Raw genomic sequence first — 56,311 nt, 5'->3', positions numbered from 1 at the left:
GACGTAGCGGCCGGCAACGTCGTCCGGTTCCGTCGCGCCAAGCCGGATCGGGTGGTTCGCTCCCGTAAGCCTGCACATCCCGAGATCGTGTCTGTCCAGGACTTCACGCAAACGCAGTTGATGCGGCGGGCCAAAGCGGCGGGTGGTCTGCGGACCGCGCGCAAGACCGAGCGCGCAGGACGAACGGTCAAGCACGCGTATCTGTTCCGTGGACTCATTCGGTGCACCGCCTGCGGACGGAAGATGGAAGGCAGCCCGCGAAAGCACGGCATGTACTACCGCTGCCCGGCAAGGACACTCACGCCGGGCTCGCCGGCCCTGCTCACGCACCCGCCGACGATCTACCTCAAAGAAGAACCGCTAAGGGACGCGCTGAACGAGTGGATCGGCGGCCTGTTCGACCGGCAGAACATCGCGCGAACCGTTGAACAACTGGTCCAGGCTCAGCCGACACCGCAAGCAGCGGACAACGGAGCCGCACGGAAGCTACTGGAGGACGCGGAAGCCAGGCTGCAGCGGTTCCAGAACGCCATCTCCGCGGGCGTGGACCCGTCAGCCGTTGTCGAGGGAATCAACCGGGCACAAGCCGATCGGGCGGCCGCTCAGGCGGAACTGATGAGCGCTGGCGAACCTGCGGGGCTCGGCGAGGCGGAGGTCTACGCGATGATCGACTCACTCGGCAACGTCAGCGCTGCACTGGCCGACGGTCAGCCGGGCCGACTGGCTCAGCTTTACCGGGACTTGCGGCTTGACCTGCGGTTCGACCACGAAAAAGAGGCCGTCGACGTGACAGCCTCTCCACGGGTAAATAATGTGTGTGTCCGAGGGGGGACTTGAACCCCCACGTCCGTTAAGGACACTAGCACCTCAAGCTAGCGCGTCTGCCATTCCGCCACTCGGACTTGCTGATGAAGAGAGTATACGACGGTCTGGCACGCCTATTCAGGGGGGTGTGAAACCGCGTCGAGGTTCGGGTGATAAGATCATCTGTTCGGGACATGCCGAATTCCTGGAGTGTCCGCAGCTTGCTGGCTGCTTCAAGGGCACGTCCTGAGATGTCCCGTGCGCGGTCGGGCAGCGGGGGTCGGGGCGCGGCGGGTGAGGCTAATCCGGTCTCTCGCGGCGAAAGGAGTCCAGCCGTGAATCACGGTACTGCTGGCGGTCCTGGGGAATCAGTTCACGGGCAACAGCGGCGCTCCGGCGCGTGAGGTTTTCGCACTGGCCTGCGGGTCCGTGGCGGCATCCTGGATTTCCGTCGAGAGGTCGATCAGGCGGAGAGCACTGCCTCGGCGTTCGGCGAAGCGGCTTTCTCTGTCGCGAAGCCGGAGGGTGAGCCGTGCCCGGACGGTGTTGGCGGCGGCTGGGGGCGTCTTTTGCCTGCCGAGCGAGCGTGGCAGGGCGCGTTGTTCGACGCGCTGGCGCATTACGGCTGGAGTGCTGACGACGTGCTCGTGCGCATTCTGCGTCGACGATCGGACCGGCATGGTGGCGGCGATCGGGGGGCGGCGGGGTTCGGTCGGACGGGCCGGTGGCGGTGCGCTTCACCGAGGTGGATGGTGGGCGAATCGGGTGGCCAGTTCGGGGGCGGGCGACGTTCTTGGTCAGCTGGCGCGAGGACGGGCGACTGCGGCCGTCGCGAAGTTCTGGAGCAGGTGCGCGAGTTCGCTGGGTGCTTCCAGGGGCAGGAGGTGGCCGCTGCCGGGGATGACGGTCAGGGCTGCCTGGGCCAGGTAGGGCAGGAGGTTGCCGCGCAGTGTCGCGGGCGGCTCGACCTGGTCGTGCTCGTCTGCTGCGACCAGGACGGGAACGTCGATGCGGCGGGCCGCGCCGGTGATGTCCTTGGCGATGCCGTGCGAAGGCCATTCGAGACGGGCTTCGTCGGCGCAGGTCCGGGAATCGGCCGTGACCTGGGCTTTTGCTTGATCGCTGAGCGGGGTGGCGGTGAGGACGGCGTCGCGGGCGTGCGCTGTCGACTCGTCGGAGTCGTAGGCGTGCGACAGCGCTTCCCGCTACGTCGCGGTGACTTCGGCAGCGGGTTTCGCCGGGGCTGGAGCGACCAGGGCCAGTCCGGCGAGTCCGGCCGGACGTGCGGACGCGGCCAGTTGCGCGACTTTGCCGCCCATGGAGTGCCCGACCAGGATGTAGCTGGTCAAGCCCGCGTCGGCGAGCACCGCGCGCGTGTCGCGCGCCGACTGTTCCAGCGAGTACGGGCCGGGCAGTTCGCGGGAACGTCCCCATCCGCGCAGGTCGATGGTCACGGCGGCGTGTCCGGGCAGCCGGTCGAGTACGGGCTGCCAGGTTCGGGCCGAGCCGCCCCAATAGTGAAGAAATACTAACGCTGGAAGATCGCCGGGGCGGAAATCGTAGACCGGAAGCTGGTTCGCGGTGCTTGTGGTCACGAGGATGTCCTCTCTCGACGGGAGTTTTCTGACACCGAGTCAACCGTCGGGGTCGGGCTGGCGCATCGGTGTGAGCGGACGGGGAATGGTGAAAAATGGACACCGTGATCGAGATTCGCCAGCTCGTCTATCAGCCGCCGGGGGAGTCGGGCGCGTCGGTGGAGACGATGTCGTTCGCGAAGCTGCGCAGGCTGGACCGCGGGGCTAGCGAACGGGGCGACTTCCATGTGCTCGCGGTGGTCCGGCGTGGGCACGGCGCGGTTTCGATCGACTTCGCCCGTCACTCGCTGTCGGCGCGGAGCGTGGTGTGGATCCGGCCTGGAGTCGTGCACCGCTGGGACGACCTCGGCGATCTGGCCGGAGACGTGGTGCTGTTCGTGCCCACCGCCCCGGCCGCCACCCCGGGGAGCCGCGCGCTTGCGGCCGGTCCCGGTGCGTTGGAGAGCTGGACTGTGGCAGAGGGGCAGTGGCCGCTGGTCACCGCCGCGCTCGCGCATCTTCGGGGGGAGACTGCCGCGGCGTCGGGGGCAGGTGAACTGCTCGGTCTGGTGCTGTCCGCGCTGCTGCTGCGGGTCGCGCCGCCGGTGGCGGGCGGCGAGTCCGGGCAGGAGCTGTTTCCGCGGTTCCAGGTCGCGGTGGAGGAAGATTTCCGCCTCCACCACGACATCGCGTACTACGCTCGCAAGCTCGGGTGCTCGCCGCGGACGCTGTCCCGCGCCGTTCGCTCGGCTACCGGGCGCGGCGGCAAGGAGTACCTGTGCGAACGCCTGGTGCTGGAAGCCAAGCGGCTGCTCGCGCACGATCGGCTCGGCGCGGCCCGCTGCGGGCAGCGGCTGGGTTTCCCGGACGCCGCGAACTTCTCGGCGTTTTTCGCGCACCAGACCGGCGTCCGTCCCGGGCGGTGGCAGTCGGAGACCCTGGCCGGGCGGGATCAGCGCGGTTTGCGGCCCGGCCGGGTCTTGTCTCACTATGAGACAAAGTGATGCGCGCCACGAGTGCACCATGAGGGCCCGTGGGCGGGCAGGAGCCCGGGGCACTGGACGTCAAAGGAGACGTGGTGGCGACGCGAGGCAACGAGTCGATGCGCGACCTGCGGGAACTGTTCCTGTCCCGGGGCTCCCCCGAAGTGTCCGGCGTGCGGGACGTCATCACCGCGTCGTGGCGGCGCGCGCTGGAGAACCGGGTCGACGCCGAACGGCCGGAGCCGGTCTACGTGCCCGACCGCGACGAGGAGAGCCTGCTCGCGCACAGCGCCACCCCGGTACTGGCGAACCTGAGCGAGGAACTGGCCGGTCATCCGGCCGCGATCCTGCTGACCGACGCGAACGGGCTCGTCATCGACCGGCTCTGCACCGATCGCGCGCTCGTGTCCGGCCTCGACCGGGTCTCGCTCGCCCCCGGGTACAGCTACGCCGAGGAATCGGTGGGGACGAACGGTATCGGCACGGCGGTCGAATGCCAGAAATCCGTTCTGGTGTCGGGTTTCGAGCATTTCAACGGGGTGCTGACCGGCTTCGAGTGCGCGGGCGCGCCGATCGTGCATCCGGTCCGCGGCCACCTGGTGGGCGTTCTCGACCTCACGTCGTGGGCCGACGCGTCCGGCCCGCTTCTGCTGACGCTCGCGCGCACGACCGCGAAGCGGATCGAGGAGGCGATGCTCGCGAGCACCGGTGCGCGCGAACTGAGCCTGTTCCGCGAGTACCTGGCGGCGTGCCAGCGCGGTTCGGGCGCGGTGCTGGCGGTGAACCACGACGTGGTGATGGTCAACAGCCACGCCGAGGAACGCTATGACGTCACTGATCGCTCGGCGCTGATCACCCACGCCACCGACCTCGCCGGTTCGGCCAAACCGGCGACCGTGCTGGCGGACCTTCCCTCGGGCATCAGCGCCCGGCTCGAATACCGCCCGGTCTACAGCGGCGACGCGCTCGCCGGCGGTGTCTTCCGGGTCAAGAACCAGACCGCCGCCCGGCGCGCGAGCGCACGCGCCGATCTCCAGCTGCCGGGGACGGCCGGCACCAGTCCGCAGTGGCGGCAGGCCTGCGCGGCCGCGGACGCGAGCTTCGCCGCCGGGCGCTGGCTCGCGCTCAGCGGGGAACCCGGCACCGGGAAGACCTCGATGGCCAGGGCGATCGCGCTCCGGCACGGGCGCAGGCAGGTGGTCCTCGACTGCCGCACCGCCGGCGACCACGACGTCTGGCTGCCCGCGCTCGCCGAGGAGGTGCTCTGCAGCGATCCGCCCGTGGTCCTGTTCCAGCACGTCGAAGCGCTCGCGGGGAACTCGCTGCCGGTTCTGTCCGAGCTGTTCACCGCTTGGCAGAACGGTGCGCCGCACGGCGCGCCCGCCTGGGTGGTGGCGACCGTCGGCGGCGAACCGGCCGACTCCGCGGCGCAGGGGGCGGTGCCGGCGTTCTTCGCGCGGAAGATCGAGGTCCCGCCGCTGCGGCACCGCATCGAGGACGTGCAGCGCCTCGTGCCGCATCTGCTCGCGCGTCGCTCGGGCAGCCGCAGGCTTTCCGCGTCGGACGCTTGTGTGCGCCAGCTCATGCGCCTGCCCTGGCCCGGAAACGTCCGCCAGCTCGACGAGGTGCTGGCCGCCGCGGCGCACAGTGTCCGCAGCGGCGTCCTCGACGTCGCCGACCTTCCCGCCGAATGCCGCACGTTCGCCCGCCGCCGGCTCACGAAGCTCGAAACCATCGAGCGCGACGCGATTCTGCGCAGCCTGGCCGCGAACCGGGGCAGCAAGGAACGCGCGGCACGCGATCTGGGGATGTCGCGCGCGACGATCTACCGGAAGATCCGCGCGTTCGGCATCGTCGACGAAACCTGGTGACCGGGAGAAAGAGGAAACAGATGATCTTCATCACCGCCAAATTCCGGGTGCGGCTCGAACACGCCGGACACTGGCCGGAGATCGCGCGGGAATTCACCGAGGCGACCCGCGGCGAAGCGGGGTGCAGATGGTTCGAATGGTCCCGCAGTCTCGACGATCCGGCGGAATACGTTCTCGTGGAGGCGTTCGCGGACGAGGACGCGGGGGCGGCGCACGTCCAGTCCGCGCATTTCAGGAAAGCCCAGGAAGTGCTTCCGGGATATCTGGCCGAAACGCCGCGCGTCGTGCACGCGGCGGTGGACCAGGACGACTGGTCCGAACTCGGCGAAATGGCTGTCGCCGACTGATCCGAGGCAGCGAAAAGCCCGCTTTCCCGCAGGGGAGGCGGGCTTTTTCGGACCGGTCCGGTCTCACATTGAGATAGAACCCCCGCGCCGCGCGGCACACACTGGCCAGGTCAGACGGACAAGGGCGGACACGCCGCCGGGTTCCAGGAGGCCGATGGTGAGCAGGCAGAGCCTGACCAAAGCACACAGCAAAATCACCGAACTGTCGTGGGAGCCGACGTTCGCGACGCCGGCGACGCGCTTCGGGACGGACTACACGTTCGAAAAGGCGCCCAAGAAGGACCCGCTCAAGCAGATCATGCGGTCCTATTTCCCGATGGAGGAGGAAAAGGACAACCGGGTCTTCGGCGCGATGGACGGCGCGATCCGGGGGAACATGTTCCGGCAGGTGCAGCAGCGCTGGCTGGAATGGCAGAAGCTGTTCCTCTCGATCATCCCGTTCCCGGAGATCTCGGCGGCGCGGGCGATGCCGATGGCGATCGACGCGGTGCCGAACCCGGAGATCCACAATGGGCTCGCGGTGCAGATGATCGACGAGGTCCGGCATTCGACGATCCAGATGAACCTCAAAAAGCTGTACATGAACAACTACATCGACCCGGCCGGGTTCGACATCACCGAAAAGGCGTTCGCGAACAACTACGCGGGCACCATCGGCCGCCAGTTCGGCGAAGGCTTCATCACCGGCGACGCGATCACCGCGGCGAACATCTACCTGACCGTGGTCGCCGAAACCGCGTTCACCAACACGCTGTTCGTCGCGATGCCGGACGAGGCCGCGGCGAACGGGGACTACCTGCTGCCGACGGTGTTCCACTCCGTGCAGTCCGACGAATCGCGGCACATCAGCAACGGCTACTCGATCCTGCTGATGGCACTGGCCGACGAGCGCAACCGGCCGTTGCTGGAGCGCGATCTGCGCTACGCGTGGTGGAACAACCACTGCGTGGTGGACGCCGCGATCGGCACCTTCATCGAGTACGGCACGAAGGACCGCCGCAAGGACCGCGAGTCCTACGCGGAGATGTGGCGGCGCTGGATCTACGACGACTACTACCGCAGCTACCTGCTGCCGCTGGAGAAGTACGGCCTGACGATCCCGCACGACCTGGTCGAGGAGGCGTGGAACCGGATCACCGAGAAGTTCTACGTGCACCGCGTCGCGCAGTTCTTCGCCACCGGCTGGCCGGTGAACTACTGGCGCATCGACGGCATGACCGACGCCGACTTCGAGTGGTTCGAGGAGAAGTACCCGGGCTGGTACGACCAGTTCGGCAAGTGGTGGGAGGCCTACAACCGGCTGCGCTACCCGGGCCGCAACAAGCCGATCGCGTTCGAGGACGTCGGCTACGAGTACCCGCACCGCTGCTGGACCTGCATGGTGCCGTGCCTGGTGCGCGAGGACATGGTCGTGGACGAGGTCGACGACCAGTGGCGCACCTACTGCTCGGAGACCTGCCACTGGACCGACAAGGTCGCCTTCCGGGGCGAGTACGAGGGCCGCGAGACGCCGAACATGGGCCGGCTCACCGGGCACCGCGAATGGGAGACGCTGCACCACGACCGCGACCTCGCCGACATCGTCCGGGACCTGGGCTACGTCCGGGACGACGGCAAGACGCTGATCCCGCAGCCGCACCTGGACCTCGAAGATCCGAAGAAGCTCTGGACGCTCGAGGACATCCGGGGCATCCGGTTCGCGAGCCCGAACGTGACGCTCAACGAGATGAGCGCCGCCGAGCGCGAGCAGTGGGCCGCGGCCTACCGCGCCAACCCCAACGTCACCGTCGCCTGACGAGCCGCGGTCCCGCGACCCGCGCGGGTCGCGGGACCGCGCCGGAAGAAACGAGAAACCCATGGGCGACAAGCACCGCATCTCCTTCGAACCGGTCGGCGTCGAGATGGAGGTCACCGAGGACGAGAAGATCCTCGACGCCGCCTTCCGCCAGGGCATCCACCTGATGCACGGGTGCCGGGAAGGGCAGTGCTCGGCGTGCAAGTCCTACGTGCTGGAGGGCGACCTCCAGATGGAGCGGTATTCGACCTTCGCCTGCAACGACGCGGAGGTCGAGGAGGGCTATCTGCTGCTGTGCCGGGCGCACGCCTACAGCGACTGCACGATCGAACTGCTCAACTTCGACGAGGACGAACTGTTCAACTCGGCTCCGTTGCAGGAGATCACGACCGTGGTCGGCGAAATCGCGGCGCACACCCGCGACATCGTCGGCCTCAAGCTCGCGACGGCGGATCCGCTCGAATTCAAGGCCGGGCAGTACGCCGAGCTGACCATTCCCGGCACCGCGGACTGCCGGTCCTTCTCGATGGCGACCACGCCCTCGACCACCGGGCACGTGGAGTTCCTCATCAAGAAGTACCCGGGCGGCCGGTTTTCCTCGCTGCTGGAGGACGGTCTCGCGGTCGGCGATTCGCTGCTGCTGCGCGGCCCGTACGGCAATTTCACGCTGAAGAAGGGCCACGTGCTGCCGTTGGTGCTGATCGCCGGCGGCGCGGGGATGGCCCCGGTGCTCAGCCTGCTGCGGCACCTGAGCGAGACCGGCGACACCCGGCGGATCCGGTTCTATTACGGCGCCCGCACCGCCGCGGACCTGTTCTACCTGGACGAGATCCAGGCGCTCGGCGAGCGGCTGGCCGACTTCGCCTTCGTCGTGGCGTTGTCCGAATCGGCCGACGGCTGCGGCGGCCTGGGCCTGGCGGCCGAATCGGGGATGGTCACCGACGTCGTGGAGGCGCGCGAGCCCGGCCTGCACCGCAGCGAGGTGTATCTCTGCGGGCCGCCGCCGATGGTCGACGCCGCGCTGGATCTCGCGGCGCGGCAAGGGGTTCCGGAGGATCAGGTGTTCTACGACAAGTTCACGACCTCGGTCGTCGACGACCAGGAGGAGAGCCCGAAATGACGAGCAGTCCCGCTGCGGCGCGCAGCTTCCCGAAGGTGGAGTTCACCGACTCCGAGGCCGGTGCGCTGGAGTTCCCCAGCTCGAAGAGCCGCAGTTACAACTACTTCAAGCCGGCCAAGATGCGGGCGACGGTGTACGAGGACGTGACCGTGGACGTCCAGCCCGATCCGGAGCGGCACCTGAGCCAGGGCTGGATCTACGGCTTCGGCGACGGCCCGGGCGGCTACCCGAAGGAGTGGACGCGGGCGAAATCCTCGAACTGGCACGCGTTCCTGGACCCGAACGAGGAATGGGAGCAGACGCTCTACCGCAACAACGCCGCGGTCGTGCGCCAGGTTTCGCTGTGCCTGGAGAACGCCAAGCGCGCGAACGCCTACGCCGGCTGGAACCCGGCGTGGCAGAAGTTCATCGCCCGCAACCTCGGCGCGTGGATGCACGCCGAGAACGGCATGGCGCTGCACGTGTTCACCTCGATCCAGCGGTCCGGCCCGACCAACATGATCAACACGGCGGTGGCGGTGAACGCCGCGCACAAGATGCGGTTCGCCCAGGACCTGGCGCTGTTCAACCTGGACCTGTCCGAATCGCTGGAGACCTTCGCCGGCGACGCGCACCAGGGCGTGTGGCAGGCCGCGCAGGAGTGGCAGCCGACGCGGAAGGTCGTCGAGGAGCTGACCGCGGTCGGCGACTGGGCCGAGCTGCTCTTCGGCACGAACGTGGTGTTCGAGCAGCTGGTGGGCCAGCTGCTGCGGTCCGAGCTGGTCATGCAGATCTCGGCGAAGAACGGCGACTACATCACCCCGACCATCGTCGGCACCGGCGAGCACGACTACTACCGCGACCTCGGCTACACCCGCGCGCTGTTCCGGCTGCTGGCCCGCGACGAGGAGTTCGGCGCGGCGAACCGCGCGCTGTTCGGCGAGTGGCTTTCGGTCTGGGTGCCGCGGTGCCTGGACGCGGCGCGCGCGTTGCAGCCGATCTGGTCGCAGCCGGCGGAGAAGGCGCGCACGTTCGCCGATTCGCTCGCCGCGAGCAAGGAGAAATTCGCCCAGTTGCTCGACGAGATCGGGCTCGACGTTCCGAAGGAGCTGGAGAAGTGAGCGCTGCCATGGAGTTCGGGTCGCGGGCCGCCGTGTCGGACAGGTGCGGGGTGACCCTGATGAACACCCCGGTCGGCCGGGTGGTGGCCGACGTGATGGGCGCCAAGGACGGGGTCGGGCTGGTCGAGTACCCGTCGATGATCCGGGTCGACGGCACGAAGCTGCTCGAATTCGACTACGCCGAGCTGACCGACGCGCTCGGCCAGGAGTTCGACGGCTCGGTCTTCGAGGAGATCAGCTCGACCCACTACGGCCGCATGGTGCACCTCGACGACCGCACGCTGCTGTTCGCCAGCCCCGAGGACGCCGCCGAGTACATCGGATTCGACCTCTCGGCCAAGGGCTGAGCCCGCACCCCCAGCCGCGCGGCGGCGGGCCCGCCGCCCGCCGCCGCGCTCCCACCGCAATCCCCGAGCACGAACGAAGGGCGAGGATCTCCGATGTACGAGAAGGATGGCGAGCAGTACTACGTCGTCGACGGGCATGTCCACATCTGGGACGCGCGGGAGTCGAACATCAAGAACGTGCACGGGAAGCAGTTCATCGACTGCTTCTACGACTACCACCGCAATCTCAGCCCCGCGGAGGAGGTGTGGGACTACGACACCTACACCTACTACGGCGCCGAGCGGCTGATGAAGGACGTGTTCGCCGACGGCCACGTCGACCACGCCATCTTCCAGGCCACCCTGCTGCGGGACTTCTACCGCACCTGCTTCGGGCAGACCGGCGAATGCCTCGACCTCGTGCGCCAGCACCCCGGGAAACTGACCTACAACCACGCCTACGACCCGCGCGACGGCGAGGCCGGGCTGGAGCAGCTGCGCCGCGACGCCGGGGAAATGCGGCTGAAGGGCGTGAAGCTCTACACCGCGGAATGGCACGGGGATTCGCGCGGCTACCGGCTGGACGACCCGTGGTCCCGGCGCTACCTCGAAGAGTGCCTGAAGCTCGGCATCAAGAACATCCACGTCCACAAAGGACCGACAATCCGGCCGCTGGACCGCGACGCGTTCGACGTGGCCGACATCGACCACGTGGCCACCGACTACCTCGACCTGAACTTCGTGGTCGAGCACGTCGGGCTGCCCCGGCTGGAGGACTTCTGCTGGATCGCCACCCAGGAGTCCAACGTGTACGGCGGCCTGGCCGTGGCGATGCCGTTCATCCACGCCCGCCCCCGCTACTTCGCGCAGATCATCGGGGAGCTGCTGTACTGGCTGGGCGAGGACAAGATCCTCTTCGGCAGCGACTACGCGCTGTGGACCCCGCGCTGGCTGGTGGAACGGTTCGTCGATTTCCAGATCCCGGCCGACCTGCCGGAGTACCCGGAGATCACGGTGGCGCAGAAGAAGAAAATCCTCGGACTCAACGCCGCCGCGCTCTACGACCTCGACGTGCCCCGCCAGCTGCGCCTGCCCGCGGACGCCGGAGCCGGTGCGCGATGACCGCGGCCGCGCTGTCCCTGGAAGCCGCGGTGCTCTCGGCGCTGGCGACGGTGTTCGATCCCGAACTGGACCAGCCGGTGACCGAACTGGGGTTCGTCCGCTCGGTGACGATCGACGACGAGGGCGTCGAGGTGCACCTGCGGCTGCCGACGTCGTTCTGCGCGCCGAATTTCGCGTACCTGATGGTCTCCGACGCCCGCGACGCGCTGGCGGGGCTGCCGGAGGCGGGCCGGGTTCGCGTGCTGCTGGACGACCACCACGATTCGGAGAAGATCAACGGCGGCGTCGCGGCCGATGCCGGGTACGTCGGCACGTTCGGCGTCGAGGCGGAACAGAGCCTCGACGAGCTTCGCCGCACCTTTCAGCGGAAAGCGCACCTCGCGGCGGTGGAGCGGTGCTGCCGGGCGGTGCTCGCGGGCGGTGCGTGGACGCTGGAAGAGCTGCCGCTGCTGGAGCTGTTCGACCTGCCGGAGGACCGGTTGAAGATCGCGCTGCTGCGCAGGCGGGAAGCGATCGGCCTGCCCGCTGACGCGCACGCGCGGGTGCTCGTGGACCACACCGGCCGCCCGGCCGCGCGCCCGGACACCGCGCTGTGGTTGCGGCTGGCCGCCGCGACCCGCATTTCCATCGAGGGCAACGCGCATTTCTGCCGGGGCCTGCTCGCCACCCGGTACGCCGATCCCGAGGGGTCCGTGCCGGTCGTCGTCAACACCAGGAGCCGCTCGTGAAGGCCGTCCAAGTCACCGGATACCACCGGAATCTCGAACTGCGCGACGTCGGGGAACCGAAGCCGCGCGGTCCGCTCGACGTCGTGGTGAAGATCGGCGCGGCCGGGGTGTGCCGCACCGACTTGCACATCCTCGAAGGGCAGTGGGCGGAGAAGTCCGGCGTCGCGCTGCCTTACACGATCGGCCACGAGAACGCGGGCTGGGTGCACGCGATCGGCGACGCGGTCACCAATGTCGCGGTGGGGGACAAGGTGATCCTGCATCCGCTGATCACCTGCGGCCTGTGCCGGGCCTGCCGCCTCGGCGACGACGTGCACTGCGAGAACTCGGATTTCCCGGGAATCGACACGAACGGCGGTTACGCGGAATACCTCCGCACGTCGGCGCGCTCGTGCGTGAAACTGGCCGCCGGTCTCGAACCCGCCGACGTGGCCGCGCTCGCCGACGCCGGGCTCACCGCCCAGCACGCGGCCGCGAAGGCGGCGAAACTGCTGCGTCCCGGGGACGTCTGCGTGATCATCGGCGCGGGCGGGCTCGGGCACATCGGCATCCAATGCCTCAAGGCGATGAGCGCGGCGACCCTGGTCGTGCTGGACCGCAATCCGGCGGCATTGGCGCTGGCCAAGGAAATCGGCGCGGACGTCACTGTCGTCGCGGACGGAACGCACGTCGAGGCGGTGCTCGACCTGACCGGCGGCCACGGGGCGGCCGCGGTGGTGGACTTCGTCGGCGAGGGCGGCGCGACCGCCGAAGGCGTGCGGATGCTGCGCCGGGCGGGCAATTACTACGTGGTCGGCTACGGCGAGAACATCGACGTGCCGACGATCGACGTCATCTCGGCCGAGATCAACTTCGTCGGCAACCTCGTCGGGTCCTATGCCGACCTGCAGGATCTGATGACGCTCGCCGCGCAGGGCAAGGTGAAACTGCACACCGCGCGCTACCGCCTGGAGGATTTCCAGCAGGCGCTCGACGATCTCAGCGCCGGCCGGGTCCGCGGCCGCGCGATTCTCGTTCCCTGAACCGGCAAGGAAAGGACGGAGACCATGGCGAAACAGCTGCGGTTCAGCGCCGAGGCGCGGCGTCAGCTCGAACTCGGGGTCAACACCCTGGCCGACGCGGTGAAGGTGACGCTGGGCCCGAAGGGGCGCAACGCGGTGCTGGAGAAGCTGACCGGCCCGCCCACGATCACCAACGACGGGGTGACCATCGCGCGGGAGATCCAGCTGGGGGAGCCGTTCGCGAACATGGGCGCCCAGCTGGTCAAGGAAGTCGCGATGAAGACCAATGGCGTGGTGGGCGACGGCACCACGACCGCGACCGTGCTCGCGCAGGCGATGGTGCGCGAAGGACTGGCCGCGCTCGGCGAAGGCGCGAACCCGATGCGCGTGCGGCGGGGGATCGAGGAGACCGTCGAGGCGGTCGTCGAGCACCTGCGCAAATCGGCGGTCGCGGTGTCCGGCGAGGCCGAGCTGGAACGGATCGCGACGCTGGCGGCAGGCGACGACGAGCGGATCGGGCGGGTGATCGCCCAGGCGCTCGCGGCGGTGGGCGGCTCGGGAGTGGTGGAGGTCGAGGAGAGCGACCGGCCGGGGCTGGGCGTCGAGGTGGCGGACGGGATCGAGTTCGCGCACGGCTACACCTCGCCGTACATGGTGACCGACCGGGACCGGATGGAGGCCAGCTTCGCCGATCCGGTGCTCCTGCTGACCAACAAGAAGATCAGCCAGGTGCAGGACCTGATGCCGACGGTCGAGGCGGCGCGGCGCGCGGACCGGCCGCTGGTGGTGCTGGCGGAGAACGTCGACGGCCCGGCGCTGCAGCTGCTGGTGAGCGGGAATGTGCACGGCACGTTCCGGGCCGCGGTCGTCCGCGCGCCCGGATTCGGCCACCGGCGGATCGCCGAGCTGGAGGACCTGGCCGCCGCGCTCGGCGGACGGGTGGTGAGCGAGGATTCCGGCGTCACGCTCGCCGAGGTCACCGAACGGGACTTCGGCCGCTGCGCGCACATCACGATCACCGAGGATTCTACGACGATTCTCGGCGCGGCCGGGGACGAGGGCGCGGTCCGCGCCCGGATCGGGCAGTTGGAGAGCCAGCTGGAGCGCGCCCGGATCGAACACGACCAGGACAGCCTGCGGCTGCGGATCGCCCGGTTGTCCGGCCAGGTGGCGGTGGTGCGCGTGGGCGCGGCGACGAGCGTCGAGCTGAAGGAGCGGATGCTGCGGGTCGAGGACTCGCTGGCCGCGGCGCGGGCCGCGCTGGAGGAAGGGGTGGTCGCGGGCGGCGGGGCGGCGCTGGCGCAGGCGGCCCGCCGGGTGGAGCTGGATCTGTCCGGCGACGCGGCGCACGGCCGGGACATCGTGCGGCGGGCGCTGAGCGAGCCGCTGCGCTGGATCGCGGCCAACGCCGGGTACGAGGGGGACGAGGTCCAGGACCGCGTCGCGGGCCTCGGCAACGGCCACGGCTTCGACGCGCTGACCGGGGAATACCGGGACCTGTTCGCCGCGGGCGTCATCGACCCGCTGAAAGTGACGCGCTCGGCCCTGGAAAGCGCGGCCTCCATCGCGGCGCTGCTGATCACCACGGAGACCGCGATCGTGGAGCAGGTCGTGGCGAATCCGGGGGCGATCGTCGCGCCGGGGTTCGGGGATCTGGCCGAGGGCATGGTCCGCCCGTCCAACATCTACTAGGCATTCCGCGACTGCGCGCCGGGACCGCTGCCGAGGCGGTCCCGGCGCGCCCGGCTACGCCGCGTTCGCCGGCCGGGCGGCCCCGGCCAGCCGGAGAGCGAGCCCGAGCAGCCGCGCGGGCGGGCACCGGAAATCCACGAGCCCGGCGGCCACCGCGGTCTCGGCGTCGTGCGCCGGTCCGCCAGGCGGGCGCAGGACGCCCGCGGCCATGATCCGGAGATCCGCGGCCTCGGCGAGGGCATAGCCCGCTCCGGTCGCGTCGCCGTTGATCGCGGCGACCACGGGCGCGGGGTGGCGGCGCACGGCCGCGGTCGCCTCGGAGAAACGCGCGGTGGCGCTCGCGGGCGCGAACCGGCCGCCCTCCCCGGTCAGCACGACCGGCTTCGGCCCGACGTAGTCCAGGGCCGCGAGCAGCGCCGCCCCGTCCAGCCTGGCCGCCGCGCGAAAGCGCAGGATGACCGTCCCGGCCCGGTATTCCAGCTCCGGCATCGCGCAGACCTCCCGGGATCGACGTGCCAGGAGCGTAGGCCGGGCGGCCGCGGGGTTCTGTCTCAGAACGAGATCTCCGGTGCGGCGCGGATGTGGTGGAGTTCGGCCGGCTGTGCACGACCCGGCGAAAGGCCCGCGCTGATGTCCGACGAAGGTTTGCCCGGCAACGCTCGCACCTGTTCCGGCGAACCCGGCTGTGCCCACGGCGCCTGCCTGGAACGGGCGAGGCGGGTGCTCGAGGCCGCGGGCTGGGAGATCGAGGCGCACCCGGACAGCCGAGCCGCCGAGCGGATCAGCCGCTGAGCATCGTCACTGCTCCGGACGTCACGATCAGGGCGACGATCGCCCGGTCGAACACCGTGCGCGGAATCCGGCCGATCAGGCGGCCGCCGAGGAGGTTTCCGGCCAGCGCGGCCAGCACCAGGATCGGCAGCCGGGCGCCCAGGCCGGCGCCGTCGAACTGGCCCGCGGTGACCAGGAGGAGCAGGGACAGGCAGTTGGTCACCACGAAATAGCCCGCCAGGTCGCCGACGAAGGTGCGGGGCGGGACTTTCGCGGAGGCGAGCAGGACGGCAGGCGGTGCGCCGTTGAGGGAAGTCGTGGTGGAGAGATATCCGCCCAGCAGCCCGGCGATCGTTTGCTTGACGGTCGTCGCGGGGCGGGCTTCGCGGGCCGGGCGGAGCAGCAGGCGCAGGCCGGAGAGCACGACCACGGTGCCTGCCAGGATGCGGAGGGCGTGGGGCGGGAGCAGGTGCAGCGTCAGGGCTCCGGCGGCGGCGCCGGGGAGGCTCGCGGCGCCGAGGACGGCTACCCGGCGCCAGGCGATGTGGGCCCGTTCGCGGTGGAGCACGGCGAGCCTGGTGATCATGGTGGCGATCAGGTTGATCACGACCACCTGCGGCAGCGGGAATCCGATGAGCAGCAACAGGGGAGTGCCGACCAGCGACGCGCCGAATCCGGTCAGGCCGCCGATGAAGCCCGCGAAGGCGATCGCCAGCGCGCCGAGGATCACGCGACGACCGCCTGGCCTACCAAGGCCAGCGACAGCACCGCGAGGATTCCGAGCACGATCCGGCGGACATCCCCGCCGCCGCGGCGGTACAGCAGGCTTCCGGCGGCGACCCCGGCGAGGGCGATGGGGAGGAACAGCGCGGTCTGCAGGAGGACGTCGCCGGCGAGCAGGCCGCCGGCGCCGGCGGTGGCGACGGTCATCGAGTCGGCGGCCAGGAAGAAGACGACCAGGCTCGCGCGGTTCACCGCCACCGGCAGCGGGGACGCCAGGTACATCAGGACGACGGGCGGGCCGCCCATTCCGCAGGCGCCGTTGAGAATTCCGAACGCGGCGCCCATCCCGGTGCACGCGCCGCGGCCGGGCAGGCGACGGGTGCGCCGGCTGAAGGCGAGGGCCAGTGCGGAGATTCCGACCGCCAGCCCGACGGTCAGCCTGGTCGCGCGTTCCGGCAGCGCAGCCAGGAACCAGATGCCGACCGGCAGGCCGGCCAGCGCGCCGGCGATCAGCCAGCGCACGGACGGGCGGTGCGCGTCGGGCCAGGCCTTGGGCAGCAAGCTCACGCTGGAGGCCACTTCCAGCAGGAGCGTGCTCGGGACCACGGCCGGCGGCGGCAGCACGAGGCAGAGGCAGCTCACCCACACCAGGGAAGCGCCGAAGCCGGAGTAGCCGCGGATCAGGCCTCCGGCCAGCAAGGCGGCGATGGCGAACGCCATCGCCGCCGGGGGCAGCTGCCAGAAGGTCATCGGAGCGCCGGGGTCCGGGACTGGTGCGGCATCGGGCCTCCCTGAGACGAGCGGACGGGCTTCACCTTGAGGCTCGTCTGGTCACGGCGGTAGGTCCAGAACCGCGGCATCGCGGGGCGCCGGACCGGTCAGGTCGAGGCGACTCCGGCCTCTCCGCGCGAGGAGTCCGTCTCGGTCGCCGCCGCGGGTCCGGCCGGGCGGCGCTTCCGGAACTGGTACGCGATCAGGATCAGCGCCAGCGTCACCGCGCTCAGCCAGAACTGCGAGCGGGTCGTCGGGAGGAACGCCATGGCCAGGATGACCGCCGCCATCAAGGCGATCGTGGCGTAGCTCAGCCACGGGAAGAGCCACATCTTCAGGCTCAGCGCGCCCGGATCGGTGTTCTGCAGGCGTTTCCGCAGACGGACTTGGGCCAGCGCGATGGCCAGGTACACGAAGAGCGCGACCGCGCCGTAGGAGTTCACCAGGAACTGGAAGATCAGGTTCGGCGAGGTGTACGCCGCGATGACGGAGACGTACCCGATGACAGTCCCGGCGATGATGGCTCGGCGGGGGACGCCGCTGCGGGACAGTTTGGTGAACATCTTCGGGGCGTCGCCGTTGCGGGTCAGGGCGAACAGCATCCGCGAGGACGTGTACAGGGCCGAGTTCAGGCAGGAGAGCACGGCCGTCAGGACGATGGCGTTCATGATCGTCGCCACCGCGGGGATGCCCAGGACGTCGAGGACCGCGGCGTACGGGCTGACGGCGGTGTCCGGGGCGTTCCATGCCTTCACCGCGACCACGACGAAGACCGAACCGACGTAGAACAGGACCACGCGGAACACAATGGAGCGCATGGCTTTCGCGATCGCGCGGCGCGGTTCGGCGGACTCGGCGGCGGCGATCGTGACGATCTCGGCACCGGTGTAGAAGCCGACGCACGGGACGACCGCGGCCAGTACCGCGCCGATGCCCATGGGGGCGAAACCGCCGTGGGAGACCAGGTTGCCCAAGCCGCCGTGGGCGCCGGGCCAGACGCCGAACAGGTACAGGGCGCCGACCACCAGGAACACCAGGATCGCGATGACCTTGATCGAGGAGAACCAGTATTCGAATTCGCCGTAAGAACGCGCGGAGACCAGGTTCGTGGCGGTCAGCAGCAGGAGCAATCCGAGACTGAGCACCCACAGGGGCACGTTCGGCAGCCACAGTTGCAGGATCCGGCCGCCGGCGACCGCTTCGACGGCGACCACGATCACGAAGAAGTACCAGTACATCCAGCCGACGGTGAAGCCCGCGCGGTTGCCCATCGCTTCCCTGGCGTAGACGTAGAACGAGCCGAGCGCGGGCCGCGCGACGGTCATTTCGGCCAGCATCCGCATGATGAGCACGGTGATCAGCCCGGCGATGAAGAACGAGACCACCGCCGCGGGCCCGGCCGACTGGATGACCACGCCGCTTCCGACGAACAGGCCGGCGCCGATCACGCCGCCCAGTGCGATCAGATTCATGTGGCGTTGCTTGAGGCCCGGTTTGAGACCGCTCTCGGCGGCTGTTTCCGGTGCAGAACCCACGTCTCCTCCTTCCGGCGGCGCCGGGGGACCTCGATGTCCCCGCGCCGGCCGCCGCCGCGATGTCGCTGAGAGCTGCTGTGTGGTTCCCGTCACCGTAGAAAGGAACAGGCCCCTCCGCGAGAGCCAGATACCGCCGATGCTCTGGGACCAGAACGCGCCGGTCCCGGACAGCACGACGGGCGCCGGGTGCCCCGTTCACCACGAGGTACCCAGCGCCCGCCGGTGCTATCCCTCAGGGCTGGATCGCCTTCTCCACGTCGGTGAGCATGCCGTCGATGCCGTGCAGCAGCTCGTCGAGCACGTCCGTGCCGGCCACCAGCGGGGGCGAAACCATGAGCATGGTCGCGCCGCGGTCGTCGCCGCGGAGGATGACTCCGGTGCGGCGGAACGACTCCGGCAGGACTTCCCGCAACACCGTCAGCGACTCCTCATCGGTCAGCTCGCGGCCGCCGTCGCGGTCGGCCATCAGCTCGATCGCGTAGAAGAACCCGGTGCCGCGGACGTCCTTGACGCAGCGGTGCGCGTCCTTCAGCGACTCCAGCGCGGCGTGCAGCTTCGGGCCCTCGGCGAGGACGTGCTCGGGCACCTTTTCGTCGCGCATGGCGCTGATGTTGGCGACCGCGACGGCCGTCGACACCGGGTGGCCGCCCCAGGTCGCGCCGTGGGTGAACACGCCGCCCTTCGGGGAGTCGTACAGCTCGGTGACCAGCTGCTCGCGCACGATCACGCCGCCGAGCGGGGCGTAGCCCGAGGTGGAGCCCTTGGCGAAGGTGATCAGGTCCGGCACCACGCCGGTGAGGCCGTGGCCGAAGAAGTGGCCGAGGCGGCCGAAGGAGCAGATGACCTCGTCCGAAACGAGCAGGATGCCGTACTTGTCGCACAGCGCCCGCAGGGCAGGCCAGTAGCCCTCCGGCGGGACGAGTGCGCCCCGGCCGTTCTGGACCGGCTCGGCGAAGACCGCGGCGACCGTCTCCGGTCCCTCTTCGAGGATGACCGCCTCGATCGCGCGGACGCAGTCCAGCTGGTCGGCCGGGCCGCGGTCGCCGGTGAAACCGAGGGTGTTCGGGACGTGCCGGATGCCCGGCAGCAGCGGGCCGAACGGCTCCTTGATCTTCGGCAGGCCGGTCACCGACAGCGCGCCCATGGTCGTTCCGTGGTAGGCCATCTCGCGGCTGATGATCTTCGTCCGCTCCGGGGCGCCCTGGCTGCGGTGGTACTGCCGGACGAACTTCAGCGCGGTCTCGACCGCCTCCGAACCGGAGTTCACGAAGAACGTGGTGCCGAGGTCGCCGGGGGCGAGGTCGGCGATGATCCGGGCGGCCTCGATCGACGGCGGGTGCGCCGAGCCCCAGTTGCTGGCGTAGGCGAGGGTGCCGGCCTGCTCGGCCGCGGCCTTGGCGATGTCCGCGCGGCCGTGGCCCATGTTGACGCAGAACAGCCCGGCGAGACCGTCGAGGTGACGGCGGCCCTCGGTGTCGACGAGGTAGCTGCCCTCGCCGCGGACGAACACCGGGAAGTCGCTCTGCCAGGTGTCCTTGCGCGTGAAGTGCGGCCCGAGGTGTCGGCGGGCAGTGGCCCGCAGCTCCGTGACGTTCACCTGGCGACCTCCTGAGTGTGTGCGAGAACGGGAATGTGTCGACGATCGCAATCTTTCTGGTCCACGCCCAGAGCCAGAAAGAGGCCGATCACGGGGGCCAGATGCGAGGGGCGGGACGTGAGAAGCCCGGCCGGGCATGAGGGCTCGGCCGGGCAGGGGCCGTGCGGGTTCAGCACGGGGAGAACCGTGCTGAACCCGCACGAGGGGATCAGACGTAGTCCTGGTACTTCTCCAGGAACCGCACCGGCTTCGACAGCGCGTCGCGGCGGAACGGGTCGCCAAGCTCGCGGGTGCACATGATCTCGATGACCGTCGTGCGGCCCTCGTTCATCTGCGCGTCCACGGCCTTCTGCAGCGCCGGGCCGACGTCCTCGAGCTTGTCCACGACGATGCCGTCCGCGCCCATCGCCTGCGCGATGCCGGCGAAGCTCTCGCTTTCCAGTTCGCCCGCGACGAAACGACGGTCGTAGAAGTCGACCTGGTTCTTCTTTTCCGCGCCCCACTGGCGGTTGTGGAACACGACGGCGGTGACCGGGATGTCGTGCCGCACCGCGGTCATGATCTCGCCCATGCTCATGCCCCACGCGCCGTCGCCGGCGTACGCGATCGCCGGCCGGTCCATCGCGGCGGCCTTGGCACCGATGATGGTCGGCAGCGCGTAACCGCAGTTGCCGAAGGACATCGGCGCGAAGAAGGACCGCGGCTCCTCGAAGCGCAGGTAGCTGTGCGCCACGGAGTTGATGTTGCCGATGTCCGTGGAGACCATCACCCGCGGCGGCATGGCCTTCTCCAGCTCGCGCAGGACCTGGCGCGGGTGCAGCCAGTTGCCTTCCTCGCCCTCCTGCTCGGCGATCATGTCGAGGGAGTAGGGGTCCTTCTCGTGGGTCCACGCGGAGAGTTCTTCCTCCCACGCGTCCTTCTCGGCCTTGGTGCGGCCGGCGCGCTCGCCGCGGGTGGCGTCGCAGGCGAGAGTGCGGTCCGCGAGACGCTCGGTCAGCGCCGCGGCGGCGGCCTTCGCGTCGCCGCAGATGCCGACGGTGATCTTCTTGACCAGGCCGAGCATCTTGTGGTCCGCGTCGATCTGGATGATCTTCGCGTTCTTCGGCCAGTAGTCCATGCCGTGCTGCGGCAGGGTGCCGAACGGCCCGAGCCGGGTGCCGAGCGCGATCACCACGTCCGCCTGCGAGATGAGCTTCATCGCGGCCTTGGAGCCCTGGTAGCCGAGCGGGCCGCACCACTGCGGGTGGCTGGCCGGGAAGCTGTCGTTGTGCTGGTAGCTGTTGACGACCGGCGCGCCGAGGCGTTCCGCGAGCGCCTTGGCCTCCTCGACGCCGTCGGACATGACGACCCCGCCGCCGGCGATGACGACCGGGAACTCGGCACTCGCCAGCAGCTCGGCGGCCTGGGCGAGGCTCTTGTCGCCGCCGGGGCCGCGGTCCAGCCGCTGCGGCTCGGGGATCTCGGTCTCGATCTCGCCGTAGAAGAAGTCGCGCGGGATGTTCAGCTGGGTCGGGCCGAGTTCCGCGTGCGCCCGGTCGAAGGCCCGCGCGGTGTACTCGGCCATCCGCTTCGGGTTGTTGACGTGCGCCTGGTACTTGGTGAACTCCTGGAACATGGGCAGCTGGTTGGCCTCCTGGAAGCCGCCCAGCCCGGTGCCCATGGTGCCCGCCTCCGGCGTGATCATCACGACCGGGCTGTGCGCCCAGAACGCCGCCGCGATCGCGGTGACGCAGTTGCTGATGCCGGGGCCGTTCTGCCCGATCACGACGCCGTGGCGCCCGCTGACCCGGGCGTAGCCGTCGGCCATGTGCGCGGCGCCCTGCTCGTGCACGACCGGGACGAGCCGGATGCCGGCCGGCGCGAAGATGTCCATCGCGTCCATGAAGGCCGAGCCCATGATGCCGAAGATGTCGGTGACGCCGTTGGCCACCATCGTCTCGACGAAGGCCTCCGACGGGGTCATCTTCGCCGTCCCGCTGACGACGGTGCGGCCGTCGCCCGTCTTCCTCTCCGCCATGGTTGAACTCCTTCGACGCTGAAAGTCTTGGTTTTCGGTACGTGAGGTTCGTAAAAGTTGAACACGACGGACGATAGGACGCCGCGCACGGGAGGTCAACCGGCAGTTGCTGGAAAACGAGACAGGATGTGCTACTTTTCGGAACGTGAGTGAGTTGCGGAAGACCAGCGCCGTGGAACTCGTGCGCGAGCCGGACGGCGCGGGCCTCGACGGAGACACCCCGACCATGCGGCTGTTCGCGCTGCTTGAGCTGATCGCGGCGAAGGACCAGCTGGTGACGCTGCAGAGCCTGGTCGAGGAGACCGGCCTGCCGAAGCCGACGCTGCACCGGATGCTGCAGCAGCTGGAAGGCGCGGGCCTGCTCGTGCGCCAGGCCGACGGACGGCATTACGGCACCGGCGACCGGCTGCGCCGCCTCGCGGAGAACCTGCTGCTCAACGCGACGCACCACGGCGCGCGGCGCGCGGTGCTCAGCCATCTGGTCGACGAGCTGGGGGAGAGCTGCAACATCACCGCGCTGTCCGGCAGCGAGATCGTCTACCTCGACCGTGTCGAAACCCCCGAACCGCTGCGGTTCTACCTGCGGCCGGGCTCGCGCGTGCCGATCCACTGCTCGGCCAGCGGCAAGATCATCCTGTCCCAGATGAGCCCGGCGCAGCGGCGCAAGCTTCTCGCGCACGCTCCGCTGAAGCAGTACACCGCCAAGACAGTCACCGATCTCGACGCGCTGGAAGAGGAGTTCGCCCGGATCCGGCGCGACGGATTCGCCCTCGACGACGAGGAATTCCTGCCCGGGCTCGTCTGCGTGGCGGTGCTGGTGCCCAGCCGCAGCGGGCGGTCCAATCTGGCGGTGGCGGTGCAGGCCCCGGTCATGCGGCTCACCGCCGACAAGGCTTTGCAGGCGCTTCCCGCGTTGCAGCGGGCCGCCGAAGCGATCAAGGACGTCGAGGCCGAGGGATCGGCCGACGACGCCGACAGCATCCCGTCCTGACGGAGGTCCCCTGATGAACCCGTTGTGCGGCAACGGCCCCGACGCCCGGATCGCCGTGCGCGACGCGTTCGGCATCGACTCGAACCTGATGGTCCCGGCCTTCTCCGAGCCGGACGAGCACGTGCCCGAGATCGATCCGGCCTACCGGTTCAACCCGGACGTGACGCTCGCCTTGCTGGCCGGGTTCGCGCACAACCGGCGCGTGCTCGTGCAGGGACTGCACGGCACCGGCAAGTCCACGCACGTCGAGCAGGTCGCGGCGCGGCTGAACTGGCCGTGCCTGCGGGTGAACCTCGACGGGCACCTCAGCAGGCTCGACCTCGTCGGCAAGGACGCGGTGGTGCTGCGCGAAGGCAAGCAGGTCACCGAGTTCCGCGAGGGCATCCTGCCGTGGTCGCTGCGGCGGCCGACCGCGCTGATCCTCGACGAGTACGACGCGGGGCGGCCGGACGTCATGTTCGTCATCCAGCGGCTGCTCGAACGGGACGGCAGGTTCACCCTGATCGACAGCAACACCGTGCTGCGCCCGCATCCGGGTTTCCGGCTGTTCGCCACGGCCAACACCGTGGGGCTGGGCAATCTCAACGGGCTCTACCACGGCGTTCAGCGGCTCAACCACGCGCAGATCGACCGGTGGAACATCGTCGCCGCGCTCGATTACCTGGCGCCGGAAGAGGAAGCCGCGATCGTGCGGGCGCGCGTGCCGCGGACGACCGAGCAGTTCGCCGAAGCGATGGTGGCGGTCGCCGGGCTGACCCGCGAGGGGTTCCGGGCCGGCGACCTGTCCGCGCTGATGTCGCCGCGCACGGTCATCACGTGGGCGGAGAACTGCGAGATCTTCGGCGATCCGGCGCTCGCGTTCCGGCTGACCTTCCTCAACAAATGCGACGAGGCCGAACGCCCGGTCGTCGCCGAGTACTTCCAGCGCTGCTTCGACCTGGAGCTGGCCGCGGCGTGAGCACGCCCGAGACCCGGCGGCGCCAGCAGGTCGAGGAGCTGTCCGCGGCGGCGATCCGGGCGGTCAGCGGGGTGCCGGACGCGCATTTCCGGGGCGGGCGCTTGCATCGCGGCACCCGTCCGGCTCCGGCGCCCGCGCCGCATTTGCGCTCGGCGGACGAGGACGTGCAGTCCTTCCGCGGTGCGGCGGACGGGATGGCGCTGCATCTGAGCCGGTCCGATCGGGAGCTGCACAAGCGGTTGCGGCCGGACGGCGGTGTCGAGCGGCTGCTGTTCGAGCTGCTGGAGCAGTTCCGGGTGGAGTCGCTGGTTCCGGCTGGTTTTCCGGGCGTGACGGCGAATGTGCGGCGGCGGCACGAACGCTGGTCGCTCTCGGCGCACCACAATGGACTGACCGAGACCGCGCGCGGGGTGCTGCTTTACACCGTCGCGCAGGTGGCGCGGGCGCGGATCACCGGCGAGCCGGTCGTGGAAGAGACCGAGGACCTGATCGAGGCGACCCGTGCGGCGATCGCGCCGATGCTCGGTGCGCAGCTGGCCGGGCTCCGGCGGAACCGGGCTGATCAGGCGGCGTTCGCGGAGCATGCGCGGGCGCTGGCCGAGACGGTCGCCGGGCTGCTAGAGCCGGAGAAGCCCGAAGATTCCGAGGACGAAGAAGACACCGCGGCGTACGCGCTGCTGCTGGATTTCGACGACGAAACCGGCGCCGAGGAAGGCGGTGCCGCGGGTCTCGGCGACCACGACGGGCCGGTGGCGGCCGGGTCGTATCGGGTTTTCACCACCGACTACGACCGCGAGGACCGGGCGGGACCGTTGGTGCGGCCGGAATTGCTGCGCGAGTTGCGCGAACGGCTTGACGCCCGGGTGGCGAAGCAGGGCGTCAACGTGGCCCGGCTCGCGCGGGAACTCACGGCGGTGCTCGCCGAGCCGGAGCGGTCCGGCTGGGACGGTGCGCAGGAGGAGGGCCAGATCGACGGCCGGGCCCTCGCGCGGTTGATCGCGACGCCTGCGGACCGTCGGGTGTTCCGGGTCGAGCGGACCGAACCGGTCGCCGACGTGCTGGTCACCTTCCTGATCGACTGCTCCGGTTCGATGAAGGCGCACCGGGAAACCGTCGCGGTGCTGGTCGATCTGTTCGCTCGCGCGCTCGATCTCGCCGGGGCCGGTTGCGAAATCCTCGGCTTCACGACGGGTGCCTGGCACGGCGGCCGGGCGCGGCGGGACTGGATGCGTGCCGGGCGGCCGAAGCAGCCAGGGCGGCTCAACGAGCGTCGGCACCTGGTGTTCAAGGACGCGGCGACACCGTGGCGGCGCGCGCGGCGGGACGTCGCGGCGTTGCTCAAGGCCGATCTGTTCCGCGAGGGCGTCGACGGCGAGGCGTTGGCGTGGGCGGCTGAACGGGCACGGGGATGGGAGGCTCGGCGGCGGCTGGTTTTCGTGCTGTCGGACGGAAGTCCGATGGACGGCGCGACCGCGCTGGCCAATGAGGAGCGTTACCTTGATCGCCATCTGGTGCAGGTGGCTGACGGGCTGGAGCGGAGCGACACGGAGGTGTACGGCATCGGGGTCGGTCTCGACCTCAGCGCGTACTACCGCCGCAGTGTGGTGGTGGAGGCCGAGGGGGATACGGGATTCCGGACGTTTCGTGAGATCCTCGGACTGGTGTCGTGAGTGTCTATGCCGGTTCTCACCGGCATAGACACTGCACGACACCCTCAGCGCGCGGCTGCCGCGGCCGGGCTCGCTGCCACCCCTGTGCCGCTCTCCAAGGCGATGGGCGACCGTCGCCGGCCGGGAGCGAGCAGGCTCCAGCCGAACACGATCAGCAGGTTCACGCCCATCGACACCAGACCGGTGTTGAGGCCGCCGAGCGTCACGCCGGTGGCGTACAGGACGACCGCGGTCACCACGCCGACCACCATGCCGGTCGCGATCGCGGCCGTGCGCACCCGCCGGGCGAACAGGATCGCCAGCCAGCCTGGGACGACCTGGGCCAGCAGGTTGTAGGTCAGGTTCAGCACGGTGAGCATCAGCGTCGAGGCGGTCAGCGTGAGCACGGCGGCGAGCACCAGGAACACCGCCACCGCCACGACCGTCCAGCGCCGTTGCGCCGCGGGCCGGACGTTCGGGGCCAGGTTGCGGCTGACCATGCCGCCGATCGCCAACGCCGTCGCGGACAGCACCAGCACGCCGGACAACGCGGCGCCGGCCGCCACGAGACCCAGAACCGGTTCCGGGAGAAGGCCTTTCGCGGTCACCATGAAGACCGTGTTCGGGTTCTTCAGCCCGGGGTGCTGCTTGAGGCCGTAGTAGGCGGCGAAGACGAGGAACGGGTAGATGAGCATGTACAGCGGCATCCACACCGTCGAACTCTTCACCGCCCGCTCGGAGCGCGCCGGGAACACGTACGCGCCGCCGAAGCCGAGGTAGAAGACCACGCTCTGGAACAGGATCGTGGTCATCGCGAACCAGAGGTCCTGGCCGCCCATCGTGGTTTGCGCCCTGGCCAGCGCCGCCGGCCCGGTGACCCCGGACGTCCCGCCGGCGACCAGCACCGCGGCGAGGCCGACGAGCACCACGCCGAGCAGCATGAACGCGTCCTTGAGGATCGACACGAACGCGGGGGAGCGGATGCCGGACACGGCGATGTAGGCGAACGCGATGATCCCGGCCAGGATGACGCACTGCACGGGCGTCAGGTTCAGCCCGAGGTTGCTCAGCACCACTTGCAGGCCGATGAACTGGTACTGGCCCCACGGCACGAGCGCGATCAGCATCGTCACGCAGGTGATCAGCTCCAGCGTCCGGCTGCCGTAGTGGCGGCCGAAGACGTCCGGGACGGTCATCGCGTCGTGCTTGCGCGCCGCGCGCCAGACCAGCGGGGCGAGGAAGTAGCCCAGCGAGTAGGCGAGCAGGATGTAGCCGAGGAACCAGATCCCGTAGCTCGCGCCGTGGGCGTAGATGCCGCTCGGGAAGCCGATCATCGTGCCGATGCTGTACACCTCGCCGACCGCCAGGAAGTACAGCAGCCACGGCGGGAACGAGCGGCCGCCGACCAGGAACTCGGAGATCCCGCCGCCGCGCGCCGAGCGGCCCGCCCACAGCGCCAGCAGGATCGACAGCCCCATCACGACCGCGACGATGAGAATCAGCATGGCTGGTCCTCCTTCGCCGGAGGCTTGTCCGCCGGATAGTGCTCGCGGTCGAAGAACCGCCAGCTGATCCACAGGCACAGGGTGGTCAGCGGGAAGCAGAGGAACATCCAGAAGAACACCAGCGGGAACCCGGCGACGGTCGCGGGCGAGCCCGCCGCCAGCGGGATTCCGCCGAGGATCGCGACCGCGGGGACGCCGAGCCCGACGCACAGGCTCGGCCAGCTCCGGATCATCGGTCGCCTCCGGCCGGTACCGGATCGCGTTGCCAGACCAGCCGTCCGCCGATCACCGTGGCGTCGACGGTCAGGTCCCGGATCCGGTTCGGGTCCCCTGTGGTCGGGTCCTCGGACAGCACGACGAGATCGGCGAGCTTGCCGATTTCGAGACTGCCCTTCACGGCTTCCTCGCCAGCCAGGTACGCGGCGTCGATGGTGTAACCGCGCAAGGCGGCTTCGACGTCGATCGCCTGTTCCGGGCCGAGGAGCTGGCCGGAGCTGGTTTGCCGGGCGACGGCGCACCAGATGCCTTCCAGCGGCGGCACCGGGGTGACCGGGGTGTCGGAGTGGAGTCCGAAGCGGATTCCGCGGGAGCGGGCCGACGCGAGCGGGCTGATCCGGCGAGCGCGTTCCGGGCCGAGGAAAACGTCCCGGTGCCGGTCGCCCCAGTAGTAGACGTGCTTGATGAAGAACGACGCGGCGATGCCGTTTTCGGCCATCCGGTCGAGCTGGTCCTCGCGGGCGGTCTGGCAGTGTTCGATGCGGTGGCGGCGGCCGGTGCCTTCGGGCGCGCCGAGCCGGGCGTAGCCGTCGATGATGGCGTCGATCGCGGCATCGCCGTTGCCGTGCACCGCGACCTGCCAGCCGGCGGCGTCGAGCGCGGCGATGCGGCGGGACAGGTCGTCTGGTTCGAGCAGCATCATGCCGTGCTCGCCGGGGTCGCAGGTGTAGCCCTCGGCCAGGCAGCCGGTGCGGCCCTGGATCGAGCCGTCCGCGACGATCTTGATGCCGTTCATGGTGAAGCCGTCCGGGTTGGACGGGTCCGGCGATTCGGGGGCGCCCTCGGCGAGGCCGGGCAGGAGGGTGTGGAAGAGGTAGCCGTGGACGCGGGTGCGCAGCTTTCCGGCGCGGGTCAGCATCCGGTAGGCGGCGAGTTCCTGTTCGCCGCCGATCAGGCCGATTCCGGTGTCGTGCACCGAAGTGACGCCGTTGCGCAGATACTCGGCGTCGGCGAGCTGGAGTGCCGCGGCCAGTTCGCCGGGGCCTTGCGCGGGCATCGCGGAGTTGACCAGGAACGCCGCGGTCTCGATGAGGAGGCCGGTCGGTTCGCCGCGTTCGTCGCGGGCGATGACGCCGCCGGGCGGGTCGGGCGTGGCCGCGGTGATGCCGACGGCTCGCAGCGCGGCGGAATTCGCCACGCTGAAGTGCCCGGTCACGTGGGTGAGCAGGACCGGGTTGTGCGGAGAAGCCGGGTCCAGGTCGTGCCGGACGGGATGCCGGTTGTCGGCGAGAAGCGTGTCGTCGTAACGGAAACCCTTGATCCATTCGCCGGGGCCGAACTCGCGCGCCGCCTGCCGGACGCGGCCGGCGATATCGCTGATCCGGTCGTTGGGCGGGCTTCCGGCGTCGACCGGGGCGGCCAGCGCCATGCCGAAGAACGACGGATGGTTGTGCGACTCCACGAAGCCCGGTATCACGGTGCGCCCGGCCAGGTCGAGCACTGTCGTTCCGGGACCGGCGAGAGCGGCGATCGACCGGTCGTCGCCGACGTGGGTGATCCGGCCGTCGCGGGCGGCGAGCGCGGACGCCCGCGTCCCGCCCCGGTCGAGAGTCAGCACCGTGCCCCCGAGCACCACCAGGTCGGGGGCCGGACGAGCGGATACCGCGGGTTCGCCCACGATGGGACCTCCTTGTCCACGTGTCCTGCCCCCACGACAGTGCCGGGGGAGCCGGCCCGCGAACAGGTCCAGAAAGCGACGCGCGCGTGGCGCCAGCGCAGTGCCGGTCAGCGCGTTCAGGCGCGTTCGGGCGCGTGAGGGGAACCCTGACGGAATCAGATTCCCTCAGAGAGTGTTTCGAAACCCGCGTGGTCAGTCGCTGAATCCGTGTGTTACACGGCAGCTTGCACACAACCGCCCGATAAACGCCACGCCGCCCCGGTATCACAGCTAACGCCCGGCCACGCCGCCGGGTTTCGAAACACCCTCTCAGGGTTCCCCGCACGCACCGCCCGGCTGCCGGGGCGGGTCAGGTGTCCAGCAGTTCCCGGCAGAGGTCGCCGAGCAGCCGGATCCCCGGGTCGATCGCGGATGGCGGGGTGGCGGAGAAGCCGATGCGGAAGTGGTTGCGCGGCGGGTCGTCGCCGAGGAAGAAGATGTCGCCGGGTTCGACGAGGATGCCCAGTTCCTCCGCGCGCCGCACCAGAACGCGGCAGTCCAGTTCGGACGGTCCGGTCATCCACAGGCTGACGCCGCCGGGCGGGTACGAGCCCTGTGCCCACGGCAGGTATTGGGTGACCGCGGCGGTCGTGGCGGTCCACTTGCGCATCAGCTTCGTGCGGTAGCGGCGAAGCGAACGGTGGTACTCGCCGCTTTCGATGAGCAGTGCCAGCGCCCGTTGCAGCTGGCCCGGCGGGTGGCGCAGGACGTACCGGCGGGCCTCTCGCAGCGCGCGCACCAGGTCCCGCGGCCCGACCAGGTAGCCCAGGCGCAGGCCGGGGGAGAGGAATTTGGAGAAGGTGCCCAGGTAGACGGCGTCGCCGGTGTTGTCGAGCGCCTTCAGCGCCGGGGTGGGGCTGCCCTGGTAGCGGAATTCGCTGTCGTAGTCGTCCTCGACCACCACGGTGCCGGACGCGGCGGCCTGGGCGAGCAACTGGCGGCGGCGGCCGATGCTGAGGGTCGCGTTGGTCGGGTGCTGGTGGCTCGGGGTGAGGTAAAGGAGGTCGACCCGCTCCAGCGAGTCGGGCGGTTGCAGGCCGCGGGAGTCGACGTCGATTCCGGTCACCCGGGCGCCGGTGCGGAGGAAGATGTGCCGGGCGTCGAGGTAGCCGGGGTTCTCGATGGCGACGACCTGGTCCGGTCCGAGCAGCACGCGGCCGAGCAGGTCGAGGCCCTGCTGCGAGCCGACGGTGATCAGCACTTCGTCGGGCTCCGCCTCGATGCCGCGGGTGGTCAGCAGCTGGCGGCAGACCATCTCGACCAGCATCGGGTCGTCGGAGCCGACGCTGTCCTGCAGGCTGTGGAAGACGTGCGGCCGGTAGAGGGCGTCGCGCAGGCAGCGCGTCCACGACCGGGCCGGGAACGCGGTGATGTCGACCTGCCCGGCGAGGAACGGGTAGGGATAGCTCGCCCAGTCGGTGCGTTTCTCGATGTGGGCGACGCCGGCGTCCGGGAACCGGCGCACCCGGGCCGCCCAGTCGATCCGCGACTCGGTGTCCCGTTCCTCCACCGCGCAGTGCGGGCGCATCTCGCCGTTGACGAACAGCCCGCTGCGCTCGCGGCTTTCCACGTAGCCCTCGGCGACCAGCTCCTGGTAGGCGAGGTTGATCGTGTTCCGGGAAACGCCGAGTTCGACGGCCAGTTCCCGCGAGCTGGGCAGCCGGCGGGCCGGGTCGAACGTGCCGATGGCGATGCCGTGCTCGATCGCCCGCCGGACCTGGCGGTACAGCGGTTCGTCCGACGAGCGGTCGATCTCGATCAGCGTGCGTGGCAAGTGCGCTCTCCCAAGTGGCCGGCGTGCAGCGGGGCGGGCTGAAACGTAACTCGCGGTGGCCGGTTTTCCCACCCCGCCGCGCTGCGCCGGCCGGCTCAGGCCAGTGCGTCGGCGACGTCGGCGACGGGCAGGCCGTGCGCCACGGCGACCGGCTCGTAGGTCAGCGCCCCGGCCACGGTGTTCACGCCGCCGCGGAGTTCGGGCGTGTCCCGCACCGCGGTGCGGAGGCCCTTGTTCGCGATTTCCAGCGCGTAGGGGAGCGTGACGTTGGTGAGCGCGTGCGTGGAGGTGTGCGGGACCGCGCCCGGCATGTTGGCCACGCAGTAGAACACCGATTCGTGCACCCGGAAGGTCGGGTCGGCGTGGGTGGTCGGGCGCGAGTCCTCGAAGCAGCCGCCCTGGTCGATCGAGATGTCCACGAGCACGCTGCCCGGCTTCATCCGCGAGACCGTCTCGTTGGACACCAGGCTCGGGGCCTTCGCGCCGGGGACGAGGACCGCGCCGATGACCAGGTCGGCCTCCAGCACCGCCTGCTCGATCGCGTACGAGTTCGCCGCGGCGGTGCGGATGCGGCCCTGGTACATGCGGTCGGCGGCACGCAGCTTGTCCACGTTCTTGTCGAACAGCACCACGTCGCCCCAGGTCCCGGCCGCGACGGCGACCGCGTTCATCCCGGCGACGCCCGCGCCCAGCACGACCACGCGGGCCGGCGGCACGCCCGAGACGCCGCCGATCAGCACGCCGCGCCCGCCGTTGACGCGCATCAGCGTCTGCGCGCCGACCTGCGGGGCCAGCCGTCCGGCCACCTCGCTCATCGGGAACAGCAGCGGAAGGGAGCCGTTCGGCAGCTGGACCGTTTCGTAGGCCACCGAGGTGGTGCCGGCGGCGAGCAGAGCCTGGGTGCAGGGCTCGCTCGCGGCGAGGTGCAGGTAGGTGAACAGCAGCTGGTCCGCACGCAGCCGGTGGTACTCCTCAGCGACCGGCTCCTTGACCTTGAGCACCAGGTCCGCGGTGCCCCACACGTCGTCCGCGCGGTCGAGCAGCTTCGCGCCGGCGGCCGTGTAGTCCTCGTCGCGGATCGACGAGCCTTCGCCCGCCCCGCGTTCCACGAAGACCTCGTGGCCGGCCGAGGTGAACTCGTGTACTCCGGCAGGCGTCGCCGCCACCCGGTATTCGTGGTTCTTGACCTCGCGAGGCACACCGATCTTCATCGCCTGCTCCCATCTGCCGTGTCTGGTGCGACCGAGAGTGCGGGACGACTGGCCACCGCGAAAGTGCCAGAAACCGGTCGGTCGACGGGTCCAGGCTCCGGGCCTTCTGGACCTGTCAACGGGCACCGTTCTGGCTCTGTCCCCTGGGGCCAGGAGTCGAGATCCTGCTCGGGGAGCACTGCCGTCCGCGAGGGAGTTTGCGAGATGACCATGGCCCCTCTGGCCGAGACGTGGCGGGAACGCGTCGGCGACGCCCGCCCGCGGATCGCGCTCGCCGACGGCGCCGACCCGCGCGCCGTCACCGCGGCCGCGCGCCTGGCCGGCCGCGGCGAGATCGAGCCGGTGCTCGTCGGGCCTGCGGCGGAGATCGCCGCTGTCGCGGCGGAGCTGGGTTGTTCGGTGCCGCCTTTCCTGGACCCGGCGGAGCTGGCCGCCGACGACGCTGTCCTCGCGCGGCTGGCCACGGCGTTCCCCGACCGGGTGGAGGCGGTCCGCGCCGATCCGGTCGCCCTCGCCGCCGCGCTTCTCGCGCTGGGCCGGGTGGACGCGTGCCTGGCCGGCGCGACCCGGCCGACGTCCGATGTCCTGCGGGCCGGCCTGCGGATTGTCGGCCTCGCACCCGGGGTGCGGACGCTGAGCAGCTGTTTCCTGATGCTGTTGCGGGACGGCCGATCGCTCACGTTCGCCGACTGTGCCGTGGTTCCCGAGCCAGACGCGGACGCGCTGGCGGACATCGCCGTCGGCGCGGCGCAGACGCACCGCGCGCTGACCGGGACCGAGCCGGTCGTGGCGATGCTGTCGTTCAGCACGCGGGGCAGCGCCAAGCATTCCGCGGTGGACAAGGTCCGGCAGGCGACTTCGCTGGTGCGGGAACGGCTGCCCGCCGTGGACGTGGACGGCGAGCTGCAGTTCGATGCCGCTGTCGTGGACGCGGTCGGGCTGGCGAAGGCGCCGCGGTCGACGGTCGCCGGACGGGCGAACGTGCTGGTGTTCCCCAATCTTGACGCAGGGAACATCGCCTACAAGATCGCCGAACGGCTGGGCGGGGCGACCGCGCTGGGGCCGATCCTGCAAGGCGTCGCGGCACCGCTGCACGACCTCTCGCGCGGGTGCAGCGCGGCCGACATCGAGACGATGGCCCTGATCAGCGCGGTGCACGCGGTGACCGGGCGGGAAGTGGAGGGGGTCCGATGACGCGAGCGGTGGAACTGGTCGTGCTGGACATGGCGGGCACGACGGTCCGCGACGACGGCGCGGTCGAGGCGGCGTTCTCGGCGGCGCTGGAGGCGGCCGGGGTGCCCGCGGACTCGCCGGAGCGCGAGGACGCGGACGCCTACGTCCGCGACACCATGGGGCAGTCGAAGATCGAGGTCTTCCGGGCGCTGTTTCCCGCGGCCGGGGTCGCGGAGAAGGCGAATCAGGTTTTCGAGACTGCGTTCGCCGAGCAGGCTATCGAGGTTGCCGCGCCGCTTCCCGGTGCGGAGGAGGCGATCGACAAGGTGCGCGCGCAGGGGCGCCGGGTGTGCCTGAGCACCGGGTTCTCGGCAGCGACTCGCGATGCGTTGCTGGAGCGGCTCGGGTGGACGGATCTGGCGGACCTGACGGTGTGCCCGGCGGACGCGGGCGGGCGGGGCAGGCCCTTCCCGGACATGGTGCTGACCGCGGTGCTGCGCTTGGGAATCACGGACGTGCGCGCGGTCGCGGTCGCGGGGGACACCGGGTTCGACATGCTGACCGGGCGGCGGGCCGGTGCGTCGGTGACGGCCGGGGTGCTGACCGGGGCGCACGACGAGGCGGCATTGCGGGCGCACGGGGCCACGCACGTGCTGGGGTCGGTGGCGGAGTTGCCCGCGGTGCTCGAAGGCTAGGGGCTACTCTTCCTTCCACTTCGCGGTGACCGTGAGGTACAGGTCTCGGACTACCGCGCGATCAAGGCCTTCGGGGATCGGCACGCCTTCGAACTCCGCGGTCGAAGAGTTTGTGCACGTCGGCGCGCAGGAGCAGCCCGTCCTCGTGGGACTCGTTCTTGGCGAACGAAATCAGGTGGGCGGCCTCGGGGCAAGGTCCGGTGACCGCGCGCTGTGCGCCGTGTCGCGCGATCACGTTCTTCCGGAACGCGCCTTGGCCGACGCGGACCTTGGCCCGAGCCTCGCGATGCCCGCCCACTGGGGCTTTCCGCTTGCTGGGCCCGCGCTTCGGCACGGAGACGGCCGACTCGTCGAGCAGGGTCAGCATCGCGGCATGGTCGAGGCGGCGGATGGTGTTCTGCTTGGCTCCGTCGCGCAGCCGCTCCCGCACCTGCTCGTCGACCGGGCGGTAACCGGAGCCGTAGACGGCGACGAACTGGGTGACCGACCTCGTCTCCCCGCGCGGTTCTTCGAACTCGTGACGGCAGTTTTCGTGCCGGCAGCGGTATTTGGGACGGTGGACTTTGCGCGGCTCGAAGCATCTCCGGCCGCAGTTCGGGCAGACTTGTTTCGGCTTGAGGATGTCGGGCTGGGTGTCGATACGACAAGGTCTCCGACACGGAGTTGAAGACGAGGTTGTCGTAGTCGTACTGGTGCTCCGAGCACATCGGGGTAACCGTCGTACTTCCGCTTGCGCTCCGCGGCGCGCGCGTCATCGAACTCTCGCAGCACTCGTCGTCCAGTTTGCTGCCCCGCGTTTTCGCCTTGGCGTACTCCCTCAGCCGGGTTTGCCGTACAGCTTGTGCTGGACTCAGCTGACCGAGCGGAACTTGTCGCCGTCCGGCAGCCGTGGTGCCCGCACGGTGAATTCGAGATCTGTCAGCCGCTTCTTCACCACGCCGACGTCGGCGACTTCGGCTGGCGTGAGGGGGACGTGCCCGGGCAAGAAGGCGTGCGCGGCTGCGGCCAGTGCTTGGATCCCGTACTGGTGCTCGCGGTCGACGACGACGTAGTCGCACCACATCTCGAAGCCGTATTCCGCGCAGAAGGCCTCTGCTCCGTACTCGTCGTGCTCCGCCATCGCCGCACGGACCACTGCGCGGGTCAAGTCCGAAATGCTCACCGGGCAAGGTTATCCGATGCAGACAAAGCCTTTCACGTTTGTGGCGCGGGCGGGGCCACCGCGGTGGCGATCAGCGCGCGTGCCGCGATCTCGATCCGTTCTTCGTCCCCGGTCACGATCCGGTCCAGGCACAGGCCGCGCAGGCCGGAGATCAGCAGGCTCGCCCGTGCCGCCGCGTCGGGTCCGGCGTAGCCCAGCTTCCGGTACACCGGCACCAGCGGGTCCACCATCGCGGTGATCGCTTCCCTGGCGACGGTCAGGTAGCGCTCCGGCTGGGTCGGGGCCAGCGCCAGCACCTGGAACAGGATGTGGATCGGCCGCTGCTGGCGGCCCCGCGTGATCGCGTGCCACAGTGCGTGCGCCGCGGCGGCCAGGGATTCCTCGTCGTGCACGGAGCGGAAAAGCTCGGCGACGTCCGGGCGGCTCGCGGCGATCGCTTCGGTGATCAGGTTTTCCCGGCTGCCGAAGTAGTACAGCAGCATCCGCTTGCTCGTCCCCAGCGCTTCGCCCATCGGCGCGAGCGACAGGTCCGCGATGCCGTGCGTCGCGAGGTAGCCCACGGCCTGCTCCAGCAGTTCGGCGCGGCGGCCGGGTCCGGAATCCACCCCTTGACTGTACCGATCGGTACGTCGTACCGTCCACCCTTGTACCGATCGGTACAAGGGTGAGGAGGCCTGATGGCGGGCAAAGCACTCTCGGTGGCGATCGCCGGCGGCGGGATCGGCGGACTGACGCTCGCGCTCGCGTTGCGGCAGCGCGGGATCGAGGCTGAGGTGTACGAACGGTCGGCGGAACTGCGCGAGGTCGGGGCGGCGGTGGCGCTGGCCGCCAACGGGTCCCGGATCCTCGGGCGGCTGGGGCTGCGGGACGAGCTGGCCGCGTGTTCCGCGGTGCCGACGGAGCTGGTCTACCGGCATTGGCGGAGCGGGCAGCGGGTGGTCGCCTACCCGGTCGGGGACGCCTACGAGGAACGGTTCGCCGGACCGTATTTCGGGGTGCACCGGGCGGATCTGCAGCGGATCCTGGCCGGCGCGTGGGGCAAGGTCCGGCTTGGCAGGCCGGTGCGCGGCCTGGTCGCGGACGGGCCGCGGTATCGGCTCGAATTCGCCGACGGGACAAGCGAAACCGCCGATGTGGTGGTGGGCGCGGACGGGGTGCACTCGACCGTGCGCTCGTGGGTGGACGATGCGCCGCGCGCCCGGTACTCGGGTGCGAGCGGTTTCCGCGGGCTGGTGCCGGTGCAGCGATTGCCGTCGTTGCCGGACGCGGGGGCGATCCAGTTCTGGATGGGACCGGGCGGGCACCTGCTGCACTACGCGATCGGCGACGGGTCGGTGGTGAATTTCCTCGCGGTGCTGGACGAACCGGCCGTCTGGCCGGGGGAGTCGTGGACCGAGGACATTCCCCGGGAACGCGTCGAGGCGGCCTTCGCGGGCTGGCATCCGGCGGTGCGGGAGATGGTCGGCGCGACGACGCTGGATCAGCGATGGGGGTTGTTCGGCCAGCATCCGCTCAACCGGTGGCATCGCGGCGGGGTGGTGCTCCTCGGCGACGCGGCGCACGCGATGCTGCCGCACCACGGGCAGGGGGCGAACCAGACGATCGAGGACGCGGTGACGCTCGCCGAGTGCCTGGCCCGGGATTCACGCGACGCGGCGCTCGCCCGATACGAAAAGCTGCGGCGCCCGCGGACCCGGGCGGTCCAGCGGAGTTCGTGGGTGGCGAATGCGCTGCTGCATGTGCCGGACGGTCCGGCCGCGGAGGCACGGGATGCCGCGCTGGGGCGGATCGGGGAGACCGTGGAGTGGATCCACTCGCACGACGCGCTGGCGGCGGCGGGGCGCGGTTGAGCGAGCCGGGGCTGTGTATTTCGGACTGGGCGGGGACGGTCAGTGCTGAGGCGGACTGGCGAGGGATGGGTGGATCCGCTCGCACGACGCGTTCGCGGGCATGGCTGAGCGGCTTCATGTCCATGAGGCCGGGGAAGCTGCGGAGACCGGTGTGGATCCATTCGCGTGATGCGCTGGCGGGCTCAAGGTGCGGCTGGGGAGTCGATTGAGCGCGGGTTGCGAGCCCGGCTCGGGCAGGGCTGGTCAGCGTTCCGGACGGCTGCGCCGGTGAGCGGGCCCACTCGCGCGGCCCGTTCGCAGGGTGCGGCTAAGCGGCTCCCTTTTCCGCTAGCGCCTTGAATTCCGCGCTCGTCAGCACGTCCGCAGTGGACTGAGCGAGCACAACCAGCGTCGCCGCGTGCACGTCCGCGGCGGACATCGCGCCGTGGCCCAGGTCGGGGTGGTCGTAGGTGGCGCACGCGTCGGACAGCACCCCGGTGCGGAAGTCGCGGAACATCGCGTCGCGGATGGTGGCGTGGACGCAGTCCTCGGTGGTCACTCCGGCGGCGATCAGGGTGTCCACGCCCCGGCCGCGGAGCTGCATTTCGAAATCGGTGCCGTAGAAGGCGCTGTAACGATGCTTGGGGATCAGCGGTTCGTCCGGGCGGCGGTCCACTTCGGCGTACAACGCGGCGCCGGGCGTGCCCTCGATGAGCGCGGCACCGGCCGCGATCGGCGGGTACAGGTCGGCGAACCGGCCCATGTCGGTGCCGTCCGGGCGGTGGACGTGCGCGGTGAAGAACACGGCGATGCCGACGTCGCGGCAGAACCGGACGGTGTCGTTGAGGACGGGGAGCATGGCGCGTCCGGCCGGGGACTCCAGCGGGGCGCCCGGAGCCAGGAAGTCGTGCTGCAGGTCAATGGCGACCAGCGCGGTGCGGGCCGGATCGACGGTGGACAAGCGGTAACCCATGGAAGCTCCCTTCGCGGAAGACCCCTGAGGTATCACGGTGCAGTGTCGGTCGTCAAGAAAACGACAGAAGGCGTCAGGCTTCTTCGATCTGCGCGGCGACAGTGTGCAGGGACTCGATCAGCGCCTGGGTGGCCGGGTTCAGCCTGCGGCCGGCGGCGAGTGTCAGGCCGACGCTGTGCCCGATGTTCTCCAGCGGCGTCGGCAGCGTGACCAGCCGCGGGTCGTCCATGCCGAGCAAGCCGGGGAGCGCGGCGACCATGGCGGTTTCGGTGAGCAGCTGCCGCACAGTCAAGAACGACGTGGCCTCGACGCGGTTGGCCGGCAGGTCGAGGCCGTGCTGGGCGAAGAGGCTTTCCAGCTCCTGGCGCAGCATCGTCTCGGTGCCGGGCACGATCCACGGGAACTCCGCCAGATCCTCCAGCGAGACGCTCCCGCGCGCGGCGAGCGGGTGGTGCGCGCCGGCGACGACGCGGATCGACTCCTGGTACAGCGCCCGCCGCCGGGTGTCTTCCGTGCCGGGGCCGCTCAGCCTGCCGACGATCACGTCCACCCGGCCCGCGGTCAGCTCCACCAGCAGCGACTCCGGCGTTGCCTCCCGGACGACCACCGTGACCAGCGGATGGTCGTGCTTCAGATGCGCGATGGCCCGGGGCAGCAACAGGTTCGAACCCGCGAGATGGATGCCCGCGACGACCCGGCCGCGCGTCGCGTCGGCGATCTCCACCACGTGCCGCGCCGCGTGGGTCAGCTGGGCGAGCACGGCGCGCGCGTGTTCGGTGAACGCGGTCCCGAACTCGGTCGGCGTGATCCCGCGCGGGCCGCGTTCGTAGAGCGGCACGCCGAGGATGGCTTCGAGATCGTGCAGGCCGCGCGTGACCACCGGCTGGGTGACGTGCAGTGCGGCGGCCGCGCCGACGACGCTGCCCTGCTCGGTGAGGGTGTCCACCAGCACGAGGTGCCTGAGCTTGAGGCGGCCGTCGAGCAGGCGGGGCAGGTCCATTCCGGCGACAGTACTGTCCGGGCCGGCTTCCGGCGTCACGAGAGGGCGAGCCGGACCAGGGCCTGGCTGAGCGCCGAGCGGGGGTCGGCCAGGTCGAGGAAGACGTCGAAGTGGTTGCGGCCGGGCACGACAGTCAAAGAACCGGGCCAGTGCGCGTGGAAGGCCTTGCTCTGCCGAGGGAATCCGGCGGCCTCGTGTTCCGCGACCGCCACGTGCAGCGGCACGGCGCCGGGCGGCGCGAGGATGGGGCTGAGGGCTTCCGCGCGGGCGGAGCCGAGGGCCAGCCAGGCGTTGGCGAACGAGCCGACCAGCGGGCGGAGGTCGAACAGCCCGCTGATCGTCATCGCGCCTTTGACGACGTCCTCCGGCAGCCCGGCGGCGTGCTGCCATCCGGCGACGGCGGTCATCGCGGCCAGGTGGCCACCGGCTGAGCTGCCGACGACGTGGATGCGCTCGCGGTCGAGGCCGTGCTCGGCACCGTGGTGGCGGATCCAGGCGACAGCGGCGCGGACCTGGCGCACGATCTCCTCCAGCGTCGCCGCGGGAGCGAGCGTGTAGTCGGGCACGACGGTGGCGATTCCGGCGTCGGCCAGCACCCGCGCCATGAAGGCGGTGTCGTGGCGCGAGAGCATCCGCCAGTAGCCGCCGTGGACGGCGAGGACGACGGGGCGCAGCTGTCCGGGGGAGCTGCCCCAGACGTCCAGCCGTTCGTCGCTGAGCGGGTCGAAAGCCAGGTCGGTGTCGCCGTCCAGACCGGCGGTGGCGGATTCGGAGGCGGAGCGGTAACGGGCCAGCACGGCGTCGAACTCGGCCTTGGTCACCGTGGCCTGCGCGCTGTAGTCCCGATCGACGTTCGGACGGTTCACGGGAGTCATCCTTCGCCGCCGCCGTCATGCCTGGCCAATGCTCCTTTCGGCGAGAGCTATGCCGGCGCGGGCATGGCCGAGACATGCCCGGACAGCTATGGGAGCGGCGGCAAAGAGCATTGGCCAGGCATTCCGGACGTCCCTACGGTCAGCTTCATGGCTGCGGAACTGCACAACGTCGTCGGCGGTGCCCGGATCGCCGGGCGGCGCACCTTCGAGAAGATCGACCCGGTCGACGGGTCGCTCGTCGCGCACGTCCACGAGGCCGGTCCGGACGTGGTCGACGCGGCGGTCGCGGCCGCGCGCGCCGCGGTGGAGGGGCCGTGGGGACGCGCTTCGGTCGCTGAGCGCACCGCCTTGCTGCGCCGGATCGCCGACCGGATCGAGGAGCGGTTCGAGGATTTCGTCGCCGCCGAGGTCCGCGACACCGGAAAGCCGGAGCACCTGGCGCGCGACCTGGACGTGGCGCGGGCGGCGACGAACTTCCGTTCCTTCGCCGACACGATCGCGGCGGCCGGTCTCGATTCCTTCCTGACGGATCTGCCCCACGGCCGGAAAGCGCTGAACTACGCGGTGCCCAAGCCGCTGGGCGTGGTCGCGGTGATCGTGCCGTGGAACCTGCCGCTGCTGCTGCTGACCTGGAAGGTCGCGCCCGCGCTGGCCTGCGGCAACGCGGTGGTGGTCAAGCCGTCCGAAGAGACGCCCTCGACGGCGGCCCTGCTCGCCGAGGTGATCGCGGAGGCGGGCGCGCCGTCCGGGGTGTATAACGTCGTTCACGGCTTCGGGCCGGACTCCGCCGGGGAGTATCTCACCACCCACCGCGGCATCGACGGCGTCACGTTCACCGGCGAATCCCGGACCGGCTCCGCGATCATGCGCGCGGTCGCTCCGTCGGTACGGCCGGTTTCCTTTGAGCTGGGCGGAAAGAACGCGGCGCTGGTGTTCGCGGACTGCGATCTCGACCAGACCCTCGACGGACTCGCCCGGTCGGTTTTCCTGAACACCGGGCAGGTGTGCCTGTGCACGGAGCGGGTCTACGTCGAGCGGTCCGTCTTCGCCGCGGTCGCGAACGGGCTCGCCGAGCGGGCGAAGGCGTTGCGCCTGGGCCGGCCGGGCGATCCTGGCACCACGACGGGACCGTTGATCTCCCAGCGGCACCGGAAGAAAGTCCAGTCCTATCTGGACCTCGCGGTCGCCGAAGGCGCGACGGTGCTCACCGGCGGCGCGGTCCCGGAACTCGGACCGGAGCTCGCGGGCGGGTCGTGGATCGAGCCGACGGTGTGGACCGGGCTGGACAACTCCGCGCGGGTCGTGCGCGAGGAGGTCTTCGGGCCGGTCGCGGCGCTGATCCCGTTCGATACCGAGGACGAAGCCGTCCGGCTGGCGAACGACACCGACTACGGGCTCGCCGCCGCCGTGTGGACGACGGACCTGGAGCGCGGCCACCGCGTCGCGCAGCAGATGCGGGTCGGGATGGCCTGGGTCAACACCTGGTACCTGCGCGATCTCCGGTCGCCGTTCGGCGGTGCCGGGCTTTCGGGCATCGGCCGGGAGGGCGGCCTGCACTCGATGCACTTCTACACCCAGCCGACGAATGTGTGCGTGCAGCTGTGACCGTCGAGGACCATGCCGCGCGGCTTGACCGGGCGACCGCCAGCGGGCAGGCGATCCCGCAGCTCAGCAGCACCGGGCCGATGAGCCTGGAAACCGCGTACGCCGTGCAGCACGCCGGAATCGCACTGCGCGAGGGGCGCGGCGAGCGGCCGGCCGGGGTCAAACTGGGCTTCACGAGCAAGGCGAAGGCCGAGCAGATGGGCGTCTCCGACGTGATCGTCGGCTCGCTGACCGACCGGATGCGGATCGAGGACGGCGGGATATTCGACGTCGGCCGCGGGGTGCATCCGCGGGTCGAACCCGAGGTCGCGTTCCGGCTCGGCCCGGACGCCGGGATCGTCGCCGTCGCGCCCGCGCTGGAGATCATCGACAGCCGGTACCGCGACTTCACCTTCAGCCTCGCCGACGTCGTCGCCGACAACACCTCGGCCTCAGCGTTCGTGCTCGGGCCGTGGACACCGCTCGACCAGGTGGCGGCGCTGGCCGTGGCCCTGCTTTTCGACGGCGAGATCGTCGCGTCCGGCTCGACCGCGGACATCCTCGGCGACCCGCTGCGGGCGCTCCCCGCCGCACAGCGGATGGCCGCCGCGTACGGGCACCGCCTGCTCGACGGGTCGGTGCTGCTGGCCGGTGCGGCGACCGCGGCGGTCGCGCTGAAAGCGGGCACGCACGTCGAGGCCCGGGTCGCCGGGCTGGGTTCGGTTTCCGTTCGCACGAAGGAGGGGTGAGCGTGGCGCAAGCCCATGTCGTCGCCGGGAAGGCGACGCCGCGCGGGCGGTTCCCGCACGTGAAAGTGGTCGGGGACCTGGTCTTCGTCTCCGGCACCAGCAGCAGGCGGCCGGACAACACGTTCGCCGGCGCGGAGGCCGACGAGTCCGGCGTGACCGCTTTGGACATCCGGGCGCAGACACGTGCGGTGATCGAGAACATCCGCGACATCCTGGCCGCGGCAGGCGCGGGCCTCGACGACCTCGCGCAGCTGACCGTGTTCCTGGTGAACATGAACGATTTCGGCGGCTACAACGAGGTCTACGGCGAGTTCTTCGACGAGAACGGCCCGGCCCGCACGACCGTCGCGGTGCACCAGCTGCCGCATCCGCATCTGCTCATCGAGATCCAGGCGATCGCCCGGATCCCCGGCAAGGAGGAACGATGACCGCCATCCCGCCCGTGTTCGACTTCGCGAAGTGGATCGAAGAGCACGAGGACGAGCTGAAGCCGCCGGTCAACAACAAGCAGATGTGGGCCCCGATGGGCGATTTCATCGTGCAGGTCGTCGGCGGGCCGAACCAGCGCACCGACTACCACCTCGACCCGTACGAGGAGTGGTTCTACCAGTACCAGGGCGACATGCACGTCAACCTGATGACCGAGGACGGCCCGCGGCGCGTCGACATCCGCGAAGGCGAGATGTGGATGCTGCCGCGGAACGTGCACCATTCGCCGCAGCGTCCGCAGGAGGGCTCGATCGGGATCGTGATCGAGCGCATCCGGGAGGAGGGGACGCTTGAGAAGTTCGTGTGGTTCTGCCCGGAGTGCGACGCGAAGGTGCACGAGGTGGAGCTGCAGGTGCGGGACATCGTCGACGACCTGCCGCCGGTGTTCGAGCAGTTCTACTCGTCCGAGGAAGCCCGGACCTGCGGCGCCTGCGGGACACTGCACCCGGGGAAGGGCTGAGCGTGCGCGCGATCGACGTCCACAGCCATTTCGTCCCGCACGGCTGGCCCGACCTCGGCGAGGGAATGCCGTGGCTGCGCGCGGAAACCGAACGCGAGGCCATGATCATGGTCGGTTCGGCGGAGTTCCGCCGGATCCGGTCCGACTGCTGGGACGCGTCCGTCCGGCTGCGCGACATGGACGCCGACGGCATCGAGGCGCAGGTCGTCTCGCCGACGCCGGTGTTCTTCGGCTACGACACCAGCCCGGGCCACGGCGAGAAAATCGCCCGGGTCTTCAACGACCTCGCGCTGGAAATCTGCGCGCCCGCGCCGGACCGGCTGCTCCCGTTCTGCCAGGTTCCGTTGCAGGACACCGACGCCGCCTGCCGCGAACTGGACCGCGCGGTCGCGGCCGGGCACCGCGGCGTGGAGATCGGCAACCACGTCGGCGACCGCGACCTCGACGACGCGGGCGTGGCGACGTTCCTCCAGCACGCGGCTTCGCTCGGCGTCCCGGTGTTCGTGCATCCGTGGGACATGCCGGACGCGCCGCGGCTGGACCGCTGGATGGCGCGGTGGCTGACCGGGATGCCCGCGGAGACGCATCTGTCGATCATCGCGATGATCCTCGGCGGGGTGTTCGACCGGGTGCCGCCGAGCCTGCGGATCTGCTTCGCCCACGGCGGCGGGTCGTTCGCGTTCTGGCTGGGACGGCTGGAGAACGCCTGGCATCAGCGGGCGGACATCATCGCCACGTCGGAGAAGCCGCCGTCGGAGTACGTGGGGCGGTTCAGCGTCGATTCGGTGGTGTTCACCGAGGCGGCGCTGCGGAATCTGGTCGACACGCTCGGGGCGGGGCAGGTGCTGGTGGGCAGTGACTATCCGTATCCGCTGGGGGAGCGCCCGGCCGGCGGGGTGGTGCGGCGGGCGGAGTTCCTGGACGAGGCCTCGCGGGAGTTGTTGCTGCGGGGGAACGCGAAGCGGTTCCTGGGCTAGCCCAGGCCGAGGTGGTCCCGCAGCGTCGGCCCGCTGTAGTCCTCCCGGAACACCCCGCGTTCCTGCAACCGCGGCACCACCTGGTCGGCGAACTGGTCCAGCCCGCCCGGCGTCACGTGCGGGACCAGGATGAACCCGTCCGACGCGTCGGCCTGCACGAGTTCGTTCATCGCGGACGCGACGGTCTCGGCGGAGCCGATGAAGTTCTGCCGTCCGGTGACCTCGATGATCAGTTCCCGGCTCGACAGGTGCTTCGCCTCCGCCAGCTGGCGCCAGTCATGCGCGGTCGCGATCGGGTCGCGGTGCATGCGGACGCTCGCGCGGCCCTTCGAGATCAGGTCGCCGACCACCGGGTCGAACGCCGGGAGCGGGCCGTTCGGGTCGTGGTCGCTGAGGTCGGTGTTCCAGAGCTGTTCGAGGAACTTGATCGCGGTCTGTTCGCTGACCTGCTGCAACCGGACCTCGTGGGCGAGTTCGTGCGCTTCGGCGTCGGTGTCGCCCAGTACGAAGGTCGCGGCGGGGAGGACGACCAGCTCGTGCGGGGAGCGGCCGTATTTGGCCAGCCGGCCCTTGACGTCGGAGTAGAACGCTTGGCCTGCTTCGAGGGTGCCGTGCCGGGTGAAGATGGCGTCGGCGGTCGCGGCGGCGAATTCGCGGCCTTCCTCGGAGTCTCCGGCCTGGATGGTCACCGGGCGGCCTTGCGGGCTGCGCGGGACCGGGAAGCGGCCGGAGATGTCGAAGTGGGCGTCGTGGTGGGCGAAGCCGCCGCCGTCGGCCAGGAAGCGGCCGGATTCCTTGTCCGCGAGGAGTTCGTCGCCGCGCCAGGAGTCGAAGAGCTCCCACGCCGTGCGCAGGAAGGTTTCGGCGCGGGAGTAACGCTGGTCTTGCGGCAGGAAGCCGCCGCGGCGGAAGTTTTCGCCGGTGAAGGCGTCCCACGACGTGACGACGTTCCACGCGGCTCGACCTGCGGAAAGATGGTCGAGGGAGGCAAATTGGCGGGCCACCTCGAACGGTTCGTTGAAGGTGGAGTTGATGGTGCCGGCCAGGCCGAGGCGGTCGGTGACGGCGGCGAGCGCGGACAGCACGGCGAAGGTGTCGGGACGGCCGACGACGTCGAGGTCGTAGATTTCGCCGTTCTGTTCCCGCAGCCGCAGGCCTTCGGCGAGGAAGAAGAAGTCGAACTTGGCGCGTTCGGCGGTCTGGGCCAGCTTGACGAACGAGCTGAACTCGATGTGGCTGCCCGCTTCGGGGTCGCTCCACACGGTGGTGTTGTTGACCCCGGGGAAGTGCGCGGCGAGGTGGATGTGCTTGGCAGTCATGGACATCTCCCGGGACTCAGGCGGCGTAGCGGTTGGCCGGGCGCGGCAGGCCGAGCAGCCCGCGCAGGGTCGGGGCCTCGTATCCGGTGCGGAACGCGCCCCGGCCGCGCAGTTCGGGGACCAGCGCGCGGGTGATGGCGGTCAGGTCGTGCGGCAGGGCGCCGGGGCGGAGCCGGAAACCGGTCAGGCCGGCGGCGTGCCAGTCGAGCAGGAGGTCGGCCAGCCGAGCCGGGGTGCCGGTGAAGACGTGCGCGTCCGAGGCGAACTCGGCGCGGTCGTCCAGGCGGGCTTTGCGATCGGCCGCGGCGCGCTCGGTTTCGTCGAGGAAGACGACGAGGTCGGCGAAAACCTGAACGGGCGCATCTATTTCGTCGATGATCGACGCGGCGTGCGCGCGGTCGTTCGGGGTCACGTACACGACGTCGGCCTGGCGGGCGGCGAGGCGATAGGCGTCGGGACCGTGCGCGAGCGCGGCGACGATCGGCTGGCCCTGCGGCGGACGCGGCGTGATGGACGGGCCTTTGACGGAGAACCAGCGGCCCTCGAAATCGATGTAGTGCAGTTTGCCGCGGTCGACGAACCGGCCGGTGGCGACGTCGCGGATTTCCGCGCCGTCCTCCCAGCTGTCCCACAGCCTGCGCAGCACCTCGACGTAGTCGGCGGCTTCCTCGAACAGTTCCGGTACCTCGGGCGGCGTGCGGCGGCCGAAGTGCCGGAACTCCTCCGGACTCCCGGAAACCTGCACGCGGACCCCGGCGCGGCCGGTGCTGACGTAGTCGAGCGTCGCGATCGCCTTCGACAGGTGGAACGGCTCGGTGTGGGTGACGACGGCGGTCGGGATCAGGCCGATGCCCGACGTCAGCGGCGCGATCCGCGAGGCGAGCAGCACGGCGTCCAAACGGGTTTGCGCGCGGTCGGCGCGGGCCGCCGGCCCGGCGGGGTCGCGCAGGGAGAGGAAGTCCTCGAAGGTGACGAAGTCCAGGTGCGCGGCTTCGGCTTCGTGGACCAGTTCGGTCCAGTATCCGGCGGTGAGCAGGTCGGCCGGGCGGGCGTCCGCTTCGCGCCACGCGGCCGGATGCCAGCCGGCGCCTTCCAGCGCGACGGCGAGCCGTGGTCCGGTGAGCCCTGTCATGCTGTGTCCTTTCCCCGTGGATGCCAGCAGTGTGGCGCGGAAACCGGGGCGGGAGCGACGGCAACCAGCTTCTGGGACAGTCGGCGGGAACGGGAATAAACCGGTTGCCCGGCGTCAGGCCGACGCGGTGTGAACCGGATGCACACCGGCGGAGCGGAAATCAACGACGACCTGGTCGCCCGGCTGGCGCGCGGGGCTGCCGAGATCAGCCACGAACAGCGCTGGCTCGCGCCGCGGCTGCCGGCGGCGTCGCCGGAAGTGCTCGCCGGAGGATGGCCTGGCGAGGGCTTCGAAGGGGCGGTCGGCCTCGACGCTTCGGGTGTACCGGAGGGCAGCCGTGGGCGTGGCCCTCAGCGTTAGCCGAGGTCGATCCGGATCGTCAACAGGTCGGTGCCGAACGCCCGCACCGCCGTGCTGTTCAAGCGCGGCAACGACTTCAGCCGCGCCCGGGCGTCGTCATCGGGGAGCAGGCGGGCGACCCCGCGCAGCCAGCGGCCGTGCAGGCGCAGCCGGACGCGCGGGTCGGCCTGGATGTTGCGCACGTACTGCGACCGCTCGCCGAATTCGGACACCAGCCAGAATTCCTGCCCGACGCGGCGGCCGCCGATCGGGGTCCGGCGGGGGAGACCTGAGCTGCGGCCGGTCGTTTCGAGCAGCGTCTGGCCGGGCAGCCGCGACAGGACGGGGTTGCCGAGCCGCCGCTGGAACGTCGTGACGATCCGGTGCTGGAGATCGCCGGGCCGGGCCTGCCCGGCGGCGTGCCGCAGCCGGGCCGGGATGACGAGTTCGTGGATCGGCACCGCCACGGCCCACAGCTGGCGGGCGGGGAACCGGTCGTAGGTGACTTCCGTGGTCCAGTACACGCGGTCCGCGTCGAGGTGCACGATGTTGCGCGTGGTCAGCAACGGCGAGGGCGCTTCCAGCACGACCCGGTCCGGCGTGGCCGAAGCGATGGCCCAGCCCAGCACCCGGTCCGGCGAGAGGCGAGTGGTCAGGCCGAGACCGAGCCAGCCCGCGCGCAGGAAGCCCCGCATCGGCGGCGGAGCGCCGTCCCAGACCGCGCGAGCCCACTGCAGTGCGTCGCGCTTGTCCCTGTCCGGGCGTTCGATGTCCACTGTGGACGTGAAATCCGGCACCTCGCCACGTTAGCACTGCTGGCCGCTCACGACGCCGGTTTCCAGCCCAGCTCCGGACCCAGCCGGGTGGCCAGGTCGGTGAGGATCTGCACATAATCCTCGTGCTCGAAGGTGAACGGCAGTGCGAAGGCGACCTCGTCGATCTCGCGGAAGGCGGCGTGCCGGTAGAGCTGTTCGGCGATTTCGGCGGAAGTGCCGACGTAGTCGCGCGAGAACAGCAGTCCGCCCGGGCCCTGCGGGGTTTTCGTGCGCGGCAGGCGTTGCGCCGCGTAGTCCTCGTACTTCGCGCGCTGCTCAGCAGTGGCGCTGTCGGTCGGAATCACCACCAGGCCTTGCGAAACCCGAGCCCGCGCCCCGTCCGGATGGTGCGACCGGAACGCGCGTACATGCGAGAGCTGGATCTTCTCGAAGTCCGTCGAGCCCTCCTCGGCGCGGACGACGCTGCTGGTCAGGTAGTTCATCCCGGCTTGTCCGGTCCAGCTCGCCGACCGGGTGCTCGCGCCGCCGTACCACAGGCGCCCGGCCAGTCCGGGCGAATGCGGCTGGACGCGGCCGGAGAACGTCTCGATGCCTTCGACCCCGCTGAACGTCGCCGCGGGCTCGCCGCGGACCAGCGACAACAGCCGCGAGACCCGGTGGTAGCCGAAGTCTTCGCGGTCGCCGGTGTCCGGGTACAGCGCGCCCCGGACGTCCTCGTAGTGCGTCGGCGGGCTGACGCTCACGCCCGGGTTGAGCCGTCCGCCGGACAGGACGTCGACAGTCGCCAGGTCCTCGGCCAAGCGCAGCGGGTTTTCCCAGCCGAGCGGGATGACCGCGGTGCCCAGTTCGATCCGGCTGGTGCGCTGGGTCGCCGCGGCGAGCACGGCGACCGGCGACGAGATGCCGTACTGCAGGTGCCGGTGGCGGACCCAGGCGCTGTCGAACCCGAGCTGCTCGCCGAGTTCGAGCACCCGAAGCGTGGATTCGTGGCCCGGCCGCGGATCGTCGCCGTCGAACAGGCCGATCGTCAGGAAACCCAGTTTGCGCAGCGGATGCGTTTCGCTCGGCACGGCGGATCCTTTCTCGGGTCGGCCAATCCGGAATAACCGCGGACCAGCCCGGGTTGTTCCGGCTCGCTGACACTGAACGCGGGGGAGTACGCACGATGCGAGCCTTGTCCATCACCCGCTACGGCGGTCCTGAAGTCCTCGAAGAGATCGAGGCGCCCGAGCCCGTTCCGGGGCCGGGCGAGGTGACCATCACGGTCTCGCACGCGTCCGTCGGGCTGATCGACGCGCTGATCCGCCGCGGCACGCTCGCGGAGTACGACTACGCGCCGAAGCCGCCGCTCGTGCCCGGGCTTGAGGTCGCGGGCACGATTCGCGCGGCCGGACCGGGGAGCGGCTTCTCGGCCGGGGACGAGGTCGTCACGCTCACGCTGCCCGGAATGGGCGGATACGCCGACGTCAAGCTCGCGCCCGCCGCTCTCGTCGTGCCGCTGGCCGGCACCGGCGTGGAGCGCGCGCAGGCTGTGGCCGGTCTGGCGAACACCGTGACGGCCTACCTCTCGCTGACCGAGGCGGTGCGGCTGCCGAAGGCCGCGCGGGTGCTCGTGCACGGCGCACTCGGCGGCCTCGCCTCCGTATACCCCGAGGTGGCGCGACTGCTCGGGGCGCGCGAGGTCGTCGGCACGGTCCGGCGGGCCGAGCAGGTCGAGGCGGCGAAGCAACTCGGCTTCGACCGTGTGCTGCTGTCCGGAGACCTTGGCGAGCTGGCGGCCGAGCGGTTCGAGGTCATCGTCGACCCGGTGGGCGGCGGCCTGCGGATCGCATCGCTGGACCTGCTCGCGCCGATGGGCCGGATGCTCGTCGTCGGCAGCGCGGGCAGCGAAACCGCGCCCACGGTGGACTCGAACGCCGTGTGGGGCAAGAACATCGGCGTGGTCGGCTTCAACGTGGGCGGTTTCCTGGCCGCCGACACCGCGCCCGCCCGCCCCGCCGCGGACGCCGTGTTGCCGCTGTACACCGACGGCCGGATCCGGTTGCCGGTCACCGTCCTGCCGATGGCGCAGGCGCGCGAGGCGCACCGGCGGATGGACGAGGGCGAGGCCGTCGGCCGGCTGGTGCTCGCCAACTAGCCCCACCGCCAGGAACCGAACCCGCGCCGTGAGGCCCACCCTGAGGGAATCAGATTCCCTCAGGGTGGCCCTCACGGACGGTGCCTCCGCTCCGGGAGCGTGGTTTCGGGTGTCCGGTAGCACGGCGGACGTCACGCGCGCACCTGCTCGCCGCCGGGGATCGCGGCCAGCAGGTCGCGGGTGTACTGCTCGCGCGGCCGCAGCAGGACGTCGTCGGCCGGGCCGGATTCGAGGAGCTTGCCCTGGCGCATCACCCCGACCTGGTCGGCGATCTCCCGCACCACGGCCAGGTCGTGGGTGATGAACAGGTACGTCAGGCCGAGTTCGTCCTGCAGCTCCACCAGCAGGTTCAGGATCTGCGCCTGCACCGAAACGTCCAAAGCGGACACCGGCTCGTCCAGCACGACGAGATCCGGCCGCAGCGCCAGCGCACGGGCGATCGCCGCGCGCTGGCGCTGGCCGCCGGACAGTTCGGCCGGTTTCCGGCGCAGCACGGACGACGGCAGCGCGACCTGGTCCGCCAGTTCGGCGACCCGTTCGGCCCGGCCGCCGACGCGGAACGCGCGCAGCGGTTCGGCGATCACGTCCGCGATGGAAAAACGCGGATTCAGCGAGGCGTACGGGTTCTGGTAGACGAGCTGGAAGCGGCGGCGCAGCCTCCGCAGTTCGGCGGGGGACAGCCGGGTGACGTCCCGGCCGTCGAAGGTGACGGTGCCCGCGGTCGGGGTTTCCAGGCCGGCCGCCATGCGTGCGGTGGTCGTCTTGCCGGAGCCGGATTCGCCGACCAGCGCCAGGGTGCGGCCGCGAGTGAGCCGGAACGACACGTCGTCCACCGCTTGGACGGCACCGGCGCGCGAGGAGACGAAAGTCTTCGAGACCGCGTCGAGGGACAGCAGGATCTCCGGACCCTCCGCGCGGCGGGGCCGGAGCGGTTCGCGGCTGAGACTCGGTGCCGCGGCGAGGAGCCGTTGCGTGTAGTCCTGCGCCGGCGCGGCGAGGAGTGCGCGGGCCGGTCCTTCCTCGACCAGCCGTCCCTCGGAGAGCACGACGATCCGCCCGGCCCGGTCCGCGGCGACGCCAAGGTCGTGCGTGATCAGCAGGATCGCGGTGCCGTCGTCGGCGGCCAGCTCTGCGAGGTGGTCGAGGATCTCCTTCTGCACGGTCACGTCGAGCGCGCTGGTCGGCTCGTCGGCGATGATCAGCCGCGGTTCGCCCGCGAGCGCGACGGCGATCAGCGCGCGCTGCCGGAGCCCGCCGGACAGCTCATGCGGATATTGCCGCGCGCGCAGTTCCGGCCGGTCGACCCCGGCCCGGCGCAGCAGTTCCACCGCGCGAGCGGGGGCTTCGTTCCTGGCGGCCAGGCGGTGGATCAGCAGCACCTCGGCCACCTGTTCGCCGATCCGCCGGACCGGGTCGAGCGACACCGTGGGATCCTGCGGCACCAAAGCGATCCCGGTGCCGCGCACCTGCCGCCAGTCCCTTTCCGGCAGTGTGGTCAGGTCGCGTCCCTCGAAAGCGATCCGTCCGCGGCGGACCAGCCCGCCGCGCGGCAGCAGCCCGATCGCGGCGTGCGCGGTGGTGCTCTTCCCGGAACCGGACTCGCCGACCACTGCGACGATCTCGCCCGCTCCGACCCGCAGGCTCACGTCGCGCACGGCAGGCACCACGCCGCCCGAGGTGCGGTATGAGACCGCCAGTCCGCTGATCTCCAGCACTTGTCAGCTCCGTTCGCCGTCGAGCGCCCGGGAAACGCGGTTCGCCGCCAGCACGACGGCCGCGACGGTCAACCCCGGGAACGTGGTCATCCACCAAGCGGTGGCCAGGAAATTGCGTCCGCCGGCCACGAGCGCGCCCCATTCCGGCGACGGCGGGCTCGCGCCGAACCCGAGGAAACTGAGCGCGGACACTTCGAGCACCGCAGTCCCGACCGTCACCGTGGCCAGCACCAGCACCGGCCCCAGCGCGTTGGGCAGCACGTGCCGCCCGAGCACCCCGGCCCAGCGCACACCGGACGCGCGGGCCGCCTCGACGAACACGCCGGACCGCACCCGCAGCACCTCGGCGCGCATCAGCCGGGCGAACGCGGCGAGGTTCGCGACCCCGACCGCGATCGCGACGTTCGTGGTGCCGAACCCGAGCGCGGTCACCAGCGCCAGCGACAGCAGGATCGCCGGAACCGCCTGGAGGACGTCGACGATCCGCATCACGACCGCGTCGAGCCATCCGCCGCGGAACCCGGCGAGCAGCCCCAGCGCGGATCCGGCGGCGAAGGCGACCAGGACCGCGAGCACGGTCGCCCGCAGGGACAATCCGGCTCCGTGCACGACGCGGGCGAACACGTCGCGACCGGTTTCGTCGGTGCCGAACAGGTGGCTGAGCGACGGGCCTTGGAGTCGTTCGGACGGGATGCCGGTGATCGGGTCCTGGCCGGTGAGCAGGGCGGGGGCGAAGGCCGCGATCAGCACGGCGGCGAGCACGACCCCGGAGAGGAGCAGGCCTGGGCGGCGGAGGAGAAACCGCTGGGACAGCACAGCTTCAGACATGCGCGGACACCTCCTTGCGCACGGACACCCGCGGGTCCAGCAGCGGGTACACGAGGTCGACGACCAGGTTGAGCACCACGAAGAAGAACGCGGCGAGCACGATCACCGCCTGCACCACGGGCACGTCCTGCGCGGTCACCGCCGACGCGGTCACCCGGCCGAGCCCGTCGCGGGAGAACACGGTTTCGGTCACCACCGAACCGGCCAGCAGGTTGCCCGCGACCACGCCCACCAGGGTGAGCGCGGGCAGTCCGGCGTTGCGCAGCGCGTGTCCGAAGTGGACTCGACGACGGCTCGCGCCCTTCGCGCGCACGACCTCGATGTACGGCTCGGCGAGCTGCGTTCGCAGGCTCTTCGCCAGCACCTGCGCGATGATCGCCCCGGTCGGCAGGGAGAGCGTGACGGCCGGGAGGACGAGCGACGCGAAACCGGTCGACCCGAGTGCCGGGAAGAGGCGCAGCTGGAAGGAGAACAGCTGGATCAGCAGCAGCCCGACCCAGAACGTCGGCAGCGAGGTGCCCAGCGGCGGCAACGAAAGCAGCAGCTGGCTCACCCAGCGGGAGCGGGTGAAGGTGCCCAGCACGGCGATCCCGCCGCCGAAGACGATCGCGAGCACTAATGCCAGCCCGGAGACGGCGAGCGTCGGCGGCAATGCGGTGAGGACCTGGTGCGTGGCGTCGTCGCCGGTGGCCACCGATGTGCCGAAGTCGCCGTGCAGCGCGGCGAGGAGGTGCCTGCCGTACTGCACGAGGACCGGGTCGTCCAGCCCGTACTCGGCGCGCAGGGCGGCGATCTGCGCCGGCGACGCGCTGGGACCGCCCTCGGCCGAGCCGAGTTTGGTCAGCACCGCGTCGCCGGGCAGCAGGTACAGGATGACGAACGACAGCGTGAACGCCGCCCACAGCACCACTACGGCCTGCAGAACGCGGCGAAGCAGCGGGAAGCTCTTCACGAGCCCGAGACCCAGGCGTCGAACAGCTGCAGCCGCGAGGAAGCCTCGAAGCCGACGTCATGCGCGTTCGGGCCGACGCCGAGCACCTGCGTCAGCTCGAACACCGGGATCGCGTAGGCCTGCTCCACGATGGTCCGCTGCGCCTTTTCCGCCGCGGGCTTGCGCTTCGCGGGGTCGACGGTCGCGGACTGTTCGGCGAGCGACGCGTCGAGCGGGTTGTCCGCCGGCAGCTTGCTGCGGTTGTTCGTCTTCGTGGAGAACTGCTGGCGCAGGATGTCCGGGTCGGCGCGGGTGACGTTGTACCAGAGGAAGTCGTACTGGCCGGCCTGCTGCAGGCGGGTGACCTCGGCGTTGGTGTGCAGCTCGATCTTGAGGTCGAAGCCGATCTTGCGCAGCTGCTGCTGGATCAGCTCCAGCACGCTCTGGTTCTGGTTGAACACCGGGGAGAACAGCACGGACGCGGTCAGCCGCTGCCCGTTCTTGGTCCGGATCCCGTCCGGGCCGGGGACCCAGCCGTCGGACTGCAGCAGCGCCTGTGCGCCCGCCGGGTCGTAGGCGAGTTCCTTGGACAGATCGGTGTACAGCGGCGTCGCGGAGCCGAGGATGCTCGTGGCGGGCTTGTAGTTCGGGGTGAGCACGGTGCTGGTGACCTCGGGCCGGTTCACGCCCTTCGACACCGCCTGGCGCACCTTCTGGTCGGCGAGGACGCCGCGGGTCACGTTCGCGTGCAGGTTGAACACGATGCCCGGGTTGGGCCGCACCGGCTCGGCGAAGCCGTTGCCGGAGAACTGCGGTTCGTCCACCGGCTGGACGTCGGTGATCGCGTCGAGCTGGCCGGAGGTCAGGCTGCCCGACCGCACGCCCGGTTCCGGCACCACGCGGAAATCGATCTTGTCGACGTATGCCTCGCCCTGGTGCCGCCACAACGGCGAACCCCAGTGGTAGCCGGTGCGCTTGCTGAGCACGATGTCCTGGTTCGGCTTGAGGCTGGTGAACACGAACGGACCCGAGCCGATCAGTCCGGCGCCCTGGCAGCGCTGCTCGGCGGTGCGCCGGAAGGCCGCGGGCGCGAGCACGCCGAGCGACATCGTGGAGCTGGCCTGGAGGAACTGTGCGCTGGGCTGGGTGAAATCGAGCCGGACGGTGGCCGGGTCGACCACCGTCGCGCCGCGGTAGGCGGCCAGGTAGCTGGACCCGAGCAAAGCCTTCGCGCCGAGCGCTTTGATGCCGTCGAAGCTGGTCTTCACCGCGGCGGCGTCCACCGGGGAGCCGTCGGAGAAGGTCGCGCCGGAGCGGAGGTGGAAGGTGAAGCTCGTGGAGTCGGGGCTGACCGTCCAGCGGTCGGCGAGCCAGGGCGTGATCGCGCCGGTTTCCGGGTCCTGGTCGGTGAGCGAATCGACCAGCTGACGGCCGACGTTCACCGAGGCGTTGGTGCTGACCTGCTGCGGGTCGATGCAGTCCGGATTGGACGAGATGCCCAGCCGGAGCGTGCCGCCCGGGCGCGGGGGACCGGCGTCCTGCGGACTGGCGCCGCCCGCCGTGCCGCACGCGGCGAGCAGCAGCGGAAGGGCCAGCGCGAAGGCGGAACGGGACCGCGCGCGGGCAGGACGGCCGGGTCGGGGCGGGGTGTGGCGGGGCACGGAATTCCTCCAGCGGGGACGGAACGGATGCGTCCAGCTCAACCGTTCGCGGCGGTTCGCTGAAGCCCGTCCCAGCAGGTGAACCGCTGTCCCGCGATCCGGCCGGGAGCTCGGATTCCGGTTGACGGACAAGGGAAAGCGTGGCCCGCGCCCGCGTGATAACCGGTGCGGTTTTGTTCGGCGAGGAGGTCCGGAGAACGGGAGCGCACGCCGGTGTGCTGCGGAAAACCAGTTGCGCCGCGGGGGAGACTGGCGGGCATGGCGGGGTGGGGTGGGAGCGGGTCGGCTTGGGTCCGGCTGCAAGCGGTGGCGGTGTCCGGTTCGACCTGTGAAGGGCTTTTGCTCGCGGCGCTGCCTTTGCTGGCGGTCTCGATCACCACCGACCCGCGTGCGGTGTCGCTGGTGAACGTCGCCGGGCAAGCGCCGTGGCTGCTGCTTTCGCTGTTCGCCGGAGTGGTGATCGACCGGGTCCGGCGGACGGCCGTGCTCGCTTCGGCGTACGCGGTGCAGATCGTCGCCGCGCTTACGTTGGCGCTGCTCGGTTCCACTGGTTCGCTGAGCCTGCCCGCGCTGCTGGTGGTGGCGTTCGTGCTCACCACGGCGCAGGTGTTCGGCGACGGCGCGGCGGGCTCGGTGGTCCCCGAGGTCGTGACGCCGGATCAGCTCACCATGGCCAACTCCCGGCTGCAGGTGATCGACCGCGGCATGGTCCAGTTCGTGGTGCCGCCGGCGACCGGGCTGCTGATCGGGATCGGTGCGGGGCTGCCCGCGTGGCTGGCGGCGGTCGCCGCGCTGGTCGCGTTGCTGCTCGCGCGCGGGATCCCGTCCGCGAAACCGGTGCGCACGCCCGCGCATCCGCTGAAGGACGTGACGGCCGGGCTGCGCTATCTGGTCGGCACGCCGCTGTTGCGGTCGATCACCGTCGCGGTCGCGCTGGGGTCGTTCGCGGCGGCCGCGGGCAACTCGATGCTCGTCCTGTACGCCACGCAGGAACTGCGTCTCGCGCCGTTCGGCTACGGCGTGCTGCTGGCCTGTCTGGCGGTCGGCTGGGTGGTGTCGTCTTTCTTCGTGGACCGGTTCGTGCGCCGGTTCGGCTACTCGACGGCGATGCGGATCGCGCAGGCGTGCGCGGTGCTGAGCCAGCTGCTGATCGCGATCGTGCCGCCGTGGCCGGTGCTGGTCGGCGCGGTGCTGATCTTCCTCACCGCGACGACGTTGGTGTGGAACGTGTGCTCGCAGTCCAGCAGGCAGCGGTTCACGCCGCCGGAGCTGCTCGGGCGCGTGCTGACCAGCCATCGCGCGCTGGCCTGGGGCCTGACGCCGCTGGGCGCGCTCGCGGGCGGGTTCGCTGCGGTGCACTGGAGCTTGCGCGGGGTGTGGGTGATGGCGGCGGCGGTCCAGTTGCTCGGGACGTCGCTGGTGTGGCGGCGGCTGAGCCCGGCGGCGTTCCGGGAGGCCGCGGCCGCGATGGCGCGCTGAGTCAGGAGCGCTTCGGCAGCTTCCAGCCGGGGCGTGGGAAGTGGCAGGTGTAGCCGTGCGGGTAGCGCTGCAGGTAGTCCTGGTGTTCCGGTTCGGCTTCCCAGAAGTCGCCGGCCGCGGTGACCTCGGT

Annotated in this window: 55 protein-coding genes and 1 tRNA gene (1 of these 56 cut by a window edge); 27 read left to right on the top strand and 29 right to left on the bottom strand. The window is 70.5% G+C overall.

Annotated elements, in window-relative coordinates:
- Nucleotides 1–837 carry the 3' portion of a recombinase family protein gene (locus BM362_RS43705; RefSeq protein WP_244287479.1) on the top strand. It extends 642 nt beyond the left edge of the window, so only the last 837 of its 1,479 coding nucleotides appear in the window; its start codon lies beyond the left edge, outside the window; the stop codon is at nt 835–837.
- On the opposite strand, the gene BM362_RS43700 is transcribed toward BM362_RS43705, so the two are convergent.
- The 3 genes from BM362_RS43700 to BM362_RS48610 all read right to left on the bottom strand — a co-directional run bounded on the left by BM362_RS43700 (nt 819) and on the right by BM362_RS48610 (nt 2,399).
- Nucleotides 819–902, bottom strand: a tRNA-Leu gene (locus tag BM362_RS43700). The genes BM362_RS43705 and BM362_RS43700 overlap by 19 nt on opposite strands.
- 270 nt (nt 903–1,172) lie before the next feature.
- A complete protein-coding gene (locus BM362_RS43695; protein ID WP_143132640.1) occupies nt 1,173–1,484 on the bottom strand; it encodes a hypothetical protein in 312 nt (103 codons plus the stop codon).
- 525 nt (nt 1,485–2,009) lie between these two features.
- The gene (locus tag BM362_RS48610) at nt 2,010–2,399 is read right to left on the bottom strand and encodes an alpha/beta fold hydrolase (protein WP_208865523.1); all 390 of its coding nucleotides are present in this window, start codon (nt 2,397–2,399) and stop codon (nt 2,010–2,012) included.
- A gap of 95 nt (nt 2,400–2,494) precedes the next feature.
- Here BM362_RS48610 and BM362_RS43685 point away from each other — a divergent pair, with 95 nt between their 5' ends.
- The 11 genes from BM362_RS43685 (at nt 2,495) to groL (ending at nt 14,463) form a co-directional block, all read left to right on the top strand.
- Nucleotides 2,495–3,382 (top strand): helix-turn-helix domain-containing protein, encoded by an 888-nt coding sequence (locus BM362_RS43685; protein WP_208865522.1) that lies wholly within the window; start codon nt 2,495–2,497, stop codon nt 3,380–3,382.
- Between the two features lie 29 nt (nt 3,383–3,411).
- Nucleotides 3,412–5,232: a sigma-54-dependent Fis family transcriptional regulator gene (locus tag BM362_RS43680; protein WP_244287478.1), complete on the top strand. Its 1,821-nt coding sequence runs from the start codon at nt 3,412–3,414 to the stop codon at nt 5,230–5,232.
- Nucleotides 5,233–5,252: 20 nt separating this feature from the next.
- Nucleotides 5,253–5,579, top strand: a complete 327-nt coding sequence (locus BM362_RS43675; protein ID WP_093577141.1) for a putative quinol monooxygenase — start codon at nt 5,253–5,255, stop codon at nt 5,577–5,579.
- Nucleotides 5,580–5,736: 157 nt separating this feature from the next.
- On the top strand, nt 5,737–7,374 hold the full coding sequence (locus BM362_RS43670) for a ferritin family protein (RefSeq protein ID WP_093577170.1): 1,638 nt from the start codon (nt 5,737–5,739) through the stop codon (nt 7,372–7,374).
- Between the two features lie 61 nt (nt 7,375–7,435).
- The gene (locus tag BM362_RS43665) at nt 7,436–8,494 is read left to right on the top strand and encodes an FAD-binding oxidoreductase (protein ID WP_093577140.1); all 1,059 of its coding nucleotides are present in this window, start codon (nt 7,436–7,438) and stop codon (nt 8,492–8,494) included.
- A complete protein-coding gene (locus tag BM362_RS43660; RefSeq protein WP_093577139.1) occupies nt 8,491–9,594 on the top strand; it encodes an aromatic/alkene monooxygenase hydroxylase subunit beta in 1,104 nt (367 codons plus the stop codon). The genes BM362_RS43665 and BM362_RS43660 overlap by 4 nt, the downstream gene beginning before the upstream one ends.
- Complete coding sequence (mimD, locus tag BM362_RS43655) at nt 9,591–9,941, top strand: propane 2-monooxygenase effector subunit MimD (protein WP_425285776.1); 351 nt, start codon at nt 9,591–9,593, stop codon at nt 9,939–9,941. Before BM362_RS43660 ends, mimD begins: the two co-directional genes overlap by 4 nt.
- Before the next feature lie 93 nt (nt 9,942–10,034).
- Nucleotides 10,035–11,042, top strand: coding sequence for an amidohydrolase family protein (locus BM362_RS43650; protein WP_093577137.1), 1,008 nt, complete (start codon nt 10,035–10,037; stop codon nt 11,040–11,042).
- Nucleotides 11,039–11,770 (top strand): metal-sulfur cluster assembly factor, encoded by a 732-nt coding sequence (locus tag BM362_RS43645; protein ID WP_093577136.1) that lies wholly within the window; start codon nt 11,039–11,041, stop codon nt 11,768–11,770. Before BM362_RS43650 ends, BM362_RS43645 begins: the two co-directional genes overlap by 4 nt.
- Complete coding sequence (locus BM362_RS43640) at nt 11,767–12,792, top strand: NAD(P)-dependent alcohol dehydrogenase (RefSeq protein ID WP_093577135.1); 1,026 nt, start codon at nt 11,767–11,769, stop codon at nt 12,790–12,792. Before BM362_RS43645 ends, BM362_RS43640 begins: the two co-directional genes overlap by 4 nt.
- 24 nt (nt 12,793–12,816) lie before the next feature.
- Complete coding sequence (gene groL, locus BM362_RS43635; RefSeq protein ID WP_093577134.1) at nt 12,817–14,463, top strand: chaperonin GroEL; 1,647 nt, start codon at nt 12,817–12,819, stop codon at nt 14,461–14,463.
- Nucleotides 14,464–14,517: 54 nt separating this feature from the next.
- Here the strand turns inward: groL and BM362_RS43630 are convergent, their stop codons facing one another.
- Nucleotides 14,518–14,952, bottom strand: coding sequence for an enoyl-CoA hydratase-related protein (locus tag BM362_RS43630; RefSeq protein WP_093577133.1), 435 nt, complete (start codon nt 14,950–14,952; stop codon nt 14,518–14,520).
- 141 nt (nt 14,953–15,093) lie between these two features.
- Between BM362_RS43630 and BM362_RS48045 the strand changes: the two genes are divergently transcribed.
- Nucleotides 15,094–15,255: a hypothetical protein gene (locus BM362_RS48045; protein ID WP_167545666.1), complete on the top strand. Its 162-nt coding sequence runs from the start codon at nt 15,094–15,096 to the stop codon at nt 15,253–15,255.
- On the opposite strand, the gene BM362_RS43625 is transcribed toward BM362_RS48045, so the two are convergent.
- The 5 genes from BM362_RS43625 to xsc all read right to left on the bottom strand — a co-directional run bounded on the left by BM362_RS43625 (nt 15,245) and on the right by xsc (nt 21,877).
- Nucleotides 15,245–15,964, bottom strand: coding sequence for a sulfite exporter TauE/SafE family protein (locus tag BM362_RS43625; RefSeq protein ID WP_093577132.1), 720 nt, complete (start codon nt 15,962–15,964; stop codon nt 15,245–15,247). The two genes, BM362_RS48045 and BM362_RS43625, sit on opposite strands and share 11 nt — an antisense overlap.
- The gene (locus tag BM362_RS43620) at nt 15,961–16,707 is read right to left on the bottom strand and encodes a sulfite exporter TauE/SafE family protein (RefSeq protein WP_067593385.1); all 747 of its coding nucleotides are present in this window, start codon (nt 16,705–16,707) and stop codon (nt 15,961–15,963) included. The genes BM362_RS43625 and BM362_RS43620 overlap by 4 nt, the downstream gene beginning before the upstream one ends.
- Before the next feature lie 128 nt (nt 16,708–16,835).
- Complete coding sequence (locus tag BM362_RS43615) at nt 16,836–18,200, bottom strand: amino acid permease (protein WP_202506672.1); 1,365 nt, start codon at nt 18,198–18,200, stop codon at nt 16,836–16,838.
- A 295-nt stretch (nt 18,201–18,495) separates the two neighbouring features.
- Nucleotides 18,496–19,860 carry an aspartate aminotransferase family protein gene (locus BM362_RS43610; protein WP_067593391.1) on the bottom strand — a complete coding sequence of 455 codons (1,365 nt, stop codon included), beginning with the start codon at nt 19,858–19,860 and terminating at the stop codon, nt 18,496–18,498.
- A gap of 208 nt (nt 19,861–20,068) precedes the next feature.
- Complete coding sequence (gene xsc, locus BM362_RS43605) at nt 20,069–21,877, bottom strand: sulfoacetaldehyde acetyltransferase (protein WP_067593394.1); 1,809 nt, start codon at nt 21,875–21,877, stop codon at nt 20,069–20,071.
- 145 nt (nt 21,878–22,022) lie between these two features.
- On the opposite strand from xsc, the gene BM362_RS43600 reads away from it, so the two are divergent.
- Genes BM362_RS43600 through BM362_RS43590 form a run of 3 tightly spaced genes read left to right on the top strand, consistent with a single transcriptional unit; the run spans nt 22,023 to nt 25,496 of the window.
- Entirely contained in the window at nt 22,023–22,868 is an 846-nt protein-coding gene (locus BM362_RS43600; RefSeq protein WP_067593397.1) for an IclR family transcriptional regulator, read from the top strand.
- Between the two features lie 13 nt (nt 22,869–22,881).
- Nucleotides 22,882–23,826 carry an AAA family ATPase gene (locus BM362_RS43595; protein ID WP_067593400.1) on the top strand — a complete coding sequence of 315 codons (945 nt, stop codon included), beginning with the start codon at nt 22,882–22,884 and terminating at the stop codon, nt 23,824–23,826.
- On the top strand, nt 23,823–25,496 hold the full coding sequence (locus BM362_RS43590; protein WP_244287477.1) for a cobaltochelatase CobT-related protein: 1,674 nt from the start codon (nt 23,823–23,825) through the stop codon (nt 25,494–25,496). The genes BM362_RS43595 and BM362_RS43590 overlap by 4 nt, the downstream gene beginning before the upstream one ends.
- A gap of 44 nt (nt 25,497–25,540) precedes the next feature.
- Here the strand turns inward: BM362_RS43590 and BM362_RS43585 are convergent, their stop codons facing one another.
- The 5 genes from BM362_RS43585 to ald form a co-directional block, all read right to left on the bottom strand.
- Complete coding sequence (locus BM362_RS43585) at nt 25,541–26,980, bottom strand: sodium:solute symporter family protein (protein ID WP_067593406.1); 1,440 nt, start codon at nt 26,978–26,980, stop codon at nt 25,541–25,543.
- A complete protein-coding gene (locus BM362_RS43580) occupies nt 26,974–27,213 on the bottom strand; it encodes a DUF3311 domain-containing protein (RefSeq protein ID WP_067593409.1) in 240 nt (79 codons plus the stop codon). Before BM362_RS43580 ends, BM362_RS43585 begins: the two co-directional genes overlap by 7 nt.
- The gene (locus tag BM362_RS43575) at nt 27,210–28,874 is read right to left on the bottom strand and encodes an amidohydrolase (protein ID WP_093577131.1); all 1,665 of its coding nucleotides are present in this window, start codon (nt 28,872–28,874) and stop codon (nt 27,210–27,212) included. The genes BM362_RS43580 and BM362_RS43575 overlap by 4 nt, the downstream gene beginning before the upstream one ends.
- Nucleotides 28,875–29,223: 349 nt before the next feature.
- Nucleotides 29,224–30,687 (bottom strand): MocR-like pyridoxine biosynthesis transcription factor PdxR, encoded by a 1,464-nt coding sequence (gene pdxR / locus BM362_RS43570; protein ID WP_067595571.1) that lies wholly within the window; start codon nt 30,685–30,687, stop codon nt 29,224–29,226.
- A 95-nt stretch (nt 30,688–30,782) separates the two neighbouring features.
- Nucleotides 30,783–31,898 carry an alanine dehydrogenase gene (ald, locus tag BM362_RS43565; protein WP_067595573.1) on the bottom strand — a complete coding sequence of 372 codons (1,116 nt, stop codon included), beginning with the start codon at nt 31,896–31,898 and terminating at the stop codon, nt 30,783–30,785.
- Nucleotides 31,899–32,102: 204 nt separating this feature from the next.
- Between ald and BM362_RS43560 the strand changes: the two genes are divergently transcribed.
- Both BM362_RS43560 and BM362_RS43555 read left to right on the top strand, forming a co-directional pair.
- Nucleotides 32,103–33,092, top strand: coding sequence for a phosphotransacetylase (locus tag BM362_RS43560; RefSeq protein ID WP_067595575.1), 990 nt, complete (start codon nt 32,103–32,105; stop codon nt 33,090–33,092).
- On the top strand, nt 33,089–33,766 hold the full coding sequence (locus BM362_RS43555) for a phosphonatase-like hydrolase (protein WP_093577130.1): 678 nt from the start codon (nt 33,089–33,091) through the stop codon (nt 33,764–33,766). The genes BM362_RS43560 and BM362_RS43555 overlap by 4 nt, the downstream gene beginning before the upstream one ends.
- A 61-nt stretch (nt 33,767–33,827) precedes the next feature.
- Here the strand turns inward: BM362_RS43555 and BM362_RS43550 are convergent, their stop codons facing one another.
- The 3 genes from BM362_RS43550 to BM362_RS43540 form a co-directional block, all read right to left on the bottom strand.
- Nucleotides 33,828–34,196 (bottom strand): HNH endonuclease, encoded by a 369-nt coding sequence (locus BM362_RS43550; RefSeq protein ID WP_093577129.1) that lies wholly within the window; start codon nt 34,194–34,196, stop codon nt 33,828–33,830.
- Nucleotides 34,197–34,616: 420 nt separating this feature from the next.
- Nucleotides 34,617–34,928, bottom strand: coding sequence for a ScoMcrA-related endonuclease (locus BM362_RS43545; protein ID WP_093577128.1), 312 nt, complete (start codon nt 34,926–34,928; stop codon nt 34,617–34,619).
- A gap of 32 nt (nt 34,929–34,960) precedes the next feature.
- On the bottom strand, nt 34,961–35,533 hold the full coding sequence (locus BM362_RS43540; RefSeq protein WP_198545679.1) for a TetR family transcriptional regulator: 573 nt from the start codon (nt 35,531–35,533) through the stop codon (nt 34,961–34,963).
- A 72-nt stretch (nt 35,534–35,605) separates the two neighbouring features.
- Here BM362_RS43540 and BM362_RS43535 point away from each other — a divergent pair, with 72 nt between their 5' ends.
- Complete coding sequence (locus tag BM362_RS43535) at nt 35,606–36,778, top strand: FAD-dependent monooxygenase (protein WP_093577127.1); 1,173 nt, start codon at nt 35,606–35,608, stop codon at nt 36,776–36,778.
- Nucleotides 36,779–37,085: 307 nt separating this feature from the next.
- Here BM362_RS43535 and BM362_RS43530 read toward each other — a convergent pair whose 3' ends face one another.
- The 3 genes from BM362_RS43530 to BM362_RS43520 all read right to left on the bottom strand — a co-directional run bounded on the left by BM362_RS43530 (nt 37,086) and on the right by BM362_RS43520 (nt 39,596).
- Nucleotides 37,086–37,730, bottom strand: a complete 645-nt coding sequence (locus tag BM362_RS43530) for a cysteine hydrolase family protein (RefSeq protein WP_093577126.1) — start codon at nt 37,728–37,730, stop codon at nt 37,086–37,088.
- Nucleotides 37,731–37,803: 73 nt separating this feature from the next.
- Nucleotides 37,804–38,730: a LysR substrate-binding domain-containing protein gene (locus tag BM362_RS43525; RefSeq protein WP_067595591.1), complete on the bottom strand. Its 927-nt coding sequence runs from the start codon at nt 38,728–38,730 to the stop codon at nt 37,804–37,806.
- A 35-nt stretch (nt 38,731–38,765) separates the two neighbouring features.
- A complete protein-coding gene (locus BM362_RS43520) occupies nt 38,766–39,596 on the bottom strand; it encodes an alpha/beta hydrolase (RefSeq protein ID WP_093577125.1) in 831 nt (276 codons plus the stop codon).
- Nucleotides 39,597–39,752: 156 nt separating this feature from the next.
- Here BM362_RS43520 and BM362_RS43515 point away from each other — a divergent pair, with 156 nt between their 5' ends.
- The 5 genes from BM362_RS43515 to BM362_RS43495 are packed head-to-tail and all read left to right on the top strand — an operon-like array spanning nt 39,753 to nt 43,864.
- Nucleotides 39,753–41,210 (top strand): 2-hydroxymuconic semialdehyde dehydrogenase, encoded by a 1,458-nt coding sequence (locus BM362_RS43515; RefSeq protein WP_093577124.1) that lies wholly within the window; start codon nt 39,753–39,755, stop codon nt 41,208–41,210.
- A complete protein-coding gene (locus BM362_RS43510) occupies nt 41,207–41,938 on the top strand; it encodes a 2-keto-4-pentenoate hydratase (RefSeq protein WP_208865520.1) in 732 nt (243 codons plus the stop codon). Before BM362_RS43515 ends, BM362_RS43510 begins: the two co-directional genes overlap by 4 nt.
- Nucleotides 41,939–41,940: 2 nt before the next feature.
- Nucleotides 41,941–42,366: a RidA family protein gene (locus tag BM362_RS43505; protein WP_067595597.1), complete on the top strand. Its 426-nt coding sequence runs from the start codon at nt 41,941–41,943 to the stop codon at nt 42,364–42,366.
- Entirely contained in the window at nt 42,363–42,887 is a 525-nt protein-coding gene (locus BM362_RS43500; RefSeq protein ID WP_093577122.1) for a 3-hydroxyanthranilate 3,4-dioxygenase, read from the top strand. Before BM362_RS43505 ends, BM362_RS43500 begins: the two co-directional genes overlap by 4 nt.
- A 2-nt stretch (nt 42,888–42,889) precedes the next feature.
- On the top strand, nt 42,890–43,864 hold the full coding sequence (locus tag BM362_RS43495; protein ID WP_067595600.1) for an amidohydrolase family protein: 975 nt from the start codon (nt 42,890–42,892) through the stop codon (nt 43,862–43,864).
- On the opposite strand, the gene BM362_RS43490 is transcribed toward BM362_RS43495, so the two are convergent.
- Nucleotides 43,861–45,183 (bottom strand): NtaA/DmoA family FMN-dependent monooxygenase, encoded by a 1,323-nt coding sequence (locus BM362_RS43490; protein WP_093577121.1) that lies wholly within the window; start codon nt 45,181–45,183, stop codon nt 43,861–43,863. The genes BM362_RS43495 and BM362_RS43490 overlap by 4 nt on opposite strands.
- Before the next feature lie 16 nt (nt 45,184–45,199).
- Complete coding sequence (locus BM362_RS43485; protein ID WP_093577120.1) at nt 45,200–46,315, bottom strand: LLM class flavin-dependent oxidoreductase; 1,116 nt, start codon at nt 46,313–46,315, stop codon at nt 45,200–45,202.
- 138 nt (nt 46,316–46,453) lie between these two features.
- On the opposite strand from BM362_RS43485, the gene BM362_RS43480 reads away from it, so the two are divergent.
- Complete coding sequence (locus BM362_RS43480) at nt 46,454–46,675, top strand: hypothetical protein (RefSeq protein ID WP_208865519.1); 222 nt, start codon at nt 46,454–46,456, stop codon at nt 46,673–46,675.
- Here BM362_RS43480 and BM362_RS43475 read toward each other — a convergent pair.
- Nucleotides 46,672–47,451, bottom strand: a complete 780-nt coding sequence (locus BM362_RS43475; protein ID WP_244287476.1) for a nitroreductase/quinone reductase family protein — start codon at nt 47,449–47,451, stop codon at nt 46,672–46,674. The genes BM362_RS43480 and BM362_RS43475 overlap by 4 nt on opposite strands.
- Nucleotides 47,452–47,477: 26 nt before the next feature.
- Nucleotides 47,478–48,500 (bottom strand): LLM class flavin-dependent oxidoreductase, encoded by a 1,023-nt coding sequence (locus BM362_RS43470; protein WP_093577119.1) that lies wholly within the window; start codon nt 48,498–48,500, stop codon nt 47,478–47,480.
- A 95-nt stretch (nt 48,501–48,595) separates the two neighbouring features.
- Here BM362_RS43470 and BM362_RS43465 point away from each other — a divergent pair, with 95 nt between their 5' ends.
- A complete protein-coding gene (locus BM362_RS43465; RefSeq protein WP_093577118.1) occupies nt 48,596–49,567 on the top strand; it encodes a quinone oxidoreductase family protein in 972 nt (323 codons plus the stop codon).
- Between the two features lie 131 nt (nt 49,568–49,698).
- Here BM362_RS43465 and BM362_RS43460 read toward each other — a convergent pair whose 3' ends face one another.
- The 4 genes from BM362_RS43460 to BM362_RS43445 are packed head-to-tail and all read right to left on the bottom strand — an operon-like array spanning nt 49,699 to nt 54,636.
- On the bottom strand, nt 49,699–51,282 hold the full coding sequence (locus BM362_RS43460; protein WP_093577117.1) for a dipeptide ABC transporter ATP-binding protein: 1,584 nt from the start codon (nt 51,280–51,282) through the stop codon (nt 49,699–49,701).
- Between the two features lie 3 nt (nt 51,283–51,285).
- Nucleotides 51,286–52,110, bottom strand: a complete 825-nt coding sequence (locus BM362_RS43455) for an ABC transporter permease (protein WP_067595616.1) — start codon at nt 52,108–52,110, stop codon at nt 51,286–51,288.
- Nucleotides 52,103–53,062 (bottom strand): ABC transporter permease, encoded by a 960-nt coding sequence (locus BM362_RS43450; protein WP_093577116.1) that lies wholly within the window; start codon nt 53,060–53,062, stop codon nt 52,103–52,105. Before BM362_RS43450 ends, BM362_RS43455 begins: the two co-directional genes overlap by 8 nt.
- Complete coding sequence (locus BM362_RS43445) at nt 53,059–54,636, bottom strand: ABC transporter substrate-binding protein (RefSeq protein WP_093577167.1); 1,578 nt, start codon at nt 54,634–54,636, stop codon at nt 53,059–53,061. Before BM362_RS43445 ends, BM362_RS43450 begins: the two co-directional genes overlap by 4 nt.
- A gap of 324 nt (nt 54,637–54,960) precedes the next feature.
- On the opposite strand from BM362_RS43445, the gene BM362_RS43440 reads away from it, so the two are divergent.
- The gene (locus BM362_RS43440; protein ID WP_093577115.1) at nt 54,961–56,181 is read left to right on the top strand and encodes an MFS transporter; all 1,221 of its coding nucleotides are present in this window, start codon (nt 54,961–54,963) and stop codon (nt 56,179–56,181) included.
- Between the two features lies 1 nt (nt 56,182).
- On the opposite strand, the gene BM362_RS43435 is transcribed toward BM362_RS43440, so the two are convergent.
- On the bottom strand, nt 56,183–56,311 hold a 129-nt coding region (locus BM362_RS43435), incomplete at its 5' end, for a peptide-methionine (S)-S-oxide reductase (RefSeq protein WP_208865527.1).

The organism is Amycolatopsis rubida, assembly GCF_900115345.1.
In the GTDB taxonomy this organism is placed as follows: Bacteria; Actinomycetota; Actinomycetes; order Mycobacteriales; family Pseudonocardiaceae; genus Amycolatopsis; species Amycolatopsis rubida.
This window is presented reverse-complemented; position numbering and strand designations above follow the sequence as displayed.

Coding starts and splice junctions, on each gene's coding strand:
- BM362_RS43595 (WP_067593400.1), top strand. CDS start 22,882: ATGAACCCGTTGTGCGGCAACGGCCCCGACGCCCGGATCGCCGTGCGC.
- BM362_RS43530 (WP_093577126.1), bottom strand. CDS start 37,730: ATGGGTTACCGCTTGTCCACCGTCGATCCGGCCCGCACCGCGCTGGTC.
- BM362_RS43585 (WP_067593406.1), bottom strand. CDS start 26,980: ATGCTGATTCTCATCGTCGCGGTCGTGATGGGGCTGTCGATCCTGCTG.
- BM362_RS43535 (WP_093577127.1), top strand. CDS start 35,606: ATGGCGGGCAAAGCACTCTCGGTGGCGATCGCCGGCGGCGGGATCGGC.
- BM362_RS43630 (WP_093577133.1), bottom strand. CDS start 14,952: ATGCCGGAGCTGGAATACCGGGCCGGGACGGTCATCCTGCGCTTTCGC.
- xsc (WP_067593394.1), bottom strand. CDS start 21,877: ATGGCGGAGAGGAAGACGGGCGACGGCCGCACCGTCGTCAGCGGGACG.
- BM362_RS43650 (WP_093577137.1), top strand. CDS start 10,035: ATGTACGAGAAGGATGGCGAGCAGTACTACGTCGTCGACGGGCATGTC.
- BM362_RS43490 (WP_093577121.1), bottom strand. CDS start 45,183: ATGACTGCCAAGCACATCCACCTCGCCGCGCACTTCCCCGGGGTCAAC.
- BM362_RS43560 (WP_067595575.1), top strand. CDS start 32,103: ATGACCATGGCCCCTCTGGCCGAGACGTGGCGGGAACGCGTCGGCGAC.
- BM362_RS43695 (WP_143132640.1), bottom strand. CDS start 1,484: ATGCCGGTCCGATCGTCGACGCAGAATGCGCACGAGCACGTCGTCAGC.
- BM362_RS43615 (WP_202506672.1), bottom strand. CDS start 18,200: ATGAATCTGATCGCACTGGGCGGCGTGATCGGCGCCGGCCTGTTCGTC.
- ald (WP_067595573.1), bottom strand. CDS start 31,898: ATGAAGATCGGTGTGCCTCGCGAGGTCAAGAACCACGAATACCGGGTG.
- BM362_RS48045 (WP_167545666.1), top strand. CDS start 15,094: ATGTCCGACGAAGGTTTGCCCGGCAACGCTCGCACCTGTTCCGGCGAA.
- BM362_RS43665 (WP_093577140.1), top strand. CDS start 7,436: ATGGGCGACAAGCACCGCATCTCCTTCGAACCGGTCGGCGTCGAGATG.
- BM362_RS43525 (WP_067595591.1), bottom strand. CDS start 38,730: ATGGACCTGCCCCGCCTGCTCGACGGCCGCCTCAAGCTCAGGCACCTC.
- groL (WP_093577134.1), top strand. CDS start 12,817: ATGGCGAAACAGCTGCGGTTCAGCGCCGAGGCGCGGCGTCAGCTCGAA.
- BM362_RS43440 (WP_093577115.1), top strand. CDS start 54,961: ATGGCGGGGTGGGGTGGGAGCGGGTCGGCTTGGGTCCGGCTGCAAGCG.
- BM362_RS43620 (WP_067593385.1), bottom strand. CDS start 16,707: ATGACCTTCTGGCAGCTGCCCCCGGCGGCGATGGCGTTCGCCATCGCC.
- BM362_RS43675 (WP_093577141.1), top strand. CDS start 5,253: ATGATCTTCATCACCGCCAAATTCCGGGTGCGGCTCGAACACGCCGGA.
- BM362_RS43555 (WP_093577130.1), top strand. CDS start 33,089: ATGACGCGAGCGGTGGAACTGGTCGTGCTGGACATGGCGGGCACGACG.
- BM362_RS43480 (WP_208865519.1), top strand. CDS start 46,454: ATGCACACCGGCGGAGCGGAAATCAACGACGACCTGGTCGCCCGGCTG.
- BM362_RS43465 (WP_093577118.1), top strand. CDS start 48,596: ATGCGAGCCTTGTCCATCACCCGCTACGGCGGTCCTGAAGTCCTCGAA.
- BM362_RS43500 (WP_093577122.1), top strand. CDS start 42,363: ATGACCGCCATCCCGCCCGTGTTCGACTTCGCGAAGTGGATCGAAGAG.
- BM362_RS43455 (WP_067595616.1), bottom strand. CDS start 52,110: ATGTCTGAAGCTGTGCTGTCCCAGCGGTTTCTCCTCCGCCGCCCAGGC.
- BM362_RS43685 (WP_208865522.1), top strand. CDS start 2,495: ATGGACACCGTGATCGAGATTCGCCAGCTCGTCTATCAGCCGCCGGGG.
- BM362_RS43645 (WP_093577136.1), top strand. CDS start 11,039: ATGACCGCGGCCGCGCTGTCCCTGGAAGCCGCGGTGCTCTCGGCGCTG.
- BM362_RS43515 (WP_093577124.1), top strand. CDS start 39,753: ATGGCTGCGGAACTGCACAACGTCGTCGGCGGTGCCCGGATCGCCGGG.
- BM362_RS43485 (WP_093577120.1), bottom strand. CDS start 46,315: ATGACAGGGCTCACCGGACCACGGCTCGCCGTCGCGCTGGAAGGCGCC.
- BM362_RS43660 (WP_093577139.1), top strand. CDS start 8,491: ATGACGAGCAGTCCCGCTGCGGCGCGCAGCTTCCCGAAGGTGGAGTTC.
- BM362_RS43580 (WP_067593409.1), bottom strand. CDS start 27,213: ATGATCCGGAGCTGGCCGAGCCTGTGCGTCGGGCTCGGCGTCCCCGCG.